Below are 47,040 nucleotides of genomic sequence, written 5' to 3' on the forward strand. Positions count from 1 at the left end.
CGCGTTGTCGTTGCCGAGATCGCGAACGCCCGTCACACCCGCGGCGAGATAAAACAATCCCGACTCGTCCGAGTTATGCGAGTGCATGTCATGCAGGCCGGCGACCAGCGTGCCGCCATCGCCATCGATCGCCACCTCGTCGGCTGGCGCTTTGAATCCGGCGGGCTCCGGCGCAACGCTGGAGATGCGATTGCGGAACACCACCACCGAGACCGCGTCGCTCAACTTCTCAGTGTGAGGATCGTAGACGCGAACGTTGCGGATGCGGATGGGAACATCGAAGCGATGCGCCAGACGCTGCTGCATTTCCTCCAGGCGATTGACGCGCAGATTGCGCTCCAGCTCCTGCAGCTCTTCGACCTTGGACTCGAAGCCCGTGCGCACCAGCACCTGACGCGAGCTGAGCTGAGCAAACAAACTGCCATCGGCGGCCAGCAACAACATTTCCGGCGCGAGATTCGCGCCTGTGATTGCGTACGCCGTGACGGGCACGTCGCCCACGTGTGTCTTCTGCAGCTCTTCCAGACGCAATGTGCCCGAGGGCGCCACGTCGAGAGTGCGGTCTTTGGCCTTCAGCAGAGTGCGAACATACAACCCCGAGCTCCAGGGGCTGCCGTCGTTGGTGATATAGAGCTTGGGCTGCGCCATGCGGCTGCTGCCCTTGCCGTCCTGTCCGTGCCACTTCGCCGAGCCCCGCTGCCAGGTGAATTGCTCGTCGATGGCGGCGCCGAAAGTGGACTTGCCGGTGATGCGCCACTGCGTCGGAATGCCAGCCTCGTTCAACGTCAGCTGCTCGCGGATCTTCGGACCGCGGCCGTTGTTATTTACTTCGTAGCTGATGTCGACAATGGCGCCGTCGACGGTGGCGATCATCGAGCCGACCTTTTCCTTGGCGGAAATGACAGAATATTCATCCGTCGCCGCAGCCGCCCAGCCATGCATACACAATGCGCCAATCAGCACGCCGACGCGCGTAACGTTGCGCCCCAGATTCATTCGTAGACAGCCCCTGCTGACGCCCGTACGAAGCCACGGGCACTGTTCCTATAGTGCCAGCAAGCGGCGGCATAACTTATGCTTCCATGCGCCGGCGTGACGCGGTTGGAGCATGGCGCATTCCTCCCAGAAGCGACTGCTTGAATCTTTAGCCCCCTCGCCCTTGAGGGCGAGGGGATTGGGAGGTGTGGGTGATCTAAATCGGCTTGTAGGTCAGCAGCACGAAGCTGCCCGGATGATACGTCTCCTTGGCATTGCCCTGAGCGTCCGGCTTGCCAGTCGTCATATCGGCGGTCACGAGATACAGATTCCCGTTGCGCTCGTCCATGAACATCATGCGCGCTTCGACGCGAGTGGTGACGGTGCCGAGCAACTCATATTGATCCGCGCCCTGCTGCTGGATGACGGTCACGTAGCCTTCGTTGCTAGAAGTCACAATGCGCTTACGCTTCTCGTCGATGCCGATGCCGTCGATCCGCGGACCGATGGGAACGCTCGCCGTCACCTTGCCGCTGGCCGGATCGAACGAGAAGAACTGCGGCTTGTCGCCGACGCAAGCAGCGATGATGCGTTTGGTGCTCGCCTGCCAGCGCGTCTTGGAAACATTGCAAGGCGCATTCCAGCGCGCGGTTTCTTTCAGCGTCTTCGGGTCGAGCTTCAGGATCAGATTGTTATAACGCGCTGGCGCGTAGATATTGCCCGCCTCGTCGATCGCCGGATCGTCCATCTTCCGGAACGGGAACGTCGTGGTCTTGAGCAACTTGCCGGTGGCGGCGTCCAGCGTGTACCACGTCGACTGCGACGGCCGCGAGCTGGTGATGAAGTGAATTTCCTTGGTGAGCGGATTGTGCACGCCGCTGTTCAGGCCGCCTTCCTTGTCGAGCGCCAGACGCTCGATGGGCTTGAGCGTCTTCAGATCGAAGCTCAACAACGAGCCATCGGTATTCGCGACGTAGCCACGGTTGTACTGAGGCAGCAGCAGCGGCCCGTTTGCGCCCTTGGAATTCTCCACGGTGGTGACGATCTTGCCCTGGTCCACGTCGAACACGGTGAGCCCGTCGGCGTCGCGAGCCAGGAACAGACGGCTGCTGCCCGGCTGCATCTTGATGTAGTCCCAACCGATCTCGGTGCTGGGCAAAGTCACCGACGAAGAGAACTTGTAGAGCAGACCGGCGTCGTCGGCTTGCGCCAGACCCGTCGCGCCGAGTGCAACGGCCGCGGTCATGACCAGAGAACGTAACTGCATCGAACCCCTCCTGCGTGATTGCGCGGCAGTATGCGTTCGACTTGCTGATATTTAACTGACGGGGGACTTGGGCGGCGCACGAGCCGTCTGTCATGAAATCCGACAGTCATGCGCTGTCACAGACATGTCAACACCGGCCGCGAGGGGCGAAAATGAATCAGGCGATCCCCGAAAATTCTGCAGATGTGCAACCGGCACGCAATTCCTGCAACCCGCCTGCCTATACTGTTGACATGAAAGTCCTCGATGCTCCGATCGAGTCGCGATTTCACTTGCTGGCGAGGGCGATGCGCACGCTAGTCGATCTGCTCCACACGGAGCATGGCTACGCACGGATTTTTTACGACCAGGACGGTTACAGCTACGAGTTGGACAGCTATCAGCAAGCGCCGATGGCGGACCTGTTCACTCGGATGCTCGGCTATGCGTCCGCTTCCGAAGCTGCCGAGGCTGCCCGGCAGACTCTCTCGGCCATTCACACCCTGCCTCGCGGCCGAAGCACCAAGGGTCGCGCTCGCGGCCGCCGCGCTCGGCAGCCAGAAGCCACTCAGCTCCTCCTTCCCGTCAGCGCCGCCTGACTTCCTACGCCGGCGCGTGTAGCAGCGCCTTGTACCACAGACCGCTGCGCTTCAACGTCCGCTGCAGAGTGGCGTAGTCGACATGCACGATGCCGAAGCGCTTGCTGTAGCCCTCGGCCCACTCGAAGTTGTCCATCAGACTCCAGACAAAGTAGCCGCGCACATCGACGCCATGCTCGATGGCTTCGGCGACCGCAAGCAGATGCGATTCGATGTACTGCCGGCGTTGCTCGTCTTCGATCCGCCCGTCCAGGTACTGATCGCGATAGGCCGCGCCGTTCTCGGTAATGAAGATCGGCGGCAATCGATAGTCGCGCTTCAAACGCAGCAGGAGATCGGATAAGGCGCGCGGCGCCACTTCCCAACCCATGTCCGTCACGGCAGCGCCACTCGAGGCCGGCGAGGCGGGGTTGGAACTGCTGGACACCGTCGGATGGTAATAATTGATGCCGACGAAATCGCACGGCTGCGCGATGAACTCCGCATCGCCCGCTTGCACCTGCGGCGCATCCGCACCGAGATACTCGACGATGTCGCGCGGGTACTCGCCCTTGAACAGCGCATCCGTGTACCAGCGAATGAGACGACCGTCTTCGAGACGAGCGTGATGAGCATCGACTTCGGAATCCGTCTCCGGACGAACTGGCGACATGTTCAAGACGATGCCAACGTCGGCCTTCGTCCCGACGGCGCGAATCGCCTGCATGGCCAACCCATGGCTCAACAACAAGTGATGGCTGGCCTGATAGGCGATGCGGCGATCCTTCACGCCCGGCGCGAACACGCCTCGCTCATAGCCGAGCACCGCGGACACCCACGGCTCGTTGTGAGTCGCGATGGACACGAGACGATCGCCGAGGCGACGCGTTACTAGCTCGGCGTACTCGGCAAAACGATATGCAGTGTCACGAGCAAACCAGCCGCCGCCCTGACGCTGCAGTTCAGCGGGCAAGTCCCAGTGATAGAGCGTCGCATACGGCTGAATGTTTCTAGCCAGCAAGCCATCGACCAGGCGCTCATAGAACGCAAGACCGCGATCGTTCACCGGCCCCGAGCCAGCGGGCTGCACGCGCGGCCAGGAAATGGAAAAACGATACGCCGTCACGCCGAGATCGGCGATCAGATCCAGATCGGACTCCAGGCGATGATAGTGATCGCAGGCCACGTCGCCGTTGCCGCCGTCGGCGATGGCGCCGGGCACGCGACAGAAATCATCCCAGATCGAGGGCCCTTTGCCGTCGCTGCGCGCCGCGCCTTCGATCTGGAACGCGCTGGTGGCCACGCCCCAGACGAAATCGTTGGGAAAGCGCCGACGCAGCTCGGCTACCGGCCAAGCCGCGAAATCAGATATGTGTTGGGACATACGCTGTGAAGACTCGAATCAAACCGATTTGGGCGCCGCCGTCGACTCACGCACGATCAGCTGCACCCGGGGCAAAGAAATATCCGGCTTCTCACCTTGCAACATCTGCAACATGGCCGCGCCCGAGCTCTCGCCCAGCACGCGGATCGATTGGCGCACCGTGGTGAGCGGCGGCACTCGATAGGACGATGAATGCAGATCGTCGAAGCCCACGACGGAAACATCGCGCGGGCAATTGAGCCCACTGCGATACAAGGCCAGGCATGCGCCGTACGCCGACTGGTCGTTCACACAGAACAGCGCGGTGAACTTGTGACCGGACCTCAACAGCCGCATCGTGGCCTCGACGCCGCCTTCTTCATGGAAGTCGCCCGGCACCACCAGTTTCGGGTCGTGAGGAATGCCGGCCTCGGCGAGCGCACGCCGATAGCCTTTGTAACGCAACGACGCGTCCGGGTGATCGAGAATGCCGGCAATAAAAGCGATGTGACGATGACCGAGCCCGATCAAATGCTGAGTCGCCAGCATGCCGCCCTGCTCGTCGTCCACCGGCAGACTGAAAATTCCAGGCGACTTCAGATTGCGCGCGGTGACCACCAGGGGCACCTGCTTGGCATAGTTCGCCAGCTGGCGGTCCTGCAGCCGGCCCGAGAAAATAATGATGCCGTCGACGCGCCGGGACAGCAGCTCGGACATACAGCGCTCTTCGTCCTGCTCGTCCCAATTGCCGCTCATGAACAGCGCCGTATAACCGCGCTGCTGCAGATAATCTTCGATGCCGCGCAGACCTTCGCCGTAGAACGGGCTGTCGATGGCCTGCGTGATCACACCGATCGTGTTGGACTTGCCGAGCGCCAGACCGCGCGCGGCGGCATTCGGACGGAAGTTGAGTTTGGCGATGGCCGCCTCGACCGCATCCTTGCGCTCGGGGCTCACCTTCGCGGTGCCGTTGATGATGCGCGATACAGTGGCGATGGACACACCGGCTTCCTTCGCCACCATTTCCAGCGTGGGTGGAGAATCGGGGGCAGCGGTCGTAGCGCGCTTCTTGGCGTTGTTGTTGGCGGCTCGCTTGCTCATCGTCACGCCTTGGCCGTCATCAGGTCGCTTTCCAGCTGCTCGAGGGTGCGGCCTTTTGTTTCCGGCACGAGCAGCACCACGAACAGCAACGCCGCGGTGGCGAACAAAGCGAATGCCAGAAACGTCCCGCCCGACCCCAGCGTCGAGAGCGCCCAGGGAAAAATCATTGTCACAGTGGCGCTGACCAGGGCGTTCCAGAATCCTGCTACCGAGATGGCAGCGGCCCGCTGCTCGTTCGGAAAGATCTCCGATAGCAGCACCCACATCACTGGCCCGAGCGAAATCGCGAACGACGCGACGAAACCGATGATGGCGATCAGCACCAGCCTGGCATTGTAACTTTCCTGGCTGAACGCCCAGCTGATGGCAAACAAGGACAGCGCCATGCCGGCGATGCCCATGATCAGCAGCGGCTTGCGCCCCAGCTTATCGATCAGCCAGATGGCGACGAACGTCATCAACACGTTCACCACGCCGACCATCACGGCTTGCCGGAACGCGTCGTCCACACCGCCGCCGGCCTGCGAGAAGATCGTCGGCAGATAATAGAAGATGGCGTTGATGCCAGTGATCTGCTGAAAGAAAGCCAATCCGAGCGCGACGATCATGATGAGTCGCACGCGCGAGTCCAGCAGACCGCGGAAGCCGCGCGATACTGCTTTCATCGCCAGGCTCTGGCGGATCTGATGCAGATTGTCCTGCGCCTGCTGCTCGCCGGCGACTCGGCGCAACACCTGCAGTGCGGCTTCATCGCGTCCCTTGAGCAGCAACCAGCGAGGGCTTTCCGGCACGAACCAGAGCAAAGTGAAATACAGCAGCGCCGGCACCATCTGCACGCCGAGCATGTAGCGCCAGTTGTGCTCGCCCGTCTCCAGCAGGAAATAGTTGGAAAAGAACGAGGCCGAGATGCCGATGACGATCATCAGTTGATTCAACGACACCAGGCTGCCGCGCTTGTCGGCCGGCGCGATCTCCGCGATGTACACCGGCGCGATCAGAATGGCGCCACCGACAGCCAGACCGCCGACGATGCGCGCGGCCACGAAACTTGGAAACGAAGTGGCGGAGGCCGCCAGCAACGAAGACAGCACAAACAATAATGCCGTGCCCATCAGCACTCGACGCCGGCCGAAACGATCGCTCAGCGGCCCGGCGATGGCGTTGCCCGCCATGGCGCCCCAGCCGAGACTGCTGACGGCGAATCCCAACTTCAGGTCGCCGCTCGCGCCGCTCAAAGAAAAATACTCACGAATGAAAGGCACGACGCCGGAAATCACGGTCGCGTCGAAGCCGAGCAGAAATCCCCCGAGCGCCACGGTGAGCGCCACGAATGCGATGTTCAATCTGCCTTGCATATGACTGATCGCTTGTTTGTTTTGTGCCCGCACCGGTGGTTTCACCGGCCGACGTTCATTGTTAGCGGTCACTATGACCGCTTCCCCCAGATTTCACCAGCGCCGCCCGCCGAGCCCGTCAGACCCCGCTTGCCGGAACGCCGGGGAGCATGCTACCGTAATTTGTAAGCGCTTACATCCGGTGTTTCTGGTCGTGTCGATGGGCTGATTGGCCGGACGCGGGCGCAACAATAATTGGCAGCGAATGGACACCGGGGGGCTTTAGTCGTGAGCGATCGCGCATTCCAACGTTATAAATTGGCGCGGGCTATCTCTTTCATTCTTGGAACGGCGGTGGCAATGCCGGCCGTTTCCCAGGAAAGCGCCGAGCTCGAAGAAGTGGTGGTCACCGGCATCCGCGGCAGCCTCACCTCCTCCATGGAGCTGAAGCGCGAGTCGCAGGGTGTGATGGACGGCATCGTGGCCGAGGACATTGGCAAGTTCCCGGACACCAACCTCGCCGAATCCATGCAACGGGTCAGCGGCGTATCCATCGACCGCTCGCTGGGCGAAGGTTCGAAAGTCACGGTGCGCGGCGTCGGCCCGGACTTCAACCTTGTGTTGTTGAATGGCCGGCAGATGCCGGCGTCGGCACTGGAAGATACAGGCGCATCGCCCTCGCGCGCCTTCGATTTCGCCAACCTCGCCTCCGAATCGATCTCCGCGATCGAGGTTTACAAAACCAGCCGCGCCAGCACGCCGACTGGCGGCATCGGCGCGACCATCAACATCAAGACCGCGCGGCCGCTCGACAACCCGGGCTTGCGCACCAGCTTCGGCGCCAAGGGCGTGATGGACACGTCGATCGACAATCTGCCGGACGCCTTGCAGGGCGACTCGATCACTCCGGAAGTCTCGGGTATCTACAGCGATACCTTCGCCGACGACAAGTTCGGCATCGCCGTCAGCGCGAGCTATCAGGAACGCGATTTCGGCTTCAATCAAGCCTCCGTCGCCAATGGCTGGAAAGCATTCGCCGGCGACGAGAACAACTGGGGCACGATTCCCCAGCCCGGCGCGCCCGGCTCGGAGAACATCACCAATCGTCCCGATCCCACCGACACCTACTCGGTGCCGCAGAACCTCGGGTACAGCGTCACGGGCGTGGAGCGTAAGCGCACCAACGGTCAGCTGACGTTGCAGTACGCGCCGACCGACACCATCACGACCACGCTCGATTACACCTACTCCGAGAACAAGATCGCGCAACAGCGCAACGAGTTGTCGGTGTGGTTCAACTTCGGTCCGTCGACCAGCACCTGGACCGACGGTCCGGTGTCCTCGCCGCTGATCTATTCCGAGACCATCTCGCCCGCGACCAGCGACCTGTCGATGGGCGGCGCCAAGTTCGCCACCAAGAACGAAAACAAGTCGCTGGGCTTCAACGTCGAGTGGCAAGCCACCGACAGCTTCGGCCTTGCGTTCGATTATCACGACTCCACGGCCGAATCCGGTGCCGACAGCCCTTACGGTTCCAACGCGGTGCTCGGCGTGGCCGGCTTCTTCCGCGGTACCACGACTGCGGATTTCTCGCGCGATTTCCCTGTGATGAGCGTGCAGTTGCCCCCAGGGCAGACCGGCATCGACGCCTCGCAGATGGAAGTCACGGGATCGAGCTTCCGCAACAGCTACATGAAGACCGGCGTCAAGCAGGCGCAGCTGACCGGCAACCTGGAGTTCTTCGAAGACTCCCGGCTGGATTTCGGCGTGGCGCTGACCGATGTGGAGAATCGCTCGGCGTACTCCAACGTACAGCGCGACACCTGGGGCGGCGCGACCAGCCCGGCTGACTATCCCGACGAAATATGGCGCGCCGACACGGTCCGTCATTACTTCGACAACATCTCCGGCAGCGGCAATCCGGCGCTGTTCAATCAGTTCTTCACGTTCGACTTCGAGACGGTGCGGGGAATCGCGGCGCGCGCCGCGGGTGACGAATCGCTCTACCGCGCGTCGCCGATTTTGGATACGGATCGTCGCGTGAAGGAAGAATCGAAGAGCGCGTTCGTACAGTTCAGCACCCAATGGGAATGGGGCCTGCCCATGCAGGGCGCCGTCGGCTTGCGCTATGAACAGACCGATGTGACATCGCGCGCACTGGTGCCGGTGCCCACAGGCATCGTGTGGGTGGCCGACAACGAGTTCTCGTTGCAGACGACTGGCGGCACGTTCGAGCAGCTCGAAGGCGACTACGACTACGTGCTGCCAAGCCTCGATTTCGCGGTCGACATCACCGATACCCTCAAAGCTCGCGCCAGCTACGGACAGAGCATCGGCCGTCCGTTGTGGGACGACATCCAGGGCGGACGCACGCTCAACCGACTGGTGCGTATCGACGGCGGCACCGGCAACCAGGGCAATCCCGCGCTCAAGCCGCTCGAGTCGGAGAACTTCGATCTGTCGCTCGAGTGGTACTACGGCGAGTCGAACTACATGGCGGTGGGTTACTTCCGCAAGAACATCGACAACTACATCGGCACCACCATTCAGCAGCAGACGCCGTACGAGTTGCTGACGCCATCGGGCGGCGCGTACTTCAACGCCGCGGTCGCGGCCGGCTGCGCCACACCGGCTTGTATTCGTCAGTACATCTTCACGAACTTCGCGGGCCAGCCCGGCGTGACCGTGACTGGCGCCGATGAAACGACCGGCGATCTGCTCGGCACCATCGCCGGCGTGGCGGGCGATCCGGTCGCGACCTTCGCCATCGAGGTGCCGTTGAACCAGAAGTCGGCCACGCTGGACGGCTGGGAATTCAACATCCAGCACATGTTCGGCGACACGGGTTTCGGCGTCTCGGCCAACTACACACTGGTGGACTCCGGCCTGGTCTACGACAACTACTCCCGTTCGGATCAGTTCGCGCTGGTCGGCCTGAGCGACGCGGCGAATCTGGTGGCGTTCTACGAGAACGACAAATTCCAGGTGCGCGCGGCGTACAACTGGCGTGACAAGTTCCTCGCCAACACCATCGATGGCGGCGGCTTGCCGAATCCGGTGTACACCGAGGCTTATGGCCAGTTCGACGTGACCACCAGCTACACCTGGAACGACAACCTGACCTTGATGGCCGAGGTGATCAATCTCACCGACGAGATCTATCGTCAGCACGGACGCACCACGCATCAGCTGATCATGGTCCAGCAGACCGGCCCGCGGTTCATGATCGGCGCGCGTTACAAGTTCGGCGACTAGTCAAAGCCTGCGTTCCCCATGGCAGGTGAAAAAGCCGCTGTTCCCCCGGCGGCTTTTTCTTTTCTAAGCAGGCATAGTAGTGCTTGCGTCAATTGCATCGGGGGCGAATGCAACGATGTCCGAGATCCATCACATCGTGATCGTGGGCGGCGGCTCGGCCGGCTGGCTCACCGCGGGCGTGCTCGCCGCCGAGCACCGTTCGCTGCGAATCACGCTGCTCGAGTCTCCGAACGTCGGCCCCATCGGCGTCGGCGAAGGCACGTGGCCCACGATGCGCGACACGCTCAGAGCCATCGGCGTGACCGAGACCGACTTCATTCGCGAATGCGACGCCTCGTTCAAGCAGGGCTCGAAGTTCCAGCAATGGGTCACGCCGCGACAGGATGACTATTACTTTCATCCCTTCGTCCTGCCCCAGGGCTACACCGAAACCAATCTCGTGGCCGGCTGGCTGGAACGCCACGCACAGGTGCCGTTCGCAGACCTGGTGAGTTTCCAACCGCACCTATGCACGCACGGAAAGGGTCCTAAACAGGCGTCGACGCCCGAGTACGCCGCGGTCGCGAATTACGCATATCACCTCGACGCCGGGAAATTCGGACTGTTCCTGCGCAAACATTGCGTCGAGAAGCTCGGCGTCCAGCACATGCTCGATCACGTCGTCGGCATCAATGTCCGCGATAACGGCGACATCGCGTCCGTGCAGACCAAAGAGAACGGCGCGGTCAGCGGCGATCTATTCGTCGACTGCAGCGGCATGCAATCGCTGCTGCTCGGCCAACACTACGAGGTGCCGTTCAACTCGCAGAGGCACGTGCTGTTCAACGACACCGCGCTGGCCATGCAAGTGCCCTATCAGAGTGACGACAGCCCAATCGCGTCGCAGACGATTTCGACCGCGCAGAGCAACGGTTGGATCTGGGACATCGGCTTACCGACGCGCCGTGGCGTCGGACACGTCTATTCCAGCACGCACACGTCAGATGATGCCGCCGAGCGCGAGCTGCGCGCGTATATCGACCGCACCGCTGGGCCACGAGACATGCCCTCGCCGCGCAAACTCACATTCAATCCCGGCTATCGCGAGAAGTTCTGGCATCGAAACTGCGTGGCCATCGGCTTGTCTGCTGGCTTCATCGAACCGTTGGAAGCCTCGGCCCTGGCGTTGGTCGAGCTCTCCGCCGCGATGCTGCGCGACCAGATGCCCGCGACCCGAGACGCGATGGACATCGTCGCGCGGCGTTTCAACGATTCGTTCACTTATCGATGGGAGCGAGTCATCGACTTCCTCAAACTGCACTACGTGCTCAGCAAGCGCACCGACTCGGATTTCTGGCGGGACAATATCCGGGCGGAGTCGATCCCGGAGCGATTGCAGGAACAGCTGACCTTGTGGCGACACCAGCCGCCTTCCCGTTACGATTTCAATCGAGTCGAGGAGGTGTTCCCATCCGCCAGTTATCAGTACGTGCTGTACGGAATGGGCTTTCGGCCTGAGCGGACTCAGAACCTACGTCGCGCGGACGACGCGGATCGCGCCGATGGTTACTTTCGTGAAGCAGCGGCGCTGACAGCGAAGATGCTGGCGGGGTTACCCACCAATCGCGCGCTGATCGAACACATCAAGCGCCACGGCCTGTCGAAGATCTAAGCCATGAGCAAACACGCCCTGCTGAACAATCGAGATCACAAGGATCTGCGCGTGATCACCACGCGCAGCGCCGAGTACGGCGACAACGTGATGCTCGCGCTCACGTTCCCGTCGGAGTTTCGCAACCTGCAGGCGCACTACCCCATTGTGTTCCGCAAGAATGCGCAGGGTCAGTTCGAGCCCGTCGCATTAGTCGGATTGAAGGACGGCCAGAATCTGTTTCTGACCCAACGAGGCTGGGACGCGACCTACATCCCGCTGACCATCGAGCGCCAGCCGTTCCTCATCGGCTTTTCCGCGGATCGACAGCCGTTGATGCACATCGATCTGGATCACCCGCGAGTCAGCCGCGACGCGGGCGAGCCGCTGTTCCGCGAATTCGGCGGCAACACTGAGTTCCTGGAACGGATGAGCTCGGTGCTGCTCGCCATCCATGAGGGCTTGGCCAGCAACGAGCCCTTCATCGGCGCACTCCTCCAGCACAATTTGCTCGAGTCGTTCGCACTCGAGATCCAGTTGAACGACGGCTCGCAGAATCGACTGGCTGGCTTCTACACCATCCACGAGGAGCGCCTGCGCGACCTGAATGGCGCAGTGCTGGAGCGTTTGAATCGCGCCGGTCACCTGTCGGCCATCCACATGGCGATCGCGTCGCTCTCACAGTTCCGAGCGCTGATCGAGCGCATGAACAAGCGCAATGCTGGCGATCTCTAACAAAGTTCGCGAGATCGCCGGCGTCGATCCGCGCGCGCTGCCCGACGAGGTGCTGCTCTCGACGCAGCCTGTCGTACTCAAAGGGCTGGTGGCGGATTGGCCCCTGGTGCGCGCGGGACTCGAGTCGAATCAGGCTGCCATCGCCTACATTCGCAAGTTCTATCAGGGCGCGACCGTCGGCGCCTTGCTGGGCGGCCCGGACATCGAGGGCCGCTTCTTTTATAACCAGGATCTCAGCGGCTTCAATTTCAAACCGGTGAAGCTCAAGCTGGATGTGATGCTCGACGAAGTCGAGCGTCACAAAGACGCGGCGAATCCGCCGGCGATCTATGTGGGCTCGACTACCGTAGACACCTGCCTGCCGGGATTCCGCAGCGAGAACGATCTGGGCTTCGGCGATCGTCAGCCGCTGGTGAGCATCTGGCTCGGCAACCGCACACGCATCGCGGCTCATCATGACTTGCCGGACAACATCGCCTGCGTGGTGGTTGGCCATCGGCGCTTCACATTGTTTCCACCGGCGCAGCTGCAGAACCTGTACATCGGGCCGCTGGATTTCACGCCCGCGGGGCAGGCCATCAGCATGGTGGATTTCGCCAAGCCCGACTTGCAGCGGTTTCCGAAATTCGCCGAAGCCGTGCGGCACGCGCAAGTCGCGGAGTTGGGGCCGGGCGACGCGATTTTCATTCCCAGCATGTGGTGGCATCACATCGAGGCGCTCGACACGCTCAACGTGCTCGTGAACTACTGGTGGCGCCAGTCACCCGCGTTCATGGATTCACCCATCGGCGCGCTCATGCTGGCAATCATGACCGTGCGCGATTTGCCGAAAGAACAGCGCGACGCATGGTTCAACCTGTTTCGTCACTATGTCTTCGAAGCGGACGAGAACACCGCCGCTCACATTCCAGAAGCCGCGCGTCGCGCGCTGGCGCCCATGGACGCCGACATCGTCCGCGACATCCGCGCCCGGCTGCTACAAAGATTGAATCGCTGATGGACTCGATGGGGGATTTCACATGACCAGCAAGCGCATCCAGAAAATCGTCATCGCCGGCGGCGGCACGGCCGGCTGGATGGTGGCCGCCGGCCTGTCGCGCACTTTGGGCAAGACGCTGGATATCAAGCTGGTCGAATCGGATGAAATCGGCACGGTGGGCGTCGGCGAAGCCACCATTCCCACCCTCGTGACGTTTCATCGACTGCTGGAGATCAACGAGCAGGAATTCATGGCCGCGACCCAGGGCACCTTCAAGCTGGGCATCGGCTTCGAGAACTGGCGCGATCTGAATCAAAACTACATTCATTCCTTCGGCACCACCGGCAAGGACCACTGGACCGCGGGCTTCCAGCATTTTTGGCTCAAAGGTCGCGAACGCAATCTCGCCGGCGACTACGGCGACTACTGTGTCGAGCTGAAAGCCGCCCAACAGAATCGCTTCGCTCATCTGCCTCGCGGCGGCATGAATTACGCATTCCACATCGACGCCGGGCTGTACGCCAAGTACCTGCGCAAGTACAGCGAGGGCTACGGCGCGCAACGCATCGAAGGCAAGATCGTCAACGTGCTCACGCATGACGACACCGGCTTCATCAAGGCGATCCGGCTGGACTCGGGCGCGGAAATCGAAGGCGATCTGTTCATCGATTGCACGGGTTTCCGCGCGCTGCTGATCGGGCAGACCTTGCGTGAGCCGTACGAGGATTGGTCGCACTGGCTGCCGTGCGACAGCGCCGTTGCGCTACAGACAGAATCGGTCGGCGAGGCGGTTCCATACACTCGTTCCATTGCGCGCGACGCGGGCTGGCAATGGCGCATCCCGCTTCAGCATCGCGTCGGCAACGGCATGGTTTACTGCAGTCGTTACATCAGCGACGAGCAGGCCAAGCAGACGCTGCTCGCCAATGTCGAAGGCAAAGTGCGCACCGATGCGCGCGTCATCAAGTTCAAACCCGGCCAGCGTCGCCAGACCTGGCTGAAGAACTGCGTCGCCGTGGGACTGGCGAGCGGCTTCATCGAGCCGCTGGAATCGACCAGCATTCATTTGATCGGCCGAAGCATCATCCGTCTGCTGCAGATGTTCCCAAGCGAAGGCATCAGCCCCTCGGACATCGAGGAGTTCAATCGTCAGACGGTGTCCGAGATCGAGCACATTCGCGACTTCATCGTGCTGCACTATCACGTCACCAACCGGCAGGACACGCCGTTCTGGAACGCGTGCCGAACCATGGATATTCCGGCGTCGCTGCGCCATCGTATCGAGTTGTTTCGCGAAACGGGGCGCGTGTTCCGTACGACGAACGAGCTGTTCGCCGAGAATTCGTGGATTCAGGTGATGCTGGGCCAGGGCATCATGCCCAAGCAGCACCATCAGGTGGCGGATCTGATGGGCGACGCAGAGCTGGCGCGTTTTCTCGATGGCATCAAGTCACACGTGGACAACACGGTGCAGCAGCTGCCGAAGCATCAGACGTACGTCGAACAATATTGCAAAGCTGCGTCTATTTGAATTAGCCCCGGAACAGCGCCTGGAGCATTTTCTTGCCGTGCCAGGCGAAGCGGGCGCGGCGGCTCATTTTGTTCAAGCTGAAATAGATGCGTTGCTGGCCGCCGAAGGCGCGGAAGAAACGTTCGATGCTTTCGACCATGGAGCCGGTCATGTCGAACTCGACGCTGCGGGCCTTGGAGCGTGCGATCGCTTCCCATACCAGCAGACTGTGGGCGCCGCTGGTGCGCAACTCGGGGTCGGCGCCGCCGGCCAGATAATAAGTCGTCTTGCCGTCCCAAATGAGATAGAGCGTCGCATGTGGGCGGCCGCTTTCGTCACGAGCGATCAGGATCTCGCGCCGGCCACGCTGCGCGCACGCGGCGTCCAGGCGGCGCATGGCTGGTGAGTCGAACGGATTCACGTTGCCTTGGCGCGCGTACGACTTTCCGATGAGTCTGATGCACTCTTCCACGTCGGTGGTCGTTTCCACCGTCAGTTGCTTGCGCGCTTTGCGACTCTCGCGACGAATGTTTTCTCGTAGCGCGTCCCACAACTCTGTCTCACTTTGGGTGAGATCGATCACGTAGGTGTAACGCGCCATCTCCTCGAAACCGTTCCAGACGAACGGCAACATGTTGCTGATGCCGCTGTGACAATTGATCTGCAAGATGTCATAGCGCGGCAACTGCTCGAGCAGCGCGACTGTCAGATCTTTTTCCAATTCATAACGACGCGCGCTCTTGGTGGCGTCGCCCAGATCCAGCCACGGCCCGAGTCGATGCGTGAGCGGCGGCAGCGTGATCACATGAAACAAGCCGCGGCGCTCTTCATAAATTGGCCAGCGCGCACGCAGCACGCCGCCCGTGGTCACAGTGATGTCCCGCCACGCGCCGGGCGCGACTGCATCGAGCCACCACGGCTCCTGAAAAACACAATAGCTGGCCGGCCGCTCCGAAACGGCGGGGGCGGGCCCGGGCTGGGAAACAGACATTGCCGCTGAATGCTCGACGCGAAACATCAAGGTTGCTTGCCATCGCCGCAACCATTTCTCACATCTGTTGGAGGCGCGGCGGTTTTGACGATACTAAATCAACAGAATCCGCGGCCGACATATTCACATAAGTCGGCCCCGGATGCTCCTTTTGTAGCGCAAAAGTTACAAACGCGGGTCGACCGGCTCGCTTTCCAGGGCGAGCACGCCGAACACGCACTCGTGAACGCGGCGCAGCGGTTCGCGGTTCACAAATCGCTGCAAACTCTCGATTCCCAGGGAGAATTCACGCATGGCCAGGCTTCGCTTCGCGCCAAGTCCTCGCTGCCGCAGCCGTTCGATGTGCTCCGGCAGGTCGTACTCTGGGCCGTAAATGATCCGCAAATACTCCCGGCCGCGGCATTTTAGCGCTGGCTGCAACAATCCCCGGGGGCCGCGGGCGACGAAGTCGAGAGGCTTGATCACCATGCCCTCGCCGCCCCGCTCCGTCAGTTGCCGCCACCATTCGGTCGCCTCCACCACGTCGGATTCAGCGTCCAGATTAACCAGACGGTGCGGCGTGGCCACCAGCAACTCGGGATCGGCCGCGGCTAGTCGCGCCAGCGTTTCCATGTGCCAGACGTGAGTCTTATCGATATGCACGCGCCCTTCGGACGCGAGCAGATGGAACGGCGCGAGCTTCAGGCCAGCGATACCTTGCGTCGGCCAGCAATACTTTCGATATGCCTGGCGATACCGGTCCACCAGTCCGAGGCGCGCCTCGACGCTTTGTTGCAGGGAGGATAGATCGCCTTCGGCAACGGCGGCTGAACTCAAGACGAGTTGTGCCTGTCGCAACGCTGTGGCTGCGGCGGAACCGACGGCTGCGTACTGATGCCTGAGCAGATCCTGAGCTTTCGCCGACCAGGGCATGAGCTCGCAATCGAGCGCGAACCAGTCGGATTGGAACTCGTCGTGGAAGCCGGCGTCCTGCAGCGCTCGTGCGATTCGCTCGAGAACCTCCGCTTCGAGCGCGGCTTCATTGAAGAAAGGTCGGCCGGTGCGGGTGTAGATCGCGCCGCGGCCTGCCCCTTCGATACCGAATCGAGTGAGCGCCGTCTGCTCGTCGCGGCACACGACCGCTACGGCGCGTGAGCCCATATGTTTCTCTTCGCATACCACCTGCGACACGCCGTTGCGCCGGTAGTGATCGAAAGCATCCGTCGGATATTCCAGCCAGCTGTGTTGTTCAGCCACTCCGCCGTCGGCACGGGCCGAGCGGCTCGAACAGCGCGCGCAGAAACCTCTCGCCACCACGGCAGGCCAGCACTGCAATCTTTGCTTCGAGAGGAATGGCAGTGACCGCCAACTCCGGCCGCGAACGCGACTTGCCCGCCAGCGCGGATCGGAATGCCACGCCCAGGGCGACACTCATAAACGAGGACGCCACGTAGGGGCGGTCGTTTACATATTGATCGTGAGTTTTCTGGCCGCCCTTCCCACGCACGAGACCGATAGGATCGATGTCCACCAGCAGCGCGACCGTACAGCGTTCGTCGGTCGCTTCGGGATAGAACACCGTCGCCTTTCCGCCCGCCAGCTCGAATTCATGCACTCTCGCGGGATGCTTTTCGAGCAAATACCCGAGATCGGCCGCAGGCGCGTGCGTGGTGGTGATGGTCAGGAGCATGTCAGCGGGCGCAATCCGTTATGGCCAAGGGCGGGAGTGTACACCCCGCCGCTGACTGGACTGCGAGCGCGCTGGTTAGAGGGCGCTCAGCCGGACGCCTTGCGTGAGCTGCCGGGCGAATCGGCTACGTTCGCGCTCTGCAGGCGATCGATCTCCGAGGGGGAGCAGCCGGCGTGTTCCAACACCGGGCGGGTGTGTTCGCCGAAGCTGGGGGCGGCGAAGGGCTCCGGGCCGGGGGTGCGGTTGAATTTGATGGGGCGGGTGAGGCCGCGGTACTTGCCGACCAGAGAGTGATTCAGAGTGGTGACCATGTCCTCGGCCAGCACCTGCTCGTTGTCGAAAACATCTTCGATGGCGCGCGCCGCCGCGCAAGGAACGTCGTCGCCGAAGTGCGCTTCCCATTCCAGGGCCGTCCGCGCATGCAAGGCATCATGCAGCTTCGGCACGATCTCGGCGGCGTGTTGAGCGCGCTTGCGCACCGTGTCGTATCGCTCGTTCTCCGCGAGCTCGGGCAGATTCACCTTCTCGCACAGCGCGTGCCAGAAATGGGGCGTGTTCGCTGAGATATACAAGTAACCCTCGCGCGTCGGGTGCAGACCAGTGATGCCACCGGAACGAAAGTCACGGCCGATATCGCGCGGCTCGCCATCAACCCAAACCAAACGCGCCGACTGCATCGTCAACGCACTTCGTAACAGAGACACACCGACGAACTGCCCTCGGCCGCTGCGCTCGCGTTCGTACAACGCCGACGAAACACCGCCAGCCAGCAGCGCCGCCGCGTAGTAATCGACGACGGAACCGTAAATGATTTCCGGCGCGCCACCGCGCTTGCCTTGCAGCGTGCACATGCCCGTCATGGTCTGCAGCACCTGGTCATAGCCGGCCTTGTCCTTCAAAGGCCCCTTCTCACCATAGCCCGTGACCGCGCAATAGATCAGCCGAGGATTGATCTGCGACAACTGTTCGAAGTCGATACCCAGCCGCTTGGGCACGCCGGGCCGAAAGTTATGCACGAGCACATCCGCCGTGCGCACCAGACGCAGCAGCGCCGCGAGTCCTTCGGCTTTCTTCAAATCGAGAGAGACGCCGAGCTTGCTGCGATTGATGCCGATGAACGCGCGACTCTCCTCCTGCAGCGTCGAAGGATACTTGCGCAGATTGTCACCATCCGGCGGCTCGATCTTGATGACACGCGCGCCTTGATCGGCAAGCAACGTGCATCCATAAGGGCCCGCGATGTACGCGCTGAGATCCAGCACGGTGACGCCGCTCAATGGGCCGGCCGGGCCGGTGCGCTCGGGCAGCGCCGTTTCAGTTCTGGTCGCCATAGTTCGCAAATCGGTGTTCCGTCCCGTTCAGTCTCGCCGAGCTGTCCTTAAACAGGAAGCCACGCATCCTATGCTCAAACATCACAAATTCTGCGGTCCTCATTTCCATGACACCTGCATCCAGGTGAGCCGCCAGGCGCCGTCCTGCCGCCCGCCCGTGCAGAAATAAGGCGTGAACGTCAGCGGCTCGCGCCCCAACGAGTGCAGGCGCAACTCCGGCCCCCACTGCGACGGCACGACTTCTACTGACTGATCGAGCGACTCAGGACTCATCAACAGGGTTTCCGCAGTCTTATATCCGTCAATGAGCGACGTCGCGAACACCAACGGCCCGTAAGTCACCGCGACGTAGTCGTAATGCATGACTTCCTGAGCGATGGGCGAACCATCCGGCGCTCGAGATTCCTGCACGCTCTGGCTCGCGCGCTGGTGAATCCTCGGCTGCATGGAGATATCGAGCGTTAACTCGTCACCCGCGCGCCACTCTCGATTCAGAGTGAGGAATTCGCCCGCACGCGCTCCGGAGATTGCCGCGCCGTTGAGATGAGCGTCCACACCTTCCGCCCAGGACGGAATCCGCACTCGCAACGAGAATCGAGCCGTTTGTTGAGGATCGACGCGCAAACGCACGCGCCCATCGAACGGATAATTCGTGACCTGTTCCAAACGCACGGCACCCGCACCGTCGAGCGCCAGCGTCGCTCCCCCCTGGCCGAGCAGATTGACGCACAGATCCGACCCCTGCCGCGAATAGGCAACCGCAGACAGCTCTTCCAGCGCCATCGCCCCGCTCGACTTGCAACAACGCCAGTACGTCGTATGCACTCGCTTGCCGTTGGGGAAGGAGTAGTAACACCAGTCTTCGCCGTTCGGCGCGACCGCGCCCAACAAATCATTGTAGGCAGTGCGCTCGATCTCCTCGGCGTAGCGCGCTTCGCCCGTCGTCGCAAGCAGCTCACGATTCAACTGCAGCCACGCCAGCACCGAGCAGGTTTCCACATACGCGTACGGGCTGAACACGCTCGGGTGATTGAACACTTCCCGCGAACGATGTGCGACGCCGCCCCAGGGCCCGCCACCCAACGACAGATGATGCTCTCGAATCGATTGCCACAATCGAGTCACCACCGCTCCGTAACGCTCATCGCCAGTAGCTCGATGCAACTTCGCCAGTCCGACCAAATTCCAGCACAGCTGATACGCCTTGCCGGTCGCGATCTCCGCGGCATCCGCGCCCGCGAGCGCCTGTGAAATCAGCTGCAACTCGGCGCGTGCTTCCGCTTGCTCAACGATGCGAGTCGCCAGCTGCAAGTAAACCTTGTCACCCGTGGCAAAATACAACTCGACGGCCGGATCGAGCAGCACCGTCGCTGACATGCCGAAGTGATTGCCGAGCTCGGTGATATCGATCTCGCCCAGCGTCAACGCGCGCCAGCACAGATCGCCAATCCGACGCGCCGCCTCGACGTACTTCGTTTCAGGGAAGTACTTGTGAACTTCCAGCAGTCCCAGGATGAGATAGCTGTGAGTCCAGATGTCCCAGGTGCGCAAGCTGGGCGCACCGTCCCACGTTCGCAGCGGCGGCGCTTGCTTGCGAGTGAAGCGGCGTTCGGCAGCGTACGTGCCCAAGTAGCCTTCTTTGGTCTGCACGCTCACCAGAAAATCAGCGACACCCAGCACTCGCTCACGAAGACCCTGATCGCCACTGCGATGAGCTGCCCGGGCGGCGGCATACAACCATTTGCCCGCGTGCTCGCCGTACCAATCGCCCTCGTAGTTCTGTTCGCGATGCTTGGGATGAAACAACGCAATCGCGGGACTCTGCTCGTCCACGATGAATCGGCTCAGGCGGCCCGACAAATTGGCCGCCAGCGCCTCGCCGAGAACGCCGCCGAGCGCGACGTTCGCGGGATCCGAAAATTGTACGAGCGCGTCAGCCACGGTCAGCCCGCGTCGACCACGCAGCGGAAGCCGAGCATGCCGGCACGGTCCTTCGACGGCGCCATCAACAGATATTTCCCGTGTTGATCCAGCTGATAAGCCTGCGGGAAATACCAGTGCGATGTCTGCGGTTGATAAGCGCTGCCGCCGCGAAGCGCGGCCGCGCGCGTGTGCTCGTCGTAGAACTCACTTGTCCATTGCCACACGTTGCCGACCAGATCCATGACACCGAACGGACTTGCGCCTTGAGGATGCGCATCGACATCGGCCGGCGCCGGCATCTCACGATCCTTGCTCTGCGGCGGCATGTTCGACGTATTCCAATCGTTGCCCCAGGGATAGAGACGGCCATCCGTCCCCTGCGCGGCGTACTGCCACTCCCACTCGTGCGGCAGTCGCTTGCCGGCCCATTGAGCATACGCGCGCGCGTCTTCGATCGACACCCACGTGACTGGCTTCTTTTCCCAACCCTTGCGAGGCGCGCCGTCGACCCAATCGCGCAGGAAGTTGTGCGCGTCTTTGGGCCGATAGCCACTGGCGTCCATGAACTTCTTGAACTGCGCGTTGGTCACCGGATACTTGTCGATATGAAACGACTTGATGTGCATGCGATGCCGATGGCTGCGGCGCGCGGAGTTCTCCCATGGATACTGGAAATCCAGCCCCTTCCAGGTGTAGCCCTCGATCTCGATGCCGCCGACCGCGAAATCGAACTCGGCGGCGGGAATAGTCACCATGCCTTCGGGCGCGAGCTTCGTCGGCGGCGTCGGCTCGATCTCGATCATCTTCTGCGGAATGGCCTGCCACACGTTTGACAACGACTGCAGCGAGACCTCGTTGTACTTCTTCATTTGTGCCAGCAGCGCATCGAGGCCATCGACGGTCGCGCCGCTTTCCACACCGAGAACCGCCCCGTAGCCGCGCGTCTCCAGCGTCAATGAGATGTAGGCCTGACCATCTACGATGCGAGGCGACAGGCGCGTGCCATTCCAGATGTCGTAGTACGTCCTGCCCTCTCGATGAGGCACGACCAACTGCTCGCCGGTCATGTCGTACTCGTTGCGGTTGACGATGCTCCACAGCGTCTTGGCCGGCGACGGGAACTTGCTGGCGAACACGCCCTGCTGCAGCGTGAGTGCGTAAGGCTCCCACTCGAGGCTCACGAACAGATCCGAGAACTTGCGGAGCAGCGTTGCAAGACGCCGCAGCGCTTCGCCATCGCGAGCGGTGAATTGATTCCACACGCCCCACACGTTCTCCCACGCGACGTAGCCGATGCCGTTGAAGAACATGTAATGAAAATCGTCGGTACGATCGCGCGCCCAGCGATTCTCGATATTGATGACGTGCCGCGGCTCCAGCCATTTGAGCTTGCTGACCGCCGGAATGATCTCGGTGGACGCCTTGCCCCAGCTCTGGTTGTTCCACATCAACTGCTCGTCGGCATAAGGCACCGACTCGGGCTGAAACGCCAATGGATGTCCGATCGCTTCGGATGCCACGCGAAACGAGCGAGGCACGCCGTTGTATGTATCGCCGTTGACGCCGTCCGCACCGACCAGCTTCGCGAGTTTCGCAACCGCTTCCCAATCCGGCACGCCCTCGCCTTTCGTACCGTTGTCCCACGCCATGGTCGGCAGAAACACTTTCACGCCACGGCGATGGAAATCCGCGACGGCCTGTTTCAAGCCTTCGAGCCCGCCGGGCAGGTCGCTGGCGAGCGCGGTCTGATTGCGATCGTCGATGCCGATGTTGGTGTACACGTACCAGATAAGTACGCTGTCCACGCCGCCGAAGCGGCGCTCGAGGTCGTCGAGGTATTTATCGACGGTGTACTTGCCCGCGACCGGATCGTAGAAATATCGATCCTCGACCATCATCTGCGTGTGCACGAAGTTCTTTTGTGTCCACGCGAACTCGGGACGGCGATATTCGGAATCGTCGTAACCCATGCGGATGAGGTGCTCGTGCCGCCACACCTTCATCTCGGCCAGCCACACGGGCACGGCGCCGTTCACATCGATGCGCCACTGCCCGATGTTCACCATCGGCCAACCCGGCGCCTTGCCCGGCGTGGGCAAGTGCGCACCAACGGTATGCGGAAGAGCGTACTCGCCGATCTGAGTGACGGGAGCGCGTTGCGGCTTCGATTGCGGCTTCATGATCAAGTCGTCAGGGATGTTGAGACAAAAACGTTTGGAGCTCGGCGTGCGTGGGGATGCTCGACTGCGCACCATGGCGCGTGCAGGCCAATGCGCCGGCGGCATTCGCCCAACGCAGCGCTTGCGCCATGGTCATGCCGCGATCGAGCGCGGCCACAAGCACGCCACAGAAGGTATCGCCCGCGGCGGTTGTATCGACAGGCATGACTGCAAACGCGTCTTGCATGATCACCTTGCCGTCGACACGCGCACAGCAACCACGATCTCCGAGTGTTACGACGATGCAAGGTACATCGATGCGCTCCATGCACTGCTCGATGCTGCCCTCGTGCGCAGAGACGGTCGCAAGCTCGCCCTTGTTGACCACCAACACATCGAGCAGTCCGAGCAGTTCGGCCGGCAACGCACGCGCCGGCGCTGCGTTCAGCACTACCTTCACGCCGCGCTGACGCGCCGCTCGTGCATAAGCAATGACGGTATCGATGGGAGTCTCGAGTTGCAGCAGCAGATGATTGCAACCCTCCAGCGAAGGCAGGTGCTGGGGGCGCAAGGCGTTGTTCGCACCGGGCGCGACAGTGATTGCATTCTCCGCGTCATCGGAGACGCAGATGAATGCAGTACCGGTCGGCTGATCCGCCACTCGCACAACATGCATCTGCACGCCGGCTGCAAGTAGCGATGCCTCGATCGGTTGGGAATACGGATCGTCGCCCAGTGCGAGCAGCATCTGCGTCGCCGCTTTACCGGCACGCGCGCACGCGATGGCCTGATTCGCGCCCTTGCCGCCTGGGTACGTTTTGAAATCCCGCCCCAGCACGGTCTCGCCCGGCGCCGGAATGTGCGACGCCTGCACCACGAAGTCGAGATTGGCCGAGCCGGCGACGAGAATCATGGCGCGCTCACTGAACCAACGATTGATAGACCAGAGTGTAGAACTGGCCGCTCAGCCGCGGGGGCGCGAGCGGCGAACCTTCCGGCAGATGTTGCATCAAGAGCATGGCGATCAGCCCTTCGCGCCGATCCACGGTGAAATAGGTCGAGGCGGCGCCCGACCAGCCGAAATCGCCGACGCTGCCCAGTCGCGGGCGACGCGCCGGATCGACGCCGACGTAGCCGCCGAGCCCGAACCCTTCACCGGGCCGGAATTCCAGTTGCGGCGGATCAAGGTTGCCGAGCTGGTTGCTCATCATAAAGCTCACCGTCTTGCGGCTGAGGATGGATGCGCCGTCGAGCTCACCGCCGTTGAGCAGCATTTGAGCGAAGCGCAGATAATCCGCAGCCGTCGAGTACAAGCCACCGGCAGCGCTGGGATAGGGATTGATTGCAGTCCCGGGCTCGATCCCCCGATAGCTCGCCGATGGGATCAATCGTCCATCCGCATCCGTCGCGGTCATCTGCGCAATACGGTGGCGCTGATCGACGGGCACTGTGAAGCCTGTGTCTGTCATGCGCAAGGGCGTAAAGATCCGATCCTGCAGAAAACGTTCGAAGGGTTGGCCCGACCACACTTCGACCAGACGAGCCAGCACGTTCGTGTTCACGCCGTCATAGTTGAAGCGCGCTCCCGGATCGGCGGCCAACGGCACGTTGCTCAGCATGCGAACATAGCTCTGCAGGTCCGGCGCGCGAGCCAGTTCGGCACGCTCGCCCGCAAATCCACCGGCGTGCACTAACAAGTGGCGGACTGTCATGGGACGCTTCGGCTGCCGCAGCTCGGGCGCGTCGACCGTCCCGCCGTTGAACACCCGCATCTCGGCGAGCTCGGGCAAATATTTGCTCACTGGATCGTCGAGCTGGAACTTGCCCTGCTCCAGCAGCATCAATGCCGCGACCGAGGCGATGGGCTTGGTCATGGAATAAATACGAAAAATGGCGTTGCGATCGAGCGCGTCCGGCGCGCCAATCTCACGCCGTCCATGCGCTTGCCAGGAAACGATGCTTCCGTGCCGTGCGACCAACGTGACCGCGCCCAGGTACTGCCCGCTCGCGATGGTCGATTCGATGAAATCATCCACCCGTTGTAAACGTTCGGCGGAGATTTCCTCCGCCGACGTCGCCACCGACGCGAACACGGTGGCCAGCGCGAGAGCGAACCAGCCCCCGCTGGATGACATGGTGAGCCTCGTACTCAGAACTTCATCGTATAGGTCAGCGAGGTCACGCGACCGCGGCCCGACCAGTAGTTGCGGAAGCCCGGCACCTGCGCCCAGCTCAGGATGTAGAACTTGTCGGTGACGTTTTCGACGCCGAGCGTGACCAGGCTCTTGCCGAACCGATAGTTCGCGCCGAGATCGAACAACGTGTAACCGCTGGTGTGCTCTTCGCCCGGACGGCCTTCGTTGAGATCGCGGCCGAGATAAGTCGTCGAGCTGACGGTGACGTCGCCTGCATCGTTGAACTGCCACGACAGCGAGGTGCCGATCTTGTCGGGAGTGATGTCGTTCACACCCATCTCGCGATCCAGCGGCCCGCTATTCCCCGTGCGCGTCATGCCTTCGGTGTGCGAGTACAGCGCCGTGGCGCTCAACGTGTCGGTGATCTTGAATTCGCTGGTGAATTCATAACCTTCGATCTCCACCGGCCGACGCAACATGATGAAATCTTCCGACGCCGGATCGACCGCCAGCGACACGCCGAAATCCGAATCGGACCGGTAGTACGAGCCACCCAGGCTGATTCGCGAGCCACGCCAGTTGAAGCCCACCTCGGTGTTGTCGACGACGATGGGTTCGAGATCGAGGATGCCATCGACCGATTGTTGCGGATCGTTCGGACAGCCGTCGGGCTGAGTGCCCTCGGGCGTGTCGTTCGAGCACTGCACGTTACGCAGCGGAATGCCGACGTTGGGCAGCGTGAAGCCTTTGCTGTACGAAGCGAACAGCGACAGCCCAGGCACGACGCGCCAGACCACGCCGAAGTTCGGCAGATTCTCTTCGTAGCTCAGCGTGCCGCCCTCGACGAAGCGCCGATCGCGCGCCCAGGTCGTGGTGTAGTCGTCGACTTGCAACTCGCCATCTTCGCGACGAACGCCGCCAGCGAGAGTCACCGGGCCGATGTCATAGGAAAGCTGGGCGAACGGCGCCACGCTCGTATATTCCATCGGCGGCACCCACACGCGATTGGTCAGCGCCAGGCGCTGTTCGGCGACGTCTTCGGTCAAGTCGATGCCGGCATTGATCTCGAGTCCCGACACGCTGAACAAATTGCCGCGCGCAAACGCGGTGCGCAGACCTTTCTTTTCCGTGCGGATCTCGGACTGATCGATCAACGTGCCGATCGGCGCGATCAACGGATCCTGACGATCCGGACCATCCTCGGCCACATAGCGCATCGCCTGCTCGGCGCGGTATGCGTTGACGGTGAGCGAACCGCCGAATAAATCGTTGTGGCTGTAGGTCAGGCTTTCCTGATCGAAATCGTTGAACTCGGTTTTCGAGCCCAGCGGCCGGCCGCGCACCGAGGTGTTGGTCAAGCCGGTGGTGCGATCCCCGTCGACCAGGATGTAGTTGCCCTTGGCCGTGATATTGAATCGGCTGACGCTCAACTGCAGGCGCTGCTGATCGTTGGCGCCGAAGTTCATGCCGCCTTTGAAGAACAGATTCTCGGATTCGGAGTCGGCTACCGAGCCGCTCGTGTTCAAGCCGATGGAGCGGCCGTTGCCGTCGTAGGTCATGCCGCGATCGACATAGGACACCGCGGCGATGGCGTCGAAGCGATCCTGCTTATGAGTCAGCGTCGCGCCGATCTTCCAATCGTCGCCGTCGTTTTCGAACTGGCTGCTGTAGCGCGCCGTCAGATCGACTTCAGTGCCCTCTTCGGTGGGCGAGCGCGAGATGTAGTTGATGATGCCGCCGGCCGCGCCGATACCCTCGGCCGCCGAAGGACCGTTGATCACTTCGATGCGCTCGACGATACCCATGTCCGTAAACGTGCCGTTGCGCGTCCCTTCGCGCAGTGGCGAACCCTGCGGCACGCCGTCGAACAGACGCAGCGGGATACGACCACGCAACGTTTCGCCGGTGTTGCTCATAGCTTGCGAGGATTCGGAGTAACCGGGCACGGTGCGCGACAGCACCGCTGTTGCATCCAAAGTCACCGCCTGCGTGTGGGCCAGCTCGGCTTCACCGATGACGGTGATGGCGCCAGGAATCTTGTCGACGGCCTTGGGCACGCGCGTGCCGGTGACGATCACTTCGGCGATCTGCTCGCCGGTGCTGGCAGTGTCCTGACTCAGCGCGCTGGTGGCGAAGGACGCGAGCACGAGCGAGCTCAAGCCGGTCGCGAGCGGGATGCGACTCCCGATATAAGTTTTCATTGACTCCCCCGAATTCGAATATGAGAGCGGTTGTCGTGTGCTCTGCGGCTTGAGAGTCTGTGCCAATGGCGGGCGAAACCAATCCGGGCGACCTATATTCAGACGTTACTTTTTATTGCTTCTGCTCGTCGTGAGTGGCGGCTTTGCGCGCCTCTTCCACGAAGGCGTTGACCAATCGGATCCTGACCGATGCTCGCGACCACACGATGCCGATGCGACGCGGCTCGGAGGCGTGCGGCAAGGGGATGCGAACCAGGTTCAAACCTTCCGGCCAGGGCCGCGCCCAATCGGGAACCAGCGACACACCCAGCCCGCGATCGACCATGACAGCGATGGCGTTCAACGCGTTCAGCTCGAAGCGCTCGCGCGGCGTGATGCCAACCATTCGCAAGTACTCGTCGGCCTTGCGGCCGCCCCATTGATTGCGGTCATATCTCACCAAAGGCTGACTCGCCAGCAATTCGTGCGGATCGCGACCGGCCATGCTCTGTGGCGCAAGCACGACCAGCGGCTCCTCTCGTAACAACAACCATCCACAACTCTTGTGCAACGTGAAGGGCGCTTCGAGCACCACCGCTGCATCCAACTCGCCTTTCTCGACGGCACGATACAAATCAGCCGAGTAGCCCGGCTGGATGAACACGCTGATCTGCGGGAAGCGGGCGACGGTGCGCCCGAGAATGTCGGGCAATATGCCGGTGAGCGCCGTCGTGCCAGCGCCGAGGCGCAACTCGCCCGCGACACCTTCATCGTTCGCGACGGCCTTCAAATCTTCGGCGTCTCTCAGCAGATCACGCGCACGCTCGAGGATGCGCGCACCGGCTTCGGTGACACTGACGGTCCGGCCGGCACGCGCAATGAGCGACTGGCCCATCTGCCGCTCCAGCGTGCGTATCTGTTGAGCGACTGCGGCCGGCGTGATGTTCAACAGACGGGCGGCCGCCGCCATCGATCCGTTATCCACGACGGACACGAACGTGCGAAGGAACTGCGTATCCAAGACGTTACTCGTTCTGCATCAGCCCGCCGGTGAGAGGGGCGGCGCCACGTCGTGCCCCATAAATCGTCAGCCCTTCCAGCGTCTGCGCGGTGGGCGCCGGAAACAGCAGACTGGCCACATAGCCGATACAAATACACAGCAGGATGGAAATGGCCAGATAGAAATAGGGATGCACCAGATTCATGGACCACGCCACCGTGGTAATCACGATACTGCTGCCGATGCCGATGGCCACACCCTGCCAGTTCGCGCGCCGCGTGAACATGCCCAACGTATACGCCCCCGCGAAGCCGCCGCCCAGCAGCCCGGCCAGCTCGATCGAGACATCGAACAACGAATGAATGTCATAGCGCGACAGGAGCAACGCCAGGCCCATGCCGGCCAGGCCGGTGACCACCGTCATCCATTCGGCGAAACGCACACTGCGTTTGGGATCGGGATTACGGACCAGCTTTTCGTAGAAATCCACGGACGCAAGCGTCGCGACGCTGTTCATGATGCTCGACAGTGTGGCCATGGCGGCCGCCAGGATGCCCGCGATGATCAGGCCGCGCACGCCCATCGGCAACTCCGCCGCGATGAACAGCGGAAAAATCGAGTCGATGGGCAACAGCGGGTTGAGCCGCTCCGGATGCGTTTTGTAGAAGGCGTACAGCGCGGTGCCGACCATGTAGAACATGAAGCCGCCGGGAATCATGATGGCGGCCAGGGTCCACACCGAACGGCCCGCTTCCTTCGCCGATTCGGTGGACAGCACCCGTTGCATCAGCACCTGGTCCTTGGGGAACGTCAGCACCACGTCGAACAGCACCAGGAACACGAAGCCCCACACCGTCGCCTTGGTGAGATCGAAGCTGAAGTCGAACAGTTTGGTTTTGTTCTCGGCGGCGGCGATGGCCGCCATTTCGCCGAAGCCGCCTTTCACCATGAGGGCGATGAACACGATGGCAAACACGATGCCGCCCATCTTGACGATGAGCTGCACGAAGTCGGTCCAGATCACCGCCTTCATGCCGCCCATGGCGGTGTAGATCATGGTGAACACGCCCATGATCAGAATGCTCCACTCGACCGCGATGCCCGTGGTCGTGGCGATGGCGAGCGACGGCAGGAACAGAATGACACTCATGCGCGCGCCGATCTGCATCAGGATGCAAAGCCCGCTGGCCAGCGTGCGAATGACCGGATGAAAGCGTGTTTCTAAGTAGGTGAACACCGACATGAGATTGAGCCGCCGGAGCAGCGGCACGATCCACACGGCGACGAACATCAGCCCGAGCACGGCGATCAGGTTGTTGGTGAGATATTGCCAGTTGGTCTCGAACGACTTGGCCGGAATGGCGATGTAGCTGATCGAGCTGGTGTTGGCCGCGTACAGACTGACGCCTGCGGCCCAGAACGGAATCTTGCGGCCGCCGACGAAGAAGTCGGCGGTCGAATTGCGCTTCTCCTTCAAATAGAAATACATGCCCATGCCGATCATGGACACGAGATAAACGATGATCATCACCCAGTCGAGCGGCTGCAACAGCAGCTTGGTGGTGCGGACTTGGGCGGACGTTAGTTGCTGAGTACCGTCTTCGCTGGCTCGCAGCCACACGATGCCATTCTGCCAACCGGTCGCTGCACTGATTTTCGTGGCGCTCGGCGCTTCAGCGAGAGTCGCCCACGAACCCGTGATGGTATGAAATGAAATGACGCTCGCTGGCAGCGTGCTCGAAACATAGAGCACGTGAGCCTGACCGAGCGCGCTCGCCGAACCCGCGACCAACGCCGCCGGCGCCGTGCCTCGATCCTTCCAGCCTTCCTCGGCCTTCCATTGCAGGATCCGGTCGGTTCGGCCTACGCCACGCAGAGTGATGATCAACGCGTTAGTCTGCTCCGCCGCTGACGTAACCTCGTCGACCAATCCCGGCCACGGTGCGTGAGTCATCCACGCCGGTTGCGCGGCGCTGACGTCGATTTCGAAGAACCGGCGCGCTCGATCGGCATCGACACCTACGATCCACAACTTGGATCCTGCGACGGCCGCGCGCGCCGAGAACAGTGGCGCGGGTAATGGCGGCACAGACAATCGCGCTGCCCCGCTCAGTGAGAACGATTCGATGCGCTCGACTGGGCCGTGAGCGTCTGAACCCAGGAGCACATAGGCAGCCTGACCATCACCTGCCGCGCCAAGCACGGCGGCATCGCTCTGCTCACGCAGACGCCGCCAGGATTGCTGATCTTGATCCAGCCGCCATATGCCCGAAGCGCCCCACGCGACCAGCGTCCCGTCGACCGTCAGCAGATGCGTGACGGCCTCCGGCGGCGCGGCCGGCAAAGACTGAATATCGAGATCGACGAGATTTTCCGCTCGCGTCGCCACTGTGCCCGCCAGGAGCAGGAGCACACTTATTAATAGGAGCCGGACGGCGCGAATCATTGTCATCGACGGTGCGGTGGGCTCAACACCCGCCGGCCATCATCCCCCCAATCGAAATCAGCAGCGCCGATGTGACGCGAGCTCAGTGTGCCCGAGTGTGGTGCAATCCAATCGAAACGAAAACCATGCAATGGTGATTTCACACCGAAGTTTTTGTTTGTTGTGGTGACTTCGGCGCGCCGGCGTGGTGCTTGATCAATCGCGTCGGCGGCTGGCGAGCCAGAAGACCCACCCCCTAACCCCCTCCCGAACGGGAGGGGGAACTCAATTTTTTTATTTTTCCCTGCGGGAGGCTGATGGAGAGATCTTCGTACCTGCGACGATCTGCTCGGCGCGGCGGATGTCCGGTGTATCGATCATGCGACCGTCCAGCAGAAAAGCGCCGGCGCCATTGGCTGTGGCATGACGGGCGGCATCGAGCAATCGCTCCGCCTGCTGAATCTCCGCGTCGCCTGGTCGGAACACTTCGTTGGCCAGAGCGATCTGGCTGGGATGTATACAGCTCTTGCCCAGAAATCCGAGCCGCTTCGCCATGCCGGCCTCGGCGCGAAAACCTTCGGTGTCTTTGATGTCGGCGAACGCGCCGTCGTAAGCGAACACGTCCGCTTCAGCCGCGGCCATGCGAACAGCGAACATCACCGAGTACACATGCCGCGGATCGCGACGTTCGATGCCATACGGCCCGAACAGATCCGCATATCCCAGCTGTAGCCCGGCGACTCTCGGATGCGCGGCAATCTCGGCCGCGTGTCGTAACCCTTTTGGCGATTCGATATTCGCCAGAATGCGCAGGCTAGGACGCAATCCCGCATCCGTGAACGCACGGTCGATGACTGCAACGGCCTCATCGATTTCGGACGCCGCTTCCACCTTGGGCACGTTGATCAACGTGAGATTCGTTGAAGCGATCGCGTACACGTCGGCGGAGAAGTGCGACGTCGTAAGCGCGTTGACTCGCACGATGATGGCTTTGCCGGACGCCTGCGAATCGCTCGAGCGCAGGAACTCGCCCACGGCCGCACGCGCGTCGCTCTTGCGAGATTCGACGACCGCATCTTCCAGATCGATCGAAATGGCGTCGGCCGCCGACGCCAGCGCCTTGCCGAACAATTCCGGCCGCGCGCCCGGGACGAATAACTTGCTGCGCATGATGGCCGATCAGATAACACGATTCGGCCGCAGATCTGCTTGCTATAGAAAGAAGCAAAAGTTGTTTGTCAGCCCCGCTGTCAGCCCCGGGGCGAATCATCGGGCCGGCACGCGCACCTTGCTCGAGCTCTTGACCTCTTCCATCACAAAATAGGTGTGAGTCTGCTGCACACCCTTGATACACGCGATGTGACTGCTGAGCACGTTGCGGTACTCCTTCATGTCACGGACGCGGATCTTCAATAGATAGTCGAAGCCACCTGCGACCATGTGCGCCTCCTGCACGAAGTCCAGTACTTCCACCGCCGTTCTGAAACGATCGAACACTTCCGGCGTGGTGCGATCGAGCGCGACCTGCACATAAGCCAGCAGGTTCTGGCCGAGGTGCGTGGGCGAAAGGTCGGCGCGGTAGCCGACGATATAGCCGTGCTTTTCCAGCCGCCGGACGCGCTCGACCGCCGGCGTGACGCTGATGTGCAGTTCCCTGGCGAGTTGCGCCATGGAGATGCGGCCGTCCTCCTGCAGACGACCGAGGATGCGCTGGTCCAGCTTGTCCAGGATCAGGCCCGCACCTGAGCTAGTTGATTTCACGGATTTAGCCCCCTTTTTAAGTCGTTTCGACGGGCGTCGGCCCAATACGCTAGTGCTTTCGTCCCAGTTAGCACAAGCCCCCCGTACGCCCTGAATCCGCCCATCATGGTCGCCCAATCCTCAGCCATTCCCTCCCCGCCGCCCCTCGAAGAGCTGCGCGAGCAGATCCGAAGCGCCACGCTCCAAGACGAAACCACGTGCGTGAAGGCCCTGCTCAAGAGCTCCAGCCTGTCGTTGGATGCCCGCTCACGCGCCAAGGCGCGAGCAACCGCGCTAGTCACGGGCGCTCGCGCCCGCGCTAAAGACCGGCCGCTGTTGGACTCGTTCCTCCAGCAATTCGCGCTGTCGAACGAGGAAGGCGTGGCGTTGATGTGCCTGGCCGAAGGCCTGCTGCGCATTCCTGACGATGAGACTGCCGATCGGCTGATCGCCGACAAGATCGCGTCCGGCAACTGGTCGGCGCATGCCGGCGCGTCGTCGTCGATCTGGGTGAATGCTTCCGCTTGGGGTCTCATGCTCACCGGTCGGCTGATCGAGCCCCCGAAGCAGGCGCGTGAAGAAACGGCTTCCTGGTTGCAAGGCCTGTCGCGTCGACTTAGCGCGCCGGTTCTGCGTTCCGCGTTCCGCCAGGCCATGCGCATCATCGGAGGCGAGTTCGTGGTCGGCCGGACGATCGAAGAAGCACTGGCTCGCTCGGCCAAGACGCCCGAGCTCTCGCTGTGTTCGTTCGACATGTTGGGCGAAGGCGCCCGCACCTGGGCGGATGCCGTGCGTTATCGCAAATCCTACGAGCAGGCGCTCGACGCCATTGGCTCGCAACGGAAGGGCACACCCATCGACGAGCGCTCCAACCTGTCGGTGAAGCTCTCGGCGCTCGAACCCAAGTACGACTTGATGCACGAAGGTCTGGTCATGTCCCGGCTCGCCCCGATCGTCACCGATCTCGCGCGTCGCGCGGCCGCGGCCGACGTGGGTTTCACCATCGACGCCGAAGAAGCCGATCGCCTGGATCTGTCGCTGAACGTGTTCGAAGCGCTGGCTCGCGACAAGACGACGCAGTCCTGGCAGGGACTGGGCATCGTCATTCAGGCTTATGGCAAGCGCGCGCCGCTGGTCATCGAATGGGGCGCCTCGCTCGCCCGCGCCACGGGACGTCGCATCTGCATCCGTTTGGTAAAAGGCGCGTACTGGGACGCCGAGGTCAAGCGAGCGCAGGAGCGCGGCCTGACTTCCTATCCCGTCTTCACGCGCAAGGTGTCGACGGATGTTTCCTATCTCGCCTGCGCCGAGCGGCTGTTCAAACATCGCGACGTGATCTACCCGATGTTCGCGACTCACAACGCGCACACCATCGCTGCAGTGTTGGAGCTACGCCCGCCTGGCGCGAAGTTCGAGTTCCAGCGTCTGCACGGCATGGGCGGACTGCTGCACGACGAAGTCAAGAAACAGATTGAAGGCTTCCCGCGCGTTCGCACTTACGCGCCGGTCGGTCCTCACGAGGATCTCCTGTCTTATCTCGTGCGCCGACTGCTCGAGAATGGCGCGAACAGCTCGTTCGTAAACCGCTTCATGAATGAAAGCGTCCCCGTTGATACCGTAGTGGAGGATCCGATTGCAGCCCTGCAGTCGGCAGACAGCATGACCAACCCGCATATTCCCCTGCCGAACAAACTGTACGGCGAATCCCGTGAGAATTCCGCCGGCGTGGACTGGGGCAATCCTCAGCAGCTCGCCGAGCAGATCGCGTCGCTGCAGAAGACCGGCGAGCTGCCGATCGCCGCGCCTTCGACGCTCGCCGGCAAGATTCAGTCGTCGCCGACGGAAGTGAGAAATCCGGCGAACCGCAGCGAGCTCGTTGGTTACGTGAGCAATGCGACGCGCGAAGACATCGCGCTGGCTTTCGACAAAGCAGGTCAGGCCCGCAAGGCTTGGGACGATGCCGGTGCGACTCATCGGGCCGTTTGTTTGGTTGCCGCGGCTGAAGGCTTGCGCGCACATCGCGCCGAGCTGGTGCGACTGCTCGTCAAAGAAGCGGGCAAGACGCTGCCGGACGCGATCGCCGAGGTTCGCGAGGCTGAAGACTTCTGTCGATACTATGCGGCGCAGGCGCGCGAACATTTCGCCGAGCCGTTGGCGCTGCCGGGACCGACGGGTGAAGACAACAAGCTGAGCCTGCGTGGTCGCGGCGTGTTCGCCTGCATCAGCCCGTGGAATTTCCCGCTGGCCATTTTCTTGGGTCAGGTGACGGCCGCATTGGTCGCTGGCAACAGCGTGGTTGCCAAGCCCGCCGAAGCGACTCCGTTGGTCGCCGCCCTCGCCGTTCGTCTGCTACATGAGGCCGGCGTGCCTCAGGACGTTCTGCACTTCGTTCCGGCCGCCGGCAAGCTGTTCGGCGAAGTCGCCTTCAAACATCCGGCGCTCGGTGGCGTGTGCTTCACCGGCTCGACCGGCACCGCGCAGTTCATCAATCGCGCGCTGGCCGCACGCGACGGCGCCATCGTGCCGCTGATCGCCGAGACCGGCGGTATCAACGCGATGATCGTCGATTCGTCAGCGCTGCTCGAGCAGGTCGCCGATGACGTGCTGACATCCGCCTTCACCTCTGCCGGTCAGCGCTGCTCGGCGCTGCGCCTGCTGTTCGTGCAGGATGAAGTGGCGGATCGGCTGATCGAGCTGATTGCCGGCGGCATGGATGAGCTGCACATCGGCGATCCTTCGGTGCCCTCCACCGACGTGGGCCCCGTGATCAACGCCGGCGCCGCGTCCAAGCTGGAAGACTACAGCCAGAAAGTTCAGCAGAAGGGCATCAAGCTTCTCAAGCAGTGCGCGCTGAATCAGGTTCGCACCGAGGGCAGTTACTTCGCACCTCGCATGCTCGAACTGAGCGATGCGCGTCAACTCACCAGCGAAGAGTTCGGCCCGATCCTGCACGTCGTGCGTTACAAGCGCGACAAACTCAGCGACGTACTCGCCGCCATTCGCGAAGCCGGCTACGGCCTCACGCTCGGCGTTCACACCCGCATCGAAAGCGTGTGGCAAGAGATCGTCGCCGAAGCGGCCGTCGGCAACATCTACATCAATCGCAACATGATCGGCGCCGTCGTCGGCGTCCAACCGTTCGGCGGCGAAGGCCTCTCCGGCACCGGCCCGAAGGCCGGCGGCCCGCACTACCTGTTCCGCTTCGCCACCGAGCGCACGCTCACCGTCAACACGGTCGCGACGGGTGGTAATGCGAAGCTGCTGTCGCTCGGCTCGTAATGTAAAAGGAGCGGCGCGTATTCTCCGCCGCTCCTCTCACTCCTTAGAGCTCCAGCCACCCCGTCTCGCGCAACTTTCGCCTCACTTGCTCGCTAGAACCACAGCCACATCGCTGCAGGCTGCCTGCATTCGTGCACACCCGGACCTCGCATCGCAGCGGCGCTGACTGCGGCCGTTGCACAAAGTGCGCGGGCGTGCACGCCGCCATCGTCGCGCTCAGCAGAATGGCGCTCACATACAACCGTGTTCGGGAAATCATCGGACTCACCTCGTCGCTCAGGTGAGTCGGAAATAATCAGCCGGCCACGCGGCGCCTATATAAATGTGATGAACGCTCTGCTCCGTGGGGCAAGTATCCGCGCGGCGTGACGAGTTGATTCGTCATTCGTCGCACCGGCGGAACGTTTCGTCGCTGGCAGCTCCATCGCGCAGCTCGATCATCCGATGCACAAGATCGAGCGCGCTCGGCAGCAACGAATCGACAATCGGAGCAAGCGCTGCGACTGAAGCGTCCCACGCAGCGAGCACGGTCGTTCTTTCCATGAGGTTCCTAGAGGTTCTTTGCACTACCGCGTTGCATGGCAAGGCCGGCAGCGAAACCCTAATTGAGCTCGCGCCACTCCGGTGCTTAACTGCGCGGGCCATCGAACCGAGGGAGTCATCATGCCTGGCAATCTCGCTCGTCTGCAGCCGACCGCCGAAACCGTTCCAGTTCAACGGACCACTTTCGCGATCGACGTACTCGGCCGATACATCTGTAGTTTGTGGCGCGAAGCCGTGGACTCCGGCGGTCCGCCGTTCGACGCGGTCGTCATCGGCGCCGGGATGTATGGCGCGTACTGCGCGCAGCGGCTGTATCGCATGGGTAAGCGCGTGCTGGTGTTCGAAGCTGGCAGCTTCCTGGTTTCGGAGCACGTGCAAAACCTCGCCCGCATCGGATTGAATGTTCCTTCGCCGATCTGGCCTGGCCAGGAGTCGGGCCAGGCGCGAGAACATGTCTGGGGCATCCCCTGGCGCGGCAACGATCAATTTCCCGGTCTGGCGTACTGCGTCGGCGGCAAATCTCTGTACTGGGGCGGCTGGTGCCCGAGGATGACGACGGCGGATCTGGCGCAGTGGCCCGGCGCGGTGACAAACTTTCTAAGCACGGCGTATCCCTTCGTCGAAGATGACACGGGTGTGACGCAGACCGCCGATTTCATCACTGGCCCTCTTTACGACGCGTTACTCGCAGCCGTGCAAATCGCAGCGCCGCTCACGCCCAACATCGATGCCGCCAGCGTCGCGCCCGCACCGCTTGCGGTGCAAGGCTCGCCGCCGGCCTCGGGTCTTTTCAGCTTCGACAAATTCAGCGCCTGTCCTTTGCTCGTCGATGCGATTCGAGAAGACGCGGAACGCTCGGGCGCGAACGATGCAGCGAGGCGTCTGTTCCTCGTGCCTCATGCGCATGTCACTCATCTGGAAGTCGATCAAGGGCGCGTCACTGCGCTTCAGGCGCACGTCAACGGCGCTCAGGAACGTTGGGTGCTGCCTTCCAACTGCAAAGTGATTCTCGCCATGAGCACGATCGAGTCGACGCGCCTGGCGTTACGCTCGTTCCCGACGCCGTTGATGGGTCGTAACTTGATGGTCCATACGCGCAGCGATTTCACCGTGCGCATTCGCCGCGCGGTTTTCGGAGCGCTGCCCATTCACTTACAGACGGCAGCCTTGATCGTGCGCGGCGCGACGGCCAACGGAGTGTTTCATTTGCAGGTCACAGCCGCCGCGAATCAGCACAGTCAGTCGGATGAGCTGCTGTTCCGCATGGTCCCCGACATCGATTCGCTCCAGCAGATTCTCGCCAACCATGACAGCGAGTGGGTAGCGATCACGCTGCGAGGCATCGCCGAGATGAAGGGCGACCGCAACTCCGCCATCCCGCATGCCGGCAGCTGGATGAATCTGAGCCCGTATGAAACCGACGAATTCGGCGTGCCTCGCGCCTGGGTGCATCTGGCGCTGGCGCCGAACGACCTGCAGCTTTGGCAAGCGATGGATGAAGCCGCGATCGCGCTTTCGCAGAATCTGGCCGGCGGCGCCGGCAATATCCAATATCTCTACGACAACGCCTGGCACTCCGCTCCGCCGCCCTTGAATCGTCCGTTCCCAGAATGGCATCGCGGCCTGGGCACCACTTATCACGAGTGCGGAACGTTATGGATGGGCGACAACTCCGCGACCTCGGTCACAGACCCCAATGGCCGCTTTCATCACATCGGCAACGCCTACGCGTGCGATCAATCTCTGTTTCCGACCGGCGGCTCGGCGAACCCAGTATTGACAGGCCTTACCCTGGCCCGACGCGTGGCGGAGGCAGTGGTTCAAAGCTAGACCATTAGTACGCCCGTCATTGGACCAAAGGACGGCTCGCCGGGGCTTTCGCTTCAGGAGCGGTTATGTCAGCCTAGTTCGGCAATAAGAACTCCGAACGCCCTTCCGTTCGATGACCCGCGCCGAATCCGAACAGATCGCCAATCGCCGGCCTTTGACCTCGCGCTCGACCGAGTGGGCACGCTTTCTCACCAGCGTCCTCATCCGGCTCGGGGTTTCACCCAATGCCATTTCGGTGGTCAGCGTCGTGTTTGCCGCGCTCGGAGCGGCGTTGCTGATCGGGCTGCCGAATGCGGCCGGCCTGTTGGGAACCGCGGCGTGCGTGCAGCTCCGGTTATTGTGCAATCTGCTCGATGGCATGGTGGCCATCGAAGGTCAGCGGCAGTCCGCCACCGGCGGGCTGTTCAACGAAGTTCCGGATCGGCTGGCGGATTCGTTGTTCATCGTGGCGTTGGGATACGCCGTGGGTGAGCCGGCTCTTGGCTGGTTCGGCGCCCTCGCCGCCGCGGTCACTGCATACATTCGCGTGCTGGGCGGGTCATTGGGATTGCCTCAGGATTTTCGCGGCCCCATGGCGAAACAGCACCGCATGGCGGTCATGACTCTCGCCTGCGTGATCGGCGCGGTGGAGTGGTGGCTCTGGCAATCGCGATGGGCGCTATTGCTCGGATCCTGGGTGATCGCAGTGGGCTCGGTCATCACTTGCATCACTCGTTTGAACGCCATCGCGCGCCAACTGCAAGCCCGGTAATCACAATGCGTCCGTCGAGCTTCGCTTTAACAGGGATCGCAAAGCTGCTCGTGGGAGCCTTCCCGCGCTGGATTGGCTGCGGACCCGAGCCGACCCAGCGAATTTATTTCGCCAATCACACCAGTCACATCGACACCGTCGCCATCTGGGCTGCGTTGCCGCTCCGCCTTCGCAACATCACGCATCCGGTGGCCGCGATGGACTATTGGGGCAGCGGCTTGCGCCGCTATATCGCGACGAAGACCTTGCGCGCGGTGCTGATCGATCGTTCTCGTTCCGATCCGAATGCGAATCCGCTGGCGCCGTTGATCGAGACGCTGCAACTCGGCGAGTCGCTGATCATCTTTCCGGAAGGAACGCGAGGTGCCACCGCCTTGCCGGGGCCGTTCAAAAGCGGCCTCTATCATCTGGCCGCTCAGTTTCCAAATGCTCAACTCGTGCCGGTGTATCTGGAGAACTTGCACCGTGCGATGCCCAAGGGCGCCAAGTTGCCCATTCCAATGACGTGCACGGTGCGTTTCGGGGCGCCCATGGCCCTGGCTGCCGACGAGACCAAGGAAGCGTTTCTCGATCGTGCGCGCGGCGAGGTCGTCAAACTCGCCGGTCACGTCGGAGCCTGAGCCGATGACGCCGCAAGAGAAAATCATCTGGGTATTCGGTGGAGTCATCGCGCTGCTGATCGTTGCCTCGACGGCCGGCGCCATTCTCGGCAGACGCGTGCAATCCGACGGTGGTCGCGCCACGGTCGAGAATTTGAAGGCCCGCGTCAATGCGTGGTGGGTCATGATCGCCGTGCTCGCAGTTACGTTTGCATTGGGCGAGACCGCGACGCTGATCGTGTTCGCGTTCGTATCGTTCTTCGCCCTTCGTGAATTCATCACGCTCACGCCCACGCGTCACAGCGACTACATGCCGCTGGTGCTCGCGTTTTTTGTCATTCTTCCGGCGCAATACTTGTTGATTGCGTATAACCAGTACGGCACGTTCGCCATTTTCATTCCGGTGTACGGCTTTCTGTTGCTTCCCGCCATAGCAACCTTCGCCGGCGACACGCACGAGTTCCTCGAACGGTCCGCCAAGCTGCAGTGGGCGGCGATGATCACGGTCTATTGCATCAGTTACGCCCCGGCTCTCTTGTTATTGAAGATTCCAGGCTACGAGAACTCGAACGCGTTGTTGCTGCTCTACCTGCTGCTGATCGTGCAGCTGAGCGATGTCTTGCAGTACGTGTTCGGCAAGCTGTTCGGCCGCACCAAGCTCGCGCCGGTCGTCAGCCCTTCGAAGACCGTCGAGGGATTGGTCGGTGGTAGTTTAACAACCACGCTGATCGGCGGCTCGCTCGCCTGGATCACACCCTTCACGTGGCCGCAGGCGCTGGCGATTTCGTTCGTTATCGTCGTGGCTGGCGTACTCGGCGGACTGACGCTCTCGGCAATGAAGCGCGGCCTTGGCGCGAAGGATTGGGGCGTCATGATCGAAGGCCACGGCGGCATGCTGGATCGCATGGACTCGGTGAGCTTCGCCGCGCCGGTGTTCTTCCACATCGTGCGGTTTTTCTTCACTTAATCTGTCGTCGCTTTCAACCTGAGCGGCGCCTGAACGGAAGCATTCATCGTGCATTAAGTGGCGCGGCGTTGAGATGGCAGCCAGGACGAGCTGTTTGGGGCAGCCATGAAATCCGCGATCGCCGCCGGCGTGTTGATGTTTTCCGTCTCGATGCTCGGTCAACCGGCGTCTGCCGGGGAGGGACGAGTCTCCGACGCGCCGCCAGTGCTCGAGGAAGGGCGGGTGTCGAACTACACTCGCAGCAAGCCAGAAGCCACGACGAGCGCCAAGTCCGGTAAGTTCCACACCAACGCCAAAGCCGCTCAAACTAAAGCACAGGCGAAAACGACCCGGCCCGCGATAGCTGAAGCGATATCGAGTCGCGCCGGTTACTTCTCTATTTTCGAAGCCGGCAGTCAGCTGCGCCTCGACCGCGATCGAGACGGTTATCACAGCGAATTTCAGATCCGCTTCGACGCGGACTCTGAGATCGGCGACGCGCTGGTTTACGCGGCGCTGTATTTCCGCCGCGTCGGCGAAGTGGACTGGCAGCTGTATCACACCACCGATGACTTCTGGATCTACGGTCAGTCGGACGACGACGACTACTTCGTGACCACGACATTGGACGACGGCTTCGCGACCAGCGAATACGACATCCTCATCGATCTGTACGAAGTCGGCTTCGACGGTATCGTCGCCACCATCGATCACAACGACGACGTGGATTTGTTCGACCTGCCGCTGGAAGAAGCCGGCCTGGACGTGGCGATCGATATTCCTGGCTACTCCATCGGCAACGTGAGCACCACCCTGCTGATCGACTCCGACGGCGACGACCACTTCTCCCGCTTCCGCATCACGTTCGATCCGGACGCGGATTTCGACGGCACGTTTGTTTACGCCAAGTTCTGGGTGCGGCCGCAGGGCGGCGAATGGATCGAGGAACACGTCTCGGAAGATTTCCTCGTCGACTCCAGCGGCTCGGAGGACGTGTACAGCTTGACCGCCGATTGGATCAGCGGTTACCCGACCGCTTTCTACGACGTGCAGATCGATCTGCATGACGCGGCAACCGGCGGGCTGGTGGCTTCGGCGGGCAGCGAGCGACCCGAGCTCTCACTCATTCCGTTGGAAGATCAGGCGCGCGATACGCGAGTCGGTACGCCGAATCCGCCCAGCGGCGGTGGAGACACAACGTCGCGCGAGCGAGGCGGCGGCGCTGTGACGCACTGGTTGCTGATGGCCATGCTGTTACTTGCGATCGGACGGCGGGTGAGCGGTCGAGCCGCCATCCGCCGCTGAGCTCGCTTACCAACTCATATTGATGGGCTGGGGAATGGCTCGCGCGCTCCGAGACGGTATACTATATACCCCATGAGAGCCATCGCCGTCGTCTCCCTCGCCGCCCTGTTGTTATCTTCCGATCTGCTGGCGGCGGGACCCGTCGGCACCGCTCCGGATACGGCGGACGTACGACGCTCCGTCGCTCTCCGCGACGATTGGATGTATCTGACACGAGACGTCGCCGAACCCCCCGAATGGAGTCATGAAGGCAAGCGGTTTCACTATCGCAAGACGGTCGAGGGCGGCTTCGCCTTCGTCGAAGTCGATGCGCGCACGCTGAAGCGACGCTCGCCATTCGACGCGGAAAAGCTAGCTGCTGCGCTGAGCGACGCGACCCATCAGAGCTATGGACCGCTGCGCCTGCCGTTCGAAACATTCGAATATGCCGATGAGAACCGCGCAATCACCGTGACGGTCAGCGGCGAGCGTTGGACGTGTGGCATCGTGAACTATGTTTGTCACAAAGCCCAACCCGCAGACACAAACCGCCCCCGGGCGTTCGGCGTGGTCCGCGATTTGGACGTACCAGCAGATAATCATCCGCGCAAATCGCCGGACGGTAAGTGGGAAGCGCTTGTCGAAGATGACAATGTCATCGTGCGCGCCGTGGGATCGACGGATGCGATCGCGCTCGGCACCGACGGAACTCCCGGCGAGTTCTACGATCCCGAGACCCTCGTCTGGTCGCCCGATTCGTCGCGACTCGTCGGCTATCGCGTGCGGCCGGGCTTTCGCCGAATGGTCACTCGTGTCGAAGCAGCCCCTTCGGATCGGCTTCAACCCGCAGTGCGCACGCAGCTCTACCCCAAGCCCGGCGATCCGGCCGACCTCGAGCAGCCCGTCTTGTTTCATGTCGCCGAGCGCCGCCGCGTCGAAATCGACAACGCTCTGTTTCCCAATCCCTACGAGCTTTCCCAGCCCGAATGGCGCAAGGATGGCCGCACCTTCGTGTTCGATTATCAACGACGCGGTCACGCTCAGGCGCGCGTGATCGAGGTCGACGGGCAGACGGGCGTTGCGAAGGCCGTGATCACCGAAGATGCGAAGACGTTTGTCTATGCCGACCGCCGCTATCGACACGATGTCGGCGACGCTGCGAGAGAGATCGTTTGGATCTCCGAACGCGACGGCTGGCGACATTTATATCTCGCGGATGCCGCTACGGGTGCGCTGAAGCAGATCACTCGTGGGCCCTGGGTCGTGCGGGACGTGCTCAACGTCGACGACGAGCAGCGACGCATCTGGTTTTCCGCGAGCGGCATGGACACCGGTAAGGATCCGTATTTCAAACACGTATTCCGTGTCGACTTCGACGGCGCCAATCTCACACGCTTGACCACAGCCGACGCCACGCACGAGGTGCGGTTCGCGCCCGACATGTCCGTCTATGTCGATACCTACTCGCGCGTCGATCTGCCGCCGGTGTCGGAGCTGCGCCGTGCGGACGGCACGCTGATCACGACACTCGAACGTGGCGACATCTCACGCTTGACCGCCGCCGGCTGGCGGCCGCCAGAACCCTTCGTTGCGAAGGGACGCGATGGCGTCACTGATATCTGGGGCCTGGTCGTACGCCCGCGCAACTACGATCCCGCCAAAAAATATCCGGTGATCGAAAACATCTACGCCGGCCCGCACGACAGCTTCGTGCCGAAAAGCTTCTGGCCGTTCGGCTTCCATTCCGGCGGCGACAAGGCGATCGGCATGCAGGCGCAGGCCGATCTCGGCTTCATCGTCGTGCAAATCGACGGCATGGGCACCGCCAACCGATCCAAGGCATTTCACGACGTCGCCTGGAAAAATCTCGCCGACTCCGGCTTCCCCGATCGCATTCTCTGGCACAAGGCGCTCGCCGCTCGCGACCCTTCCTATGACATCGGCCGCGTCGGCATCTACGGCGCGTCCGCCGGCGGCCAGAGCGCGCTCAATGCGCTGTTGTTTCATCCTGAGTTTTATAAAGCCGCCGTGGCATACGCCGGGTGCTATGACAACCGCATGGACAAAATCAGTTGGAACGAGCAATGGCTCGGCTGGCCAGTCGACGCGAGCTACGCCGCCGCCTCCGGCGTCGATCACGCCGCGAAACTACAAGGTCAGCTCTTGTTGATCGTCGGCGAGCAAGACTCGAACGTGGACCCGGCGTCGACGATGCAGGTCGTGGACGCGCTGATCGAAGCCGACAAAGATTTCGAACTGCTCGTGGTGCCCGGTGGCGAGCACAGCGTGGGTCGATCGACGGGCCCGATCCCGTACGTGCAAAGGCGTCAGTTCGAGTTCTTCATGCGGGCGCTGCGGGGCGGTCGGGGAGCTGACGGACACACATAGGGCGTCAACGAATACCGTCGCATCGCGCACCGCTCTGCGTTCAAGATTCAGATGTGCAGGTATAAAGCGCAAACCGCGTCTGCCGAAGATCCATAGCTTTTTATCACCAGCCTGCTGTGATAGGCGCTGCAACGGAGTTGCATGCGCCATGATCAAGGACTTCACCAAGGACTCCATTCCCCTGCATCTGCTGAGCATGGCGCTGCCGCTGGCGGCCAACATGTTCAGCCAGATCGCATATCAGCTCGTCAATCTATATTTCCTGACCAAGATCGGAGTGGCGGCGACGGCGGGAGCTAATGCCGCCTCCAATATGGTTTTCGCCGTGACGGCGCTCGCCCAGGTGCTGGGAGTTGGCACGACGGCTTGTGTCGCGCATGTGCTGGGCCGCAAAGACGCGGTTGCAGCCAACGAGTTACTGAATCAGTCAGTGTTGTTCTCCGGTCTCTGTGGCTTCACTGTGCTGGTGCTCCTCATGCTGTCGATAGGTCCTTACCTGAACGGGGTTGCGGCCGACCAGGCTACGATCGAAGCTGGAACAACTTTCATTCTATGGGTTGCTCCAGGCTACGCACTGATGCTGCCGTGGACCGCCGTCGCATCGGCGCTGCGCGGCGCCGGCGTCGTCAAGCCGATTATCGCGATCACGATGCTCAGCGTGGTCATGAATGTGATCCTGGCGCCGATACTCATCGTCGGCTGGCTCACGGGAATCGCACTCGGCGTACGGGGCGCAGGGTTGGCGACCAGCATCTCCGTGGCCGCGGGTACCGCTGCGCTGGCCATCTATGTTCTTCGACCAGGGCAGCCGCTGCGATTGGCTATCGCGCTCATGCGACCCAAAGTCTCCCACTGGCGCCGCATTCTGGCGATCGGCATTCCCGCCGGAGGCGAGTTCGCTCTAACCTTCGCATCGGCCGCCGTGGTGTACTACTGCGTGAGAGACTTTGGCGCCTCGGCTCAGGCCGGCTTCGGCATCGGCTCACGTGTCTTGCAAGCAATCCTCCTGCCAGGCCTCGCCATTGCCCTGGCCGCCGGTCCCATCGTGGGTCAGAACTTCGGCGCACGCAACAGCGCGCGTATTCACGAAACGATTCGAACAGCCGTGCTACTCGGGACGATCGTGATGATGGCCATCACCGCGCTCGTGCAGTGGTACACGGACGCGTTCCTGAAAATCTTCTCGGCCGACTCCTCGAGCGCGGCGGTAGCAACGCTATTCCTGCAACTCACATCTTGGACATTCGTCGCGCAGGGCCTGGTGTACACCTGCACTACGACATTCCAGGGACTGGGTAATACCGTTCCAGCGCTGCTCAGCTCCGCCACTCGCTTCTGCGTTTTCGCCGCACTCGTGCTCTGGCTCTCCACGCAGCCGCACTTCCGCATCGAGCACGTCTGGTATGCATCGATCCTGTCCGTCGCGCTGCAAGCGATCGTCAGTCTGTCGCTGCTGAGGATCGAGCTGCGTCGGCTGCGGCCGCAGGGCGCCTGACGAACGCTACATCGACACGTCCTGCACGCGCCGTCGAGACTCTCCGATCATGGCGTCGACGAAGGTCAAGAACCCGCGGGCAAATTTCTCCATCAGCTCCACCTGAAACCGTGCAAGCGGGAAGAAAACATGCCCTACGATTTCCTCCTCGGTGTCATGTAGCTGCACCCCCGGCTCACAGTCGATGTCGAGCCGGCTCAAGGTCGGGCTCGGAAAGTCGAACGAAGTGACTTGCAGCCTCGGCGCGGAGCCATCGAACTCGCTCAAGTCCACCTTCGAACCGCGCGGGGTCCAGTTGAAAGACGCGTTACGGCTGAACTCAGGCCTGGGCTGTTGCGCCATGAGATATGAGAAGTCGGCGTGCTCGTACGCCTGGCAGTACACGTCCGTCGCTCGATCGAGCAAGTCACCGAAGCGGTCCGACTCCGACAATCGGATCCGCAAATGCAGAATAGAAGCAAAGAAGCCAATGGTATTTTCGACCTCGCGGCCGGCTCGCCCATTCGATTGATACTCGAATACGTACTCGGTCGTCTTGCACCAGCGCAGCACTAAAGCGGCGAACGCCGTGAACAGCGCCATGACAGGGGTCGTGTGATGGTCACGGCACCAGGCCAGCAGCGCCGATTTCATTTCCCGATCGATCAGCATCGGAACACGCCCCCAGCCAGGCGCCGCCTGGAGCGATGTCCGACTGCTTTGTGGGAACCGCCCCCGTTCACATCCCGCCAGACGCTCACTCCAGTACGCCCCATGCGTGTCGAGCCATCGGGCGTGTGTCTCTCGTTGCCAGACCGCATACTCGGGGAACTGCATGCCAATGACCGGAAAATCGAACGGAATCCCGCGAGCCGCCTGCATGTAGGCCCTCAGCAAATCTCTGGCAAGGATATAAATTGACGTGCCATCCGACACCAGGTGATCCATCGCCAGGATGAGGATGTGCTCAGCGTCGCCCAACCTGATCAGCCGGACGCCGAACAGCGGGCCGACAGCAAGATCGATCGGCTCGAGCACCAGCTCGTCGATCGAACGAAGGACCTGCTGCTCGCGCCGATCTACAGCGATGGCACTGAGATCGTGGAACAGGTAATCGGTTGCACCGGGCTCAGCCACCTTCTGCACCAAACTTCCGTTTCGACTTTCAATCGTCGTGCGAAGCGCGTCGTGCCTTCGAACGATTTCGCCGAGCGCGCGGTTGAACGCCTCCGTGTCGAATGGTCCCTGCAGACGCTTGCCCGTGGTCACCAGTCGCACGGAACGCCCTTCGTACCGTGGACCGTGCAGCCGAAAATAATTCCAATACGCCATCTGTGAGAACGACAACGGCGCACAGTCGATGGCGCCGGTCGACGCGCTGTTCGTGGCCGATCTGACTCTGTCCGGCTCCGCCGTCGATCTCAGTAAATCTACATCCTCGGCCAGTTTCTGAATCGTTGGATGCTGGAAGACGGCCACCGTGGACAAGTTCACATTGAACCGCTCGGCCACTCGCGCGGCTAGCTTTACGCCATGCAATGAATGTCCGCCGAGCTGAAAGAAGTTGTCCTGAACACCGACCTGATCGACCTGCAGCAGCTGGGTCCAGATCTCGGCCAGCGCGCGCTCGGTCGGCGTGCGCGGCGCCACGTACTCGCCCATCTCCTCCGATCGCTCCTGGGGATTT

34 protein-coding genes (1 of these 34 only partly in view) are annotated in these 47,040 nt (G+C 61.9%); 14 read left to right on the forward strand and 20 right to left on the reverse strand.

Annotation, left to right across the window (positions count from 1 at the left end):
* A protein-coding gene (locus tag VGD45_RS17720) for an amidohydrolase family protein (RefSeq protein WP_331156665.1) crosses the window boundary here: on the reverse strand, positions 1-996 show its 5' end (the start). The gene continues 1,035 nt to the left of window position 1, outside the view; 996 of the gene's 2,031 nt are visible here — the first part of the coding sequence; its start codon is at positions 994-996; its stop codon lies off the left edge, out of view.
* A 196-nt stretch (positions 997-1,192) separates the two neighbouring features.
* Positions 1,193-2,242, reverse strand: coding sequence for a hypothetical protein (locus VGD45_RS17725; protein WP_331156666.1), 1,050 nt, complete (start codon positions 2,240-2,242; stop codon positions 1,193-1,195).
* 287 nt (positions 2,243-2,529) lie between these two features.
* On the opposite strand from VGD45_RS17725, the gene VGD45_RS17730 reads away from it, so the two are divergent.
* On the forward strand, positions 2,530-2,820 hold the full coding sequence (locus tag VGD45_RS17730; protein WP_331156667.1) for a hypothetical protein: 291 nt from the start codon (positions 2,530-2,532) through the stop codon (positions 2,818-2,820).
* Between the two features lie 4 nt (positions 2,821-2,824).
* Here VGD45_RS17730 and VGD45_RS17735 read toward each other — a convergent pair whose 3' ends face one another.
* Genes VGD45_RS17735 through VGD45_RS17745 form a run of 3 tightly spaced genes read right to left on the reverse strand, consistent with a single transcriptional unit; the run spans position 2,825 to position 6,618 of the window.
* Entirely contained in the window at positions 2,825-4,183 is a 1,359-nt protein-coding gene (locus tag VGD45_RS17735; protein WP_331156668.1) for a GH1 family beta-glucosidase, read from the reverse strand.
* 18 nt (positions 4,184-4,201) lie between these two features.
* Positions 4,202-5,263 carry a LacI family DNA-binding transcriptional regulator gene (locus VGD45_RS17740; protein ID WP_331156669.1) on the reverse strand — a complete coding sequence of 354 codons (1,062 nt, stop codon included), beginning with the start codon at positions 5,261-5,263 and terminating at the stop codon, positions 4,202-4,204.
* 2 nt (positions 5,264-5,265) lie between these two features.
* A complete protein-coding gene (locus VGD45_RS17745) occupies positions 5,266-6,618 on the reverse strand; it encodes a sugar porter family MFS transporter (RefSeq protein ID WP_331156670.1) in 1,353 nt (450 codons plus the stop codon).
* 339 nt (positions 6,619-6,957) lie between these two features.
* Here VGD45_RS17745 and VGD45_RS17750 point away from each other — a divergent pair, with 339 nt between their 5' ends.
* The 5 genes from VGD45_RS17750 to VGD45_RS17770 all read left to right on the forward strand — a co-directional run bounded on the left by VGD45_RS17750 (position 6,958) and on the right by VGD45_RS17770 (position 14,727).
* Positions 6,958-9,852 carry a TonB-dependent receptor gene (locus tag VGD45_RS17750; RefSeq protein ID WP_331156671.1) on the forward strand — a complete coding sequence of 965 codons (2,895 nt, stop codon included), beginning with the start codon at positions 6,958-6,960 and terminating at the stop codon, positions 9,850-9,852.
* Positions 9,853-9,967: 115 nt separating this feature from the next.
* Positions 9,968-11,503 carry a tryptophan halogenase family protein gene (locus tag VGD45_RS17755; protein ID WP_331156672.1) on the forward strand — a complete coding sequence of 512 codons (1,536 nt, stop codon included), beginning with the start codon at positions 9,968-9,970 and terminating at the stop codon, positions 11,501-11,503.
* A gap of 3 nt (positions 11,504-11,506) precedes the next feature.
* Entirely contained in the window at positions 11,507-12,217 is a 711-nt protein-coding gene (locus VGD45_RS17760; RefSeq protein WP_331156673.1) for a SapC family protein, read from the forward strand.
* Positions 12,201-13,214, forward strand: coding sequence for a cupin-like domain-containing protein (locus VGD45_RS17765; protein ID WP_331156674.1), 1,014 nt, complete (start codon positions 12,201-12,203; stop codon positions 13,212-13,214). The genes VGD45_RS17760 and VGD45_RS17765 overlap by 17 nt, the downstream gene beginning before the upstream one ends.
* A 22-nt stretch (positions 13,215-13,236) precedes the next feature.
* Positions 13,237-14,727, forward strand: a complete 1,491-nt coding sequence (locus VGD45_RS17770; protein WP_331156675.1) for a tryptophan halogenase family protein — start codon at positions 13,237-13,239, stop codon at positions 14,725-14,727.
* Position 14,728: 1 nt separating this feature from the next.
* Here VGD45_RS17770 and VGD45_RS17775 read toward each other — a convergent pair whose 3' ends face one another.
* The 13 genes from VGD45_RS17775 to VGD45_RS17835 all read right to left on the reverse strand — a co-directional run bounded on the left by VGD45_RS17775 (position 14,729) and on the right by VGD45_RS17835 (position 32,280).
* A complete protein-coding gene (locus tag VGD45_RS17775) occupies positions 14,729-15,697 on the reverse strand; it encodes a GNAT family N-acetyltransferase (protein ID WP_331156676.1) in 969 nt (322 codons plus the stop codon).
* A 165-nt stretch (positions 15,698-15,862) separates the two neighbouring features.
* A complete protein-coding gene (locus VGD45_RS17780) occupies positions 15,863-16,933 on the reverse strand; it encodes a hypothetical protein (RefSeq protein WP_331156677.1) in 1,071 nt (356 codons plus the stop codon).
* Positions 16,926-17,366, reverse strand: a complete 441-nt coding sequence (locus VGD45_RS17785; protein WP_331156678.1) for a hypothetical protein — start codon at positions 17,364-17,366, stop codon at positions 16,926-16,928. The genes VGD45_RS17780 and VGD45_RS17785 overlap by 8 nt, the downstream gene beginning before the upstream one ends.
* An 86-nt stretch (positions 17,367-17,452) precedes the next feature.
* Positions 17,453-18,697, reverse strand: coding sequence for a CoA transferase (locus VGD45_RS17790; protein WP_331156679.1), 1,245 nt, complete (start codon positions 18,695-18,697; stop codon positions 17,453-17,455).
* A 99-nt stretch (positions 18,698-18,796) separates the two neighbouring features.
* Positions 18,797-20,638, reverse strand: a complete 1,842-nt coding sequence (locus VGD45_RS17795) for a glycoside hydrolase family 127 protein (protein WP_331156680.1) — start codon at positions 20,636-20,638, stop codon at positions 18,797-18,799.
* A 2-nt stretch (positions 20,639-20,640) separates the two neighbouring features.
* Complete coding sequence (locus VGD45_RS17800; RefSeq protein WP_331156681.1) at positions 20,641-22,800, reverse strand: formylglycine-generating enzyme family protein; 2,160 nt, start codon at positions 22,798-22,800, stop codon at positions 20,641-20,643.
* Between the two features lie 10 nt (positions 22,801-22,810).
* Entirely contained in the window at positions 22,811-23,692 is an 882-nt protein-coding gene (locus VGD45_RS17805) for a ribokinase (protein ID WP_331156682.1), read from the reverse strand.
* 7 nt (positions 23,693-23,699) lie between these two features.
* A complete protein-coding gene (locus tag VGD45_RS17810) occupies positions 23,700-24,914 on the reverse strand; it encodes a serine hydrolase domain-containing protein (RefSeq protein WP_331156683.1) in 1,215 nt (404 codons plus the stop codon).
* 14 nt (positions 24,915-24,928) lie between these two features.
* Complete coding sequence (locus VGD45_RS17815; protein ID WP_331156684.1) at positions 24,929-27,115, reverse strand: TonB-dependent receptor; 2,187 nt, start codon at positions 27,113-27,115, stop codon at positions 24,929-24,931.
* Between the two features lie 112 nt (positions 27,116-27,227).
* Positions 27,228-28,115, reverse strand: a complete 888-nt coding sequence (locus tag VGD45_RS17820; RefSeq protein WP_331156685.1) for a LysR substrate-binding domain-containing protein — start codon at positions 28,113-28,115, stop codon at positions 27,228-27,230.
* Positions 28,116-28,119: 4 nt separating this feature from the next.
* Positions 28,120-30,483, reverse strand: coding sequence for a sodium:solute symporter (locus VGD45_RS17825; protein ID WP_331156686.1), 2,364 nt, complete (start codon positions 30,481-30,483; stop codon positions 28,120-28,122).
* Positions 30,484-30,813: 330 nt separating this feature from the next.
* The gene (locus VGD45_RS17830; protein WP_331156687.1) at positions 30,814-31,689 is read right to left on the reverse strand and encodes a CoA ester lyase; all 876 of its coding nucleotides are present in this window, start codon (positions 31,687-31,689) and stop codon (positions 30,814-30,816) included.
* Between the two features lie 96 nt (positions 31,690-31,785).
* Positions 31,786-32,280, reverse strand: a complete 495-nt coding sequence (locus VGD45_RS17835; protein ID WP_331156688.1) for an Lrp/AsnC ligand binding domain-containing protein — start codon at positions 32,278-32,280, stop codon at positions 31,786-31,788.
* Positions 32,281-32,385: 105 nt separating this feature from the next.
* Between VGD45_RS17835 and putA the strand changes: the two genes are divergently transcribed.
* Positions 32,386-35,538: a bifunctional proline dehydrogenase/L-glutamate gamma-semialdehyde dehydrogenase PutA gene (gene putA, locus VGD45_RS17840; RefSeq protein ID WP_331156689.1), complete on the forward strand. Its 3,153-nt coding sequence runs from the start codon at positions 32,386-32,388 to the stop codon at positions 35,536-35,538.
* A gap of 381 nt (positions 35,539-35,919) precedes the next feature.
* Here the strand turns inward: putA and VGD45_RS17845 are convergent, their stop codons facing one another.
* Complete coding sequence (locus tag VGD45_RS17845) at positions 35,920-36,081, reverse strand: hypothetical protein (RefSeq protein WP_331156690.1); 162 nt, start codon at positions 36,079-36,081, stop codon at positions 35,920-35,922.
* A 120-nt stretch (positions 36,082-36,201) separates the two neighbouring features.
* On the opposite strand from VGD45_RS17845, the gene VGD45_RS17850 reads away from it, so the two are divergent.
* The 7 genes from VGD45_RS17850 to VGD45_RS17880 all read left to right on the forward strand — a co-directional run bounded on the left by VGD45_RS17850 (position 36,202) and on the right by VGD45_RS17880 (position 45,374).
* Positions 36,202-37,911: a GMC oxidoreductase gene (locus tag VGD45_RS17850; RefSeq protein ID WP_331156691.1), complete on the forward strand. Its 1,710-nt coding sequence runs from the start codon at positions 36,202-36,204 to the stop codon at positions 37,909-37,911.
* 112 nt (positions 37,912-38,023) lie between these two features.
* Positions 38,024-38,662 carry a CDP-alcohol phosphatidyltransferase family protein gene (locus tag VGD45_RS17855; RefSeq protein WP_331156692.1) on the forward strand — a complete coding sequence of 213 codons (639 nt, stop codon included), beginning with the start codon at positions 38,024-38,026 and terminating at the stop codon, positions 38,660-38,662.
* A 5-nt stretch (positions 38,663-38,667) separates the two neighbouring features.
* Complete coding sequence (locus VGD45_RS17860; protein ID WP_349263287.1) at positions 38,668-39,282, forward strand: lysophospholipid acyltransferase family protein; 615 nt, start codon at positions 38,668-38,670, stop codon at positions 39,280-39,282.
* A gap of 4 nt (positions 39,283-39,286) precedes the next feature.
* Positions 39,287-40,228, forward strand: coding sequence for a phosphatidate cytidylyltransferase (locus VGD45_RS17865; RefSeq protein ID WP_331156694.1), 942 nt, complete (start codon positions 39,287-39,289; stop codon positions 40,226-40,228).
* Positions 40,229-40,333: 105 nt separating this feature from the next.
* On the forward strand, positions 40,334-41,512 hold the full coding sequence (locus VGD45_RS17870) for a choice-of-anchor H family protein (RefSeq protein WP_331156695.1): 1,179 nt from the start codon (positions 40,334-40,336) through the stop codon (positions 41,510-41,512).
* 72 nt (positions 41,513-41,584) lie between these two features.
* The gene (locus VGD45_RS17875) at positions 41,585-43,879 is read left to right on the forward strand and encodes a S9 family peptidase (protein ID WP_331156696.1); all 2,295 of its coding nucleotides are present in this window, start codon (positions 41,585-41,587) and stop codon (positions 43,877-43,879) included.
* A gap of 148 nt (positions 43,880-44,027) precedes the next feature.
* Positions 44,028-45,374: an MATE family efflux transporter gene (locus VGD45_RS17880; protein WP_331156697.1), complete on the forward strand. Its 1,347-nt coding sequence runs from the start codon at positions 44,028-44,030 to the stop codon at positions 45,372-45,374.
* A gap of 6 nt (positions 45,375-45,380) precedes the next feature.
* Here VGD45_RS17880 and VGD45_RS17885 read toward each other — a convergent pair.
* Positions 45,381-47,040 (reverse strand): condensation domain-containing protein (locus VGD45_RS17885; RefSeq protein ID WP_331156698.1); only part of this gene is annotated, 1,660 nt, incomplete at its 5' end.

Origin of the sequence: Steroidobacter sp., from assembly GCF_036402275.1 — a bacterium.
Taxonomy (GTDB): Bacteria; Pseudomonadota; Gammaproteobacteria; order Steroidobacterales; family Steroidobacteraceae; genus Steroidobacter.

Coding starts and splice junctions, on each gene's coding strand:
- VGD45_RS17725 (WP_331156666.1), bottom strand. CDS start 2,242: ATGCAGTTACGTTCTCTGGTCATGACCGCGGCCGTTGCACTCGGCGCG.
- VGD45_RS17730 (WP_331156667.1), top strand. CDS start 2,530: ATGCGCACGCTAGTCGATCTGCTCCACACGGAGCATGGCTACGCACGG.
- VGD45_RS17735 (WP_331156668.1), bottom strand. CDS start 4,183: ATGTCCCAACACATATCTGATTTCGCGGCTTGGCCGGTAGCCGAGCTG.
- VGD45_RS17740 (WP_331156669.1), bottom strand. CDS start 5,263: ATGAGCAAGCGAGCCGCCAACAACAACGCCAAGAAGCGCGCTACGACC.
- VGD45_RS17745 (WP_331156670.1), bottom strand. CDS start 6,618: ATGCAAGGCAGATTGAACATCGCATTCGTGGCGCTCACCGTGGCGCTC.
- VGD45_RS17750 (WP_331156671.1), top strand. CDS start 6,958: ATGCCGGCCGTTTCCCAGGAAAGCGCCGAGCTCGAAGAAGTGGTGGTC.
- VGD45_RS17755 (WP_331156672.1), top strand. CDS start 9,968: ATGTCCGAGATCCATCACATCGTGATCGTGGGCGGCGGCTCGGCCGGC.
- VGD45_RS17760 (WP_331156673.1), top strand. CDS start 11,507: ATGAGCAAACACGCCCTGCTGAACAATCGAGATCACAAGGATCTGCGC.
- VGD45_RS17765 (WP_331156674.1), top strand. CDS start 12,201: ATGCTGGCGATCTCTAACAAAGTTCGCGAGATCGCCGGCGTCGATCCG.
- VGD45_RS17770 (WP_331156675.1), top strand. CDS start 13,237: ATGACCAGCAAGCGCATCCAGAAAATCGTCATCGCCGGCGGCGGCACG.
- VGD45_RS17775 (WP_331156676.1), bottom strand. CDS start 15,697: ATGTCTGTTTCCCAGCCCGGGCCCGCCCCCGCCGTTTCGGAGCGGCCG.
- VGD45_RS17785 (WP_331156678.1), bottom strand. CDS start 17,366: ATGCTCCTGACCATCACCACCACGCACGCGCCTGCGGCCGATCTCGGG.
- VGD45_RS17790 (WP_331156679.1), bottom strand. CDS start 18,697: ATGGCGACCAGAACTGAAACGGCGCTGCCCGAGCGCACCGGCCCGGCC.
- VGD45_RS17800 (WP_331156681.1), bottom strand. CDS start 22,800: ATGAAGCCGCAATCGAAGCCGCAACGCGCTCCCGTCACTCAGATCGGC.
- VGD45_RS17805 (WP_331156682.1), bottom strand. CDS start 23,692: ATGATTCTCGTCGCCGGCTCGGCCAATCTCGACTTCGTGGTGCAGGCG.
- VGD45_RS17810 (WP_331156683.1), bottom strand. CDS start 24,914: ATGTCATCCAGCGGGGGCTGGTTCGCTCTCGCGCTGGCCACCGTGTTC.
- VGD45_RS17815 (WP_331156684.1), bottom strand. CDS start 27,115: ATGAAAACTTATATCGGGAGTCGCATCCCGCTCGCGACCGGCTTGAGC.
- VGD45_RS17830 (WP_331156687.1), bottom strand. CDS start 31,689: ATGCGCAGCAAGTTATTCGTCCCGGGCGCGCGGCCGGAATTGTTCGGC.
- putA (WP_331156689.1), top strand. CDS start 32,386: ATGGTCGCCCAATCCTCAGCCATTCCCTCCCCGCCGCCCCTCGAAGAG.
- VGD45_RS17845 (WP_331156690.1), bottom strand. CDS start 36,081: ATGGAAAGAACGACCGTGCTCGCTGCGTGGGACGCTTCAGTCGCAGCG.
- VGD45_RS17850 (WP_331156691.1), top strand. CDS start 36,202: ATGCCTGGCAATCTCGCTCGTCTGCAGCCGACCGCCGAAACCGTTCCA.
- VGD45_RS17855 (WP_331156692.1), top strand. CDS start 38,024: ATGACCCGCGCCGAATCCGAACAGATCGCCAATCGCCGGCCTTTGACC.
- VGD45_RS17860 (WP_349263287.1), top strand. CDS start 38,668: ATGCGTCCGTCGAGCTTCGCTTTAACAGGGATCGCAAAGCTGCTCGTG.
- VGD45_RS17865 (WP_331156694.1), top strand. CDS start 39,287: ATGACGCCGCAAGAGAAAATCATCTGGGTATTCGGTGGAGTCATCGCG.
- VGD45_RS17870 (WP_331156695.1), top strand. CDS start 40,334: ATGAAATCCGCGATCGCCGCCGGCGTGTTGATGTTTTCCGTCTCGATG.
- VGD45_RS17875 (WP_331156696.1), top strand. CDS start 41,585: ATGAGAGCCATCGCCGTCGTCTCCCTCGCCGCCCTGTTGTTATCTTCC.
- VGD45_RS17880 (WP_331156697.1), top strand. CDS start 44,028: ATGATCAAGGACTTCACCAAGGACTCCATTCCCCTGCATCTGCTGAGC.